The organism is Nocardiopsis protaetiae, from assembly GCF_045446735.1.
GTDB classification, from domain to species: domain Bacteria; phylum Actinomycetota; class Actinomycetes; order Streptosporangiales; family Streptosporangiaceae; genus Nocardiopsis; species Nocardiopsis protaetiae.
In genome coordinates, this window is sequence record NZ_JBJJBV010000012.1 from 1 (window position 1) to 48,897 (window position 48,897).

Genomic DNA, 48,897 nt, shown 5'->3' on the forward strand with positions numbered 1-48,897 from the left:
ACCTCGGAGTGCCGCGCACCGCCCAGCTCCACATCCTCGGCAACGGCGTGGTGCCGCAACAGGCCGGCGTTGCCGTGCGGCATTTGATCGCTGAGATGGCCACTGCCGCTCTGGGAGGTACGTCATGGGACTGACCCTGGTTCCGGTGCCGTTCGCAGAAGCACGCGCCTTCATCGAGGTCTGGCACCGCCACCTGAAGCCGCCGCCCGGCCACAAGTTCAGTCTCGGCACTGTCGGTAGCGATGGCGCCTTGGTGGCGGTTGCCGTGGTCGGCCGGCCGGTCGCGCGCGGGCTCGACGACGGCCTCACCCTCGAAGTGACCCGCATGGCCAGCGACGGCACCCGTAACACCTGCTCCATGCTCTATGCCGCCTCATGGCGCGCAGCGAAAGCGCTCGGATACCGGCGGCTGGTCACCTACACCCGCGCTGACGAGACCGGAGCCTCCCTGCGTGCGGCGGGATGGCGGCCGGTGGCGGCACTACCGCCCCGAGAGGATTGGCACCCGCCACGGCGCCTGCGCACTGAGGGCATCGCGCGAACCCGGTGGGAGGCGCGGTGAATTCCCGCGTGACCTTAGATCCCCGTTCAACCGTTGCGTGCCGCGACATTGCCGAAAGCGATGCCGCGCGGCAATGCCGCAGGCCCCTTCCGCTCACCCTTACCCGAAGGTGACACCCCTATGGCCAAGAAGGAAGATCATGGCTCTGACCAGCTAAAACGTGGTGCTCAAGACGGCGAAGACGCCTACTCTGAAAGTCCCGCGAATGCTCCCAAATCGGTGCATTCGCGCGGCAAGGGTGCCCGCACCGACGGCTTCGAAGTCGACCCCGCACTGTTCGTGGCGCTGACCCCGCAGCAGCGTGCCGCTGCCGTCCAAGCGCTGACCGAGCTGCTGACCCACCAGCTCAGTCACACGAGCGAACAGTGAGCCGCACATCGCCGATGCCCGTCCGCGCCCCCACCCGATGAGGCGCCCCAGGATCGAGGAAGGTGAGCACATTCATGCGGGTCGCGATCTACATCCGCATCTCTACGGACGAGGAACGCCAGCCCTTCTCGCTGGAGGCCCAGGAAACCAAACTCCGCGCCTACATCGACAGCCAAGAGAACTGGCACCTGGTCACCGTCATCCCCGAGCAGGCCTCCGGAGCCACCACCGACCGGCCCAAACTGGCCAAGCTCCTGGCAGCCGCCCGCGCCGGACGCTTCGACCTGGTGCTGGTCTACCGCGTTGACAGGTTCTCCCGCTCGGTGCGCGGTCTGGCCCACCTGCTCGACGAGCTGGACTCCGCAGGAGTGGCCTTCCGCTCGGCCACCGAACCCTTCGACACGACCACCCCGGCCGGGCGCATGATGGTGCAGATGCTCGCCGTGTTCGCCGAGTTCGAACGTGCCACCATCATCGACCGCGTCATCAACGGGATGGAACGCAAGGCCGCGCGTGGTGAGTGGTGCGGCGGGTCCCGCCCCTACGGTTACCTTGTGGACCCCGACACCGGGAAACTCATCGTCAAGGAAGACGAAGCACCCCTACCGCCCCGGATCTTCGACACCTACGTGCACCAGCGCGTAGGGGCCCAGGAGATCGCGACCCGGCTCAACGAACACGGATACAGCACCAAGAACGGCAAACCCTGGAGCCGGGGCGCGATACTGACAGTCCTGCGCAACCGCGCCTACCTGGGCGAGGTGTTCTTCCGCGACACCTACTACCCCGACTCCCACCCCGCACTGGTCGACGCCGACGTCTTCGAGGCTGCACAGGAGATCCTGCGCGCCCGAGGTGAGGACCACACCAAAAGGGCGGGCAACTCCTCCGACTACCTCATGTCCGGACTCATCACCTGCCCGCACTGCGACCGGCACTACCTGGGCAACGCCGCCACAGGCAACAAGTACCGCTACCGGTACTACACCTGCTACTCCCGCTTGCGCTACGGCAAGAAGACGTGCTCGGCAGACCGCCTGCCCGCCGACCAGCTGGAGGAAGCCGTCATGCGCGCGCTGCTGGACGTGTACGAGCGCAGCGACCTGGTGGAGGAGGCAATCCGGGCGGTGGCCCAGCGCCACAGCCAGATGCGCGATCAGCACGTCGCTGAGCGCACGGCGGTGCGTGGTGAGTTGGCGGCCGCCGAAAGCGCCATCGAGCGGTACCTGCGAGCCTTCGAAGCCGGGACGATGCCCGAATCCGTGTGCGGCCCCCGGCTCAGTGAACTCGCTTCCACCGTGACGCGATTGCGCCACCGAGAGAGCGAACTGTCCGAACTATGCGAATCCCCTCAGCAGGGGCCGGCCGAAGAGGAGATCAACGCGATGCGTACGCAGATACGTCAAGCATTTGCCAACGGCAACCCGGCGACGAAGAAGAACCTGGTGCAGAGCCTCGTGGCCGAGGTGCGCATCACCGGCCCCCGGCGAGTGCAGCCTGTGTTCAGGGTCCCTACCAGCGTGAACGCGGATCCTCCCGCTTCTACGGAGAAGGTTCGCGCAATGTCCGGCTTGGCGCACCCGGCAGGATTCGAACCTGCGGCCATCGGATTAGAAGTCCGGTGACTCGTTGTGGCTGGTCCATCGGGCGGGGCTCTGGAGCCGACTCGCGTGGAGGAGGTTGCCTACCCATTCCCGGCTGGGATCGGCTTGCCGGTGGGTCTTCATTGCGGTCGGCGCGGGGCAGGGAGCGGGCTTCGGGGTTGACCGTGTTCTGGGGACATGGTTTTCACTGGCGGCATGCAAACGAACTCTGATGTGGCCGCGTTGCGTGTTCGGCCGCGGGTCTGGGTGGGTCTCGTCGCGTTCGTCGCCTACCTGGCGGTCTTCTACACGATCTGGGTCGTTAACGGGATCGACTACGCCCGGGTCGGGGAGAGTGAGACGACGCTGCTGAAGTGGTACGTGGCGCCCCTCTCCGGGGGACTTGTCGTCATTTTGGTGGTGGTCTCGGCCTTCGGGTGGTGGCGGTCGGCCCTGAGGACGGGGAGGCTCCCGAAGGCCGCCGCCGTGCTGCCGGTGCTCATGGCCGCGGTCGCGATCCTCAACCTGGTCTTCGGTGAGTTCTCCAGGGTGACGGCGACGATGTGGGTCCTGCTGGTCGTCGGGAGCGTCCTGGTCGGATTCAACGAGGAGGTCATCGCGCGCGGTCAGCTTTTTGTGGCGCTGCGCAGCCGGTTCGGTGAGATGGGGATCTGGTTCCTCTCCACGCTCCTGTTCTCGCTGCTGCACCTGCCCAACGCCTTTTTCGGGATCGGCTCGCTGGCGATCCTCCAGGTCGTCATCCAGTTCGGGCTGGGGTCCGTTTATTATCTGGCGTTCCGCTCGACGGGGTCGCTGGTCCCGGCGATGCTGCTCCACGGCCTGTGGGACTTCTCGACCTTCTCGTCGAGCCTTCCGTACGCCGGGCTCGCCGCCCCGCTGCTTGCGATCGCGGGCGTGGTCCTTCTCGTCTCGGAGCGGAGGCGGGACGCGAATGAGTCCCGGGTCAGTGGGTCTCGGTGCTGAGCAGGCGGACGCGGCAGGCGAGTTCCACGGCGAAGCGGGTGTCGGGGTCGTCCAGGTCCAGTTGAAGGGCCTTCTCGATCTTGCGCATCCGGTAGGTGACCGCGTTGGGGTGCAGCATCAGCTCGCGGGCGGCCTTGGCGGGGGAGTTGCGGTTGCTCAGGTAGGCCAGCAGTGTTTTGACCGCCGTCGCGGTCTTCTGGGGGTCGTCGGAGTCCAGCGGTCGCAGCAGGTCCTCCAGCAGTTTGCGGCTGGTGGGGGAGGCGTAGAAGTCCAGCAGGACCCGGCGCAGGCCGGTGACGTCGGTGGCGACGATGTGGCCGACCCGGCCGGAGGCGACGGCCGTCTCGGCGGCGATCCTCGCCTCGGCCGCGGACTGGCGCAGGCCGGTGGCGCCCACCTGCGGGGTGCCCATCCCGACGGTGGACTCCCAGCGGCCGCCGGCCAGGGTCTGGGCGTGGTCGGCGATGCCGGCGGCCACCTCGCGGAGTCTGCGCTGGTGGTCGCCCTTGCCGGGGCTCTCGGAGGAGACGATGAGGGCGTTGTCGCGGATGAACGCGATGTGCCAGAGCTCGTCGCGGTTCTCGAACAGCTCGAAGGCGTACAGCTCCAGCGCCGACTGGAGAGCCCGGGGCGGGTGGTGGTCGGCGTCGCCGGGGTCGGTGAACTCCAGCCAGGCCGCCACGTGCGAGAGCTGGAGCGGGAAGCCGAGCCGGTAGGCCTGCTCGGCGAGGGAGTCCACCCGGGAGGACTCGGCCACTACCAGCTGGGCCAGCAGTTCCGCGGAGGTCTGCCGGGGCGCGAAGCGGTGCTGCACCTCCCGGAGCAGCACCTTGGAGACCACGGAGGCGATGCCGGGCAGGGCGAGTCCGGCGGCGTCGTCCCCCGCGTAGCCCTCGTATTCCGCGGGCTCGAAGACCAGTCTGCCGCGCGGTACCTCGCCGATGAACACGGCGGCCTCCTCGGTCCAGCCGACCTGCGGGTCCGTCTCCAGGACGACCGTCCCGCCGAGCGCCGCGCCGGCCGCGGCGAGCACCGCGCCCACCGTGTCCCGCGCCGTGCGCACGGTGCCTTGCGCCGCACCCGTCGTGTCCTGCGACGTGTCCCGCCCGGTGCCCTCGGCGGCCTCGCGCACCTTCTCCAGCGCGAAGTGCGCCCGCGTCAGCACGTCGGAGGCCCGGCTGTTGACCATGCGGTCCACGGCCACGGCCAGGTCGGAGGCCTTGCGGCCGGGCGCCTGGAGCACCGGGACGCCGCCGCGTTCGGCCAGGTCCCGGGAGGTCAGGGCCAGGGGCGCGGCCACGGGCAGGACCAGCCCGCCCAGGCGCCGGGCGCTGGCCTGCCGGATCGCGATGTCGACGCGGTAGGCCGACGGCGGCTCGGACAGGTCGGCGATCACCAGGGTCCCGGCGGTGAGGGTGTCCAGGGAGCCGATGTCGGCGATCTCCACGCGGGAGATCGTGCACCCCCGGTCCGGCCCCGCCACGAGCTGTACACCCAGCCGTTCCGACTGCTGGAGGACGTGCTCGATGCCGATGTGTGCCATGGGACCAAATTAGATGAGTTCCCTGTGCTCGCACAACATTGTGTTTGGGTTCACACTGCCTAGGCTCGTTGCATGACGAGAGAGATAACCTCCGACGATGTCGCGGCCCTGGCAGCGGGCGCCGCCATCTTCGGAACCGGAGGCGGTGGCGCCGTCACCACCTCGCAGATCGGCGTCGCGGCCGCGCTGGACCTGCACGGTCCCGTGCGGCTCCGCCCGGTCGAGGACCTGACCGACGACGACATGGTCATCGTGATGGCCGGTATCGGGGCCCCCACCGTGGGCGTCGAGATGCTCCCCTCCGCGGAGCAGCCCGAGACCCTGCTCCGCGAGGCGGAGCGGGCCGCGGGCCGTCCGATCACCGCGGTGATGGCCACCGAGATCGGCGGCAGCAACGGCGTGGGACCGGTCGGCTGGGCCGCCCAGCTGGGGCTGGACGTGCTCGACGCCGACGGCATGGGCCGGGCGTTCCCCGAGGCCACGATGGTCGCCATGAACGTGGCGGGGGTGCCGCGCAACCTCACGGTCCTCTCGGACGTGGTCGGCAACGTCACCGTGATGCGGACCGTCGACGCGACCTGGCTGGAGCGCCACGTCCGGGCCTTCTCCGTCGCCGGCGGCTCGCTGTGCCTGGGCGCCTCTCTGCTCGACGCCGGGGACGTGCCCGGCGCCGTCATCGAGGGCACGGTCAGCCGGGCCATCGAGGTCGGCCACGCGATGCTCGGTGCGGAGGACCCGGTGTCCGCGCTCGCCGCGACCCTGGGTGCCGCGGTGCTGATCAGCGGCAAGATCGTGGACGTCGCCCGCCGTACCGAAGGCGGCTTCGTCCGCGGCTCGGTCACCGTCGCCGGGACCGGGACCGAGCGGGACCGGCTGCTCCGCGTGGAGTTGCAGAACGAGAACCTGATCGTGCTGGAGGACGGCGAGGTCCTGGTCAGCGTGCCCGACCTGGTCACCCTGGTCGACAGCGAGACCGGCCACGCCATCTCCACCGAACTCCTGCGCTTCGGCCAGCGGGTCTCGGTCCTGGCCTGGGCCTGCGACCCGCTCTGGCGCACCGAGCGCGGCATCGAGATCGCCGGTCCGCGGGCCTTCGGCTACGACATCCCCTACGTGCCCTTCGACGCCGAACGCTTCTCCCCGGCCTCCCCGGCAACGGCAACGGCCCCGACCCCGGCATCGGCCGCGCAGGACGGCGCACCTACCACCTCGGGAGCCACCGCGTGAGCACCGCACCCACGCCCTCGGGCGACCTCTCCCTCGGCGTCGATGTCGGCGGCACCAACACCGACGCCGTCGTCCTGGACTCCTCCGACACCGTCATCGCCCGCACCAAGCAGCCGACCACCGACGACGTCACCGGCGGCATCCGCGCCGCCATCGCCGCCGTACTGGCGGACCTGGGTGGGCGCCGCACCGACGTCCGCCGCGTCATGATGGGCACCACCCACGCCACCAACGCCATCGTGGGCCGCCGCGGGCTGGGCCGGGTGGCCGTCCTGCGCCTGGGCGCCCCGGCCGCCACCGGCTTCCCACCCCTCACCGGCTGGCCGCAGGACCTCCGGGACAGCGTCCTGGCGGGCGCGGCCGTGCTCCCCGGCGGGCACATGGTCGACGGCATGCCCATCTCCCGGCTCGACCCGCGCGCCGTCGAGGACTTCCTGGACGGCCTCGACGGGCCGGTCGACGCCGTCGCGGTCTGCGGGATCTTCAGCCCCTCCTTCCCCGAGCAGGAGGCGCAGGTCGAGGAGATCGTCCGCGCCCGCCTGGGCCGGGACATCCCCGTCTCGCTCAGCCAGGACATCGGCGCTATCGGCCTGCTCGAACGCGAGAACGCGACCGTCCTCAACGCCTCCCTGCACGGCATCGCCCGGACGGTGACGGACGCGCTGCGCACCGTGGTCCGGGAGGAAGGGCTCACCGACGCCGCCGTGTACTTCGCGCAGAACGACGGCACGCTCATGGCCCTGGACTTCGCGGCCCGCCATCCGGTGCTGACCATCGGCTCGGGCCCGGCCAACTCCATCCGCGGGGCCGCCTTCCTGTCCGGGGCCCAGAACGCCATCGTCGTCGACGTCGGCGGCACCACCAGCGACCTGGGCGTGGTCGTCGGCGGGTTCCCGCGCGAGTCGACCCTGCCGCGCGAGATCGGCGGCGTGCGCACCAACTTCCGCATGCCCGACATCCTCAGCATCGGCGTCGGCGGCGGCACCCGCGTGGACCCCGCCACCGGGCGCCTGGGCCCCGACTCCGTCGGGCACCGGCTGCACACCCTCGCGCTGGCCTTCGGCGGGGACACCGCCACCCTCACCGACGCCGCTGTCCACACCGGTGCCGCCCTCCACACCGGGCGCACCGCCCACACCGAGCACACCGCCCACACCGGCCGCGCCGCGGGCACCGCCCCCGACTGGAGCGTCCGCGTCGACCAGGACACGGGTGCCGCCCTGGAGAAGGCCCTGGACCGGGCGCACGAATGGCTCCAGGAGTCCGTGGAGCGCCTCTCGCACGGCAAGGCCGACCAGCCGCTCGTCGTCGTGGGCGGCGGCGGGTTCCTGGTCCCCGACGACCTCCCCGGCGCCGCGGGCATCCTGCGGCCCGAACACGGGGACGTGGCCAACGCCGTCGGCGCCGCCATGTCCCTGGCGGGCGGCCGGGCCCAGGAGATCGGCACCTACGAAGAACGCGACGAGGCCATCGCCAAGGCCTCGCAGGTCGCCATGGAACGCGCCATCGACGCCGGCGCGGACCCGCTGAGAGTGGAGGTCGTCGACATCCTCGAAACCCCCGTCTCCTACAGCACCCAGCAGACCATCCGGGTCTCGGTCAAAGCCGCAGGACCCCTGGCCAGGTTCGGTTCCCGGGACTCACCGACCACCACATCCCCCTGAGAATCCGCTGACCCGCACCTTCTGCACCGTCGGAACCACACCTTGGAACTCTTGAAGAGAAAGCACAGGCCATGCGTACCAGCGACATCACCCGATCCACCGCCCTGCTGGGCGTGGGGGTCCTCTGTCTCACCGCCTGCGGGGGAACCGCCGGCGGCCAGGACGCGGACCTCGTCTCCGGCGGGATCTTCACCGCCGCGGTGAACGGGGAGGTCAACGACACCGTCCCCATGACCGGCGCCCAGCCCCAGGAGCGCCAGATCATGGTCTACGCCTACGAATCCCTCATCTACACGGGCGAGGACGGCGAACCCCGGCCCTGGCTGGCCGAGTCCTGGGAGGCGAGCGACGACGGGCTCTCGGCCTCCTTCACCCTGAAGCCGGGCGTGACCTGCCACGACGGCACCGAATTCGACGCGGGGGTCGCCGCCGCGAACCTCGCCTACCACGCCGACCCGGAGAACACCTCGGTCCATACGGGCTCGCTGGTCGCCGAAGGGCTCCAGGCCGAGGGCGACGGGCTCACCCTGGAGGTCACCTCCCCCGAGCCCGACCCCTTCCTGCTCAGCAAGGTCGGCACCGTGGAGATGGTCTGCGCCGCGGGGCTGGAGGACCCCGACAGCCTCCAGGGCGTCTCCAACGGCACCGGCCTCTACGAGCTCACCGAGTCCCGCCCCGACGCCTTCATCTACACCACCCGGGACGACTACGACTGGGGGCCCGACGGGCTGACCTCGCAGACCGAGGGCGTCCCCGCGGGGCTGGAGGTCCGGGTCGTCACCGACGAGTCCACCCGCACCAACCTGCTGCTGTCCGGCGACCTCAACGCCGCACGGATCGTCGGCTCCGACCGGGCCCGCGTGGAGACCGCCGGGTACGACTACACCGGCATCGTCAACCCCATCGGCCAGATGCTCTTCAACGAACGCGACGACCGCCCCACCCATGACCCGCTGGTGCGCGAGGCGCTGGTCCTGGGCTTCGACCACGAGGAGGCCGCGGAGGTCGTCACCGGCGGACACCCGGTCGCCCTCGACTCCCTCATCACCGAGTCGCCCTACCTGTGCGTCCCCGAGAACGGCCCGGTCTGGGAGACCCCCGGCTTCGACCCGGCCCGCGCCGGGGAGCTGCTCGACGAGGCGGGCTGGGAACTCGGCCCCGACGGCGTGCGCCAGCGTGACGGCGAGCCGCTGACCATCTCCTTCATCTACGACGCGGGCAGCGAGACGCACGCCCCCGCCGCGGAGCTGGTGCGCGAGTACTGGCTGGAGATCGGCGTGGAGACCGAGTTGCAGGCCATGGACGGGGCGGCGTGGTCGGAGTACCTCTACGAGACCTTCGACTGGGACACCGGGTGGATCCAGATCTCCTCGGGCGGCCCCACCATCCAGCACGCCTTCTACGGCGGCGCCACCCCCGACGAGGGCGGCCTGAACTTCATGGCCACCGACAGCGCCGAGTACGACGAGGCCGCGGCACTGGCGTTCACCGCCGCACCCGATGAGGCCTGCGGGTACTGGGAGGACGCCGAGCGCATCCTGGTGGAGAACTTCCACACCTTCCCCCTGACCGGTACCGTCCTGCCCACCTTCATGAACGGCGCGGTGTTCGAGGAGACCTCCTACATCCAGGCGCCCTCGATCCGGATGACCGAGTAGGTCCCATGACGACCCTTCCCAGATCGCCCCGGCCGACCGGCCCCGCGTCCGCTCCCGCCCCCGCACGGCGGACCGGACGGCTCTCGCCCCGCGCGTCCTTCGCGCTGCGCAGGACCGGCCGCCTGGTCACGTCCCTGCTGATCGTCGTGCTGGCGAGCTTCTTCGTGGTCCACCTGGTGCCCGGGGACCCGGTGCGCGCGGCCCTGGGCCCCACCGCCCCGGTGACGCTCGTCGAGAACACCAGGGCCGACCTCGGACTGGACCGGCCCGTCCGGGAGCAGTTCACCGGCTACGTCTCGGGCCTGGTCCGGGGCGATCTGGGAACCTCCATCCAGACCCGGCAGGACGTCGCGGAAGTGATCGCCTCCCGGTTCCCCACCACCCTCACCCTGGCGGCGCTCGGCTTCGCGGTCGCGCTCGCCGGGGCCCTGCCCCTGGGCATGGCGGCCGCGCTGGTCGCCCGCTCGCCCCGGGGCAGGGCCGCCAACACGGTCGTGTCCGGCGGCCTCGGGGTGCTCATCGCCGTCCCCGACTTCCTGATCTCGGTCGGCCTCATCGCGGTCCTCAGCGTCTGGCTGGGGCTCCTCCCGCCCGCGGGCTGGGGCGACCCGGGCGCGGCCGTGCTGCCGGTGCTCGGCCTGGCCCTGGGGCCGATGGCGTACCTGGCCCGCATCGTCCAGGTGGAGATGATCAAGGTCCTGGACTCCACCTACATGGCCACCGCGCGGGCCAAGCGGCTGCCCCGGCGGATCGTCCTGCTGCGGCACGCGCTCCCCAACATCGTCACCGCGACGCTGACCGTCGGCGGGCTGCTGCTCTCCGGGCTCACCGCCGGAACCGTGGTGATCGAGACGGTGTTCGCGATCCCCGGCATGGGCAACACGCTGATCTCGGCCGTGCAGACCAAGGACTACCCGATGATCCAGGGCGTGGTCCTCGTCTTCGCGCTGATGGTGCTGGCCGTGAACCTCGTCGTGGACCTCATCCTCATCACCGTCGACCCCCGCACGTCGATCTCGGAAGGGTGACCCGGTGAAGAGACTCCTCAGCCCCGCGGGCATCGCCGCCTCACTCGGTATGGCCCTGCTGCTGTTCATCGCCCTCGCCGGCCCGGCGATCTGGGGGGAGGCCGCCGCGGAGCGCTCCGTCGCCGACCGGTGGGCCGCCGCGAGCGGCGAGTACCTCTTCGGCACCGACGACCTCGGGCGCGACATCTTCGCCCGGGTCATGGCCGCCGCCCGGCTGTCGCTGCTGCTCACCGCGGGGGCCACCGCCATCGGGATGGTCGGCGGCGTGCTCGTCGGCCTGACCGCCGCCGTCCTGCCCCGGTACCCGCGCCGGTTCCTCGTGTGGATCATGGACATGCTGCTGGCCTTCCCCTGGCTGCTGCTGGTGCTGTTCTTCACCGTCATCTGGGGGGCCACCGCCACCGGGGCCATGCTCGCCATCGGCTTGGCCGGGATCCCCAACCTGACCCGGCTCGTCTACAACCTGGCCTCCTCGGTCTCGGACCAGGACTACGTGCGGGCGGCGCGGGTGGCCGGGGCCGGACCCCTGGTGATCCTGTTCCGCCACATCCTGCCCAACATCGCCAACCCGCTGCTGGTGCAGGCGGCCGCGGCCGCGAGCGTCACGCTCCTGGCCTTCGCGGGGCTGTCCTTCCTCGGCCTGGGCGTCCAGGCGCCCGCCTACGACTGGGGGCGCCTGCTCAACGAGGGCATCAAGCACCTCTACACCAACCCCATGGCCGCGGTCGGCCCGGGTCTGGTCATCGTCTTCGCCGGGCTGGTCTTCACCCTGGTCGCCGAGGCGCTCACCCCCGGCCAGGGGCTGCGCGGCGTGGCGGCGGCGGGCCGCGCGGCCGTGCTCCCGCGGGCCGTCGGGGGACCGGGCCCGGGACCGGGGCCGACCGCGGCGGAGGGCGGCGACCGCGCAGCGCTGGCGGAGGTCGCCGACCTGACGGTCGCCTTCCCCGACGGCGCGGGCGGGCTCGTGGAACGCGTCCGCGGGGTGGACCTGTCCGTGCGGCCCGGCGAGGTCGTCGGCATCGTGGGGGAGTCCGGCTCCGGCAAGTCGCTGACCGCCATGGCGCTGGCCGGGCTGCTGGAGCCCCCGGCGGTCGTGAGCGCGCGCATCCGCCGCTTCGACGACATCGACCTGGACACCCCGTTGACCCGCGCGGAGAAGAAACGCCTGGGCACCGAACTGGGCTTCGTCTTCCAGGACCCGCTCACCTCGCTCAACCCCGCGCTGACCATCGGGCGCCAGCTGACCGAGGTGTCGCGCACGCATCTGGGCATGGGCCGGGCCGAGGCCCGGGCGCGGGCGGTGGCCGGGCTGGACGCGGTCGGGATCGCCGAGCCGCGGCGGCGCCTGGGCGACTACCCGCACCAGTTCTCCGGGGGCATGCGCCAGCGCGCCATGATCGGCATGGCGCTCACCGGCCGCCCCCGGCTGATCATCGCCGACGAGCCCACGACCGCCCTGGACGTCACCGTGCAGAAGCAGGTGCTCGCCGTGCTGCACCGGGCCCAGCGGGCCACCGACGCCGCCATCGTCCTCATCTCCCACGACATCGCCCTGGTCTCGGGGTTCTGTGACCGGGTGGTGGTGATGAAGGACGGCGAGGTCGTCGAGGAGCTCGACGCCCGGCGCATTCGCGAGGACGCCGAGCACCCCTACACACGGGGGCTCATCGCCTGCCTGCCGGACATGCACTCGGACCGCACCCGGCCGCTGCCGGTGATCGACGACCTGCTGTCCGGCGGGGGAGACCCGGCGGCGGGCGGCCTGTTCGCACCGGACACCGACCCGGACCCGACCGCGGACCCGGACACGGGGACCCGCGCCCCGGCACCACGAGAGGAGAGCCCGCTGTGACGGCCCTGGAGATCGAGAACCTGAGTGTCCGCTACGGCGCGCGCCTCGCGGTCTCGGACGTGTCGCTGCGCGTCGGCCACGGGCGCACCGTCGGGCTGGTGGGCGAATCCGGCTCCGGCAAGTCCTCGGTCGCGGCCGCCGCCGTGGGCCTGGCCCCGGTCTCCGCGGGCGACATCCGGGTCAACGGGGTCGGCACGGTGGGGCGGGGCAGACGGGCCCGCGAGGCCCGCCGCCGCATCCAGCTGATCTTCCAGGACCCCTACTCCGCCCTGGACCCCCGGATGCCCGTCGGCGCGTCGGTCGCCGAGGGCACCCTGGCCACCGGCCGCCGGTGGACCCGCGCCGAGCGGCACCGCCGCGTCCGCGAACTGCTCGAACAGGTGCACGTGGACCCCGACCGCGCCGGGGCCCTGCCCGCCGCGTTCTCCGGCGGCCAGCGCCAGCGCATCACCATCGCGCGCGCCCTGGCCGGCGAGCCCGAGGTGCTGATCGCCGACGAGGTGACCTCCGCGCTCGACGTCTCCGTGCAGAGCACGGTGCTCAACCTGCTGCGCGAGCTCCAGCGGACCCTGGGCCTCTCCATCCTCTTCATCTCGCACGACCTGGCCGTCGTCCGCTACATCAGCGACGAGATCTCCGTGATGCGCCACGGCGGCATCGTCGAGTCGGGCCCCACGGAATCCCTGCTGGGCGCCCCGTCCGACCCCTACACCGAAGAGCTGCTCGGCGCCGTCCCGGTGCTGGGGCGGCGCATGACCTTCGAGGAGACCGCGACGCCATGACCCTCCAACCCGTGTTCGACGGCCACCGCCCCGCAGCCGCGGCGGCGGAGGACCCCGTGCCCCCCGTGACTCCTGTGCCCCCCGTGAACCCCTTCGCCGCCGCGGCCGAGGCGATCCTCCCCGACCTGCGGGCGCTGCGGCGGCGCCTGCACGCGCAGCCGGAGGTCGGCCTGGAGCTGTTCCGGACGCAGGACGCCGTGCTGGAGTCCCTGGCCGGGCTGGACCTGGAGATCACCACGGGCATGTCCCTGAGCTCGGTCACCGCGGTCCTGCGCGGCGGCGCACCGGGGCCGGTGGTGCTGCTGCGCGGCGACATGGACGCGCTCCCCATCACGGAGGCGACCGGCCTGGACTACGCCTCCGCCAACGGGGCGATGCACGCCTGCGGGCACGACCTGCACGTGGCCGGGCTGGTCGGCGCGGCCCGGCTGCTCCACGAGCGGCGGGACGAGCTGCCCGGCACGGTGGTCCTCATGTTCCAGCCGGGGGAGGAGGGCCACGGCGGCGGCCGGATCATGATCGAGGAGGGCGTCCTGGAGGCCGCGGGGGAGCGGCCGGCCGCCGCCTACGCGATCCATGTGGACGCCACGACCCCCTACGGGACCTTCGTGAGCAGGCCCGGGCCGATCATGGCCGGGGTCAGCGCCCTGCGCATCCTCGTCGAGGGCACCGGCGGCCACGCCGCCGCCCCGCACCTGGCCGTGGACCCGGTGCCGGTGGCCGCCGAGCTGATCCTGGCGATCCAGGGCTTCGTCGCGCGCCGCATCCCGGCCAACGACCCCGCGGTGGTCTCCATCGGCAGGCTCGCGAGCGACTCGCAGGCGGGCAACGTGCTGGCCCGCGAGGTGGTCATGGAGGCCAACCTGCGGCACTTCTCCGAGCAGACGCTCGCGCTGCTCCGCGACGACCTGCCCGAACTCCTGCGCGGCCTGGCCCGGGCGCACGGCTGCACGGCCGAGGTCGTGTTCGTCCCGTCCTACCCGGCCACGGTGAACGACGCCGCCGAGGCCTCGGCGGTGCTGGCCCGCCTGGAGGAGCTCCACGGCGGGCACCACGTGGTGAGGATGCCGGAACCGGCGATGACCTCGGAGGACTTCTCCTACGTCCTCCAGCGGGTGCCGGGGGCGCTGGTCTTCCTCGGGGCGATGCCCGGGGACACCGGCCCGGCGCCCGCGCCCATGCACTCGGAGGGCGTGCGGTTCGACGACCGGATCCTCGGGGTGCAGGCCGCCGCCCTCGCCGACCTGGCATGGCAGCGGCTCCGGCGGGGCCCGGCGGCGGGGGACGGGGTCGCGGAGGAGGGGGCGGTCCGATGAGGGAGAACCCCGACTACGCGCTCGACGACACCGAGGCGGTCAAGGACCTGATCCGCGAGAACCCCTGGTGCACCTTCGTCACCGCCGTACCGGGCACCGGGCCGGTGGCCTCGCACTACCCGGTGCTGCTGGACGAGGACGCCGAGGGCATCGTCCTGCTCAGCCACATGGGCCGCCCCGACGAGGTCGGGCACCGGCTCGGCGGGCATCCGATGCTCGCGATCGTGCAGGGCCCGCACGGGTACATCTCGCCGTCCTGGTACGGCTACCGGCCCAACGTCCCCACCTGGAACTTCGCCGTCGCCCACCTGCACGGGGTGCCCGAGGTCCTGGACGACGGGGAGAACCTGCGGGTGCTGGACCGGCTGGTCGCCCGCTTCGAGCGGGTGCTGCCGGACCCGCACCTGCTGCACGCCACCGCCGAGAACAGCGCGTTCGCCCACCGGATCGTCACCGGGACGGTGGGGTTCCGCCTGCCGGTGGAGCGTGTCGAGACCAAGGAGAAGATGAGCCAGGACAAGTCCGCGGAGACCGTCGCCCGGATCATCGACCGCCTCGTCGAGCCGGGCCCCTACCGCAACCCGGAGCTGGCCGCGCGGATGGCGCGGGTCAACGGCCTGGCGGAGCCCCGCCCCTGGGAGAGGACACACGCATGAGCGGACACCTGACCCTGGCCAATGCCTCCCTCCCCGGCCGTGAGGGGATCCACGACATCCTGCTGGACGGCGGAGCCATCAAGGCGGTCGTCCCGGCGGGCTCCGGCGCCCGCCGCGGCGAGGCCGTCGATGTGGACGGCCGCTTCGTGCTGCCCGGGATGTGGGACCACCACGTGCACTTCGCCCAGTGGACCGTCCAGCGGCGGCGCCTGGACCTGTCCGGCACGGCCAGCGCGGCCCGATGTCTGGATCGCGTCCGCGGCGCGGTCGCCGGGCTCCGCGCGTCGAACGCGGCGGCGCCCCCGGCGGTCGTCGGCTACGGGTTCCAGGACGGGGTGTGGCCGGACGCCCCCTCGCTGGCGGCGCTGGACGCGGTGGCGCCCGAGATCCCGGTGGTGCTGGTCAGCAAGGACCTGCACTGCGGGTGGATGAACACCGCCGCCGCGCGGCTGCTCTCCCTGGCCCCCGACCCCTCGACCGGCCTGGTCCGGGAGGGCGAGTGGTTCGGGGCGCTGGACCGGCTCCAGTCCCCGGCCGACCTCTCCGCCGAGGACTACCGGGAGGCCGCCCTGGCCGCCGCGCGGCGCGGCGTGGTCGGGATCGTCGAGTTCGAGAACACCGACAACCTCAGGCTGTGGCCGCAGCGGGTCGAGCGGGGCGTCGACGCCCTGCGGGTGGAGGTGTCCGTGTGGCCCGAACGCCTGGAGGGCGCGATCGCCGCGGGCGTGCGGACCGGGGACGCCCTGGACTCCCGAGGGCTGGTCACCATGGGACCCCTCAAGGTCGTCGTGGACGGCTCCCTCAACACCCGGACCGCGTGGTGCTGGGACCCCTACCCCGGCATGGACCGCACCCACCCGCACGCCTGCGGGATGGAGACCGTGCCGCTGGACACCCTGCGCGAACTCATGGCCCGGGCCAAGGGGGCGGGGATCGCCGCCGCTGTCCACGCCATCGGCGACCGCGCGAACACCGGGGTGCTGGACGCCTTGGAGGAACTCGGGATGACCGGGGCCGTCGAGCACGCCCAACTGGTCCGGGAGGAGGACTTCGCCCGCTTCGGCGCGCTGGGGCTGATCGCCAGTGTGCAGCCCGAGCACGCCATGGACGACCGGGACGTGGCCGACCGGCACTGGCCGGGCCGCACCGAGCGCGCCTTCGCCATCGCGTCCCTGCAACGCGCGGGGGCGGAGCTGCGCCTGGGCTCCGACGCCCCGGTCTCCCCGCTGGACCCCTGGATCGGGATCTCCGCCGCCGTCGCGCGCAGCCGCGACGGGCGCGCGCCCTGGCATCCCGAGCAGCGGATCGGCGTGGACACGGCGCTGGCCGCGAGCACCCGCGGACGGGTCGGCGTCGTGCCGGGCGACCCCGCGGACCTCGTGGTGGTGGAGCGCGACCCCCTGGCCTCCTCCGCGGAGGAGCTGCGGACCATGCCGGTGGCCGCGACCCTGCTGGCGGGGAGGTTCACCTGGTCGGCGCTGTCCCGCTGACGGCCGCCGCCCGGGGCCGTCGCGGACGGGTGTCCGGGAACGCTCCCGGGTGCGGTACCGTCGATGCGCCAAAGCGTTCCGAACCCCCTCAGAAAGGGCTGGCACACCGTGGAACACCTGCTCACCGCACGGGCCGAGAAGGCCGGGGCGGAGCCCCGCACCGGCGCCCAGGACACCACCCCCGTCGTCCTGCTCGTGCAGGCCTCCGGCGACACCGGGCAGCTCCGGACCCTCACCTACGACCTGACCGGCGAGGAGGTCCGCGAGTGGGGCCTGGACGTCGTCCGCATCCTGCGGGAGGCGACGCAGAGCGGCGCCGACTGGGTGTGGGTGGTCGACGGCGATGGGGACCCGGTCGGCATGCGCGCCTCGGACATCGTGTTCTGGGCGATCACCGAGCTGAACGACGAGGGCGACGCCTCCGGGGAGTCCGAGGAGGAGTAGGGGCGGTTCCCCGGTGAGGCCCCCGCGGGCCTCACCCCTCCAGGAGGTACCGGACGGCGTCGGCGGCCGAGTAGTCGGTGCCCGCGCGGCGTACCAGCTCCGGGAGGAAGCCCAGGTCCTGGCCCAGGGTCACCAGCGGCGGCTCGACGTAGCCGTCGGGGCGGTGCTGGGCCAGGCCCACGTTGGCGGTGAGGGCGTTGCACAGGCAGCGGCGGTCGGCCGCGTCCCCGGCGTCGCCGCCCTTGCCGACGTAGGTGTCGACCGGCTCGGCGGGGCAGCGGTAGCCCACCGCGCCGTTCCCCTTGCGGAAGGGGGTGCGCAGGTACCCCAGGTCGCACAGCCGGGGCCGCCGCGTGTAGTCCTCCTGCTCGGACAGGGTTCCGGGCAGCCGCGCGACCTTGAACGGGAACCCGGTGGGCGAGGCCGCGGGGTCGTTGCGCACCGCGAGCCCGCCGGTGGCCCCCGCGTCCAGGAGCCGGTCCCGCAGCCCTGGGGCCAGCCCCGACTCCCGGGCGAGTGCGAAGACCGTCCCGACCTGCACACCCGCGGCCCCCTCGGCCCGGGCGGCGGCCAGGCCCCGCGGCGTGGCCCGGCCGCCCGCGAGCCAGAACGGGAGCCCGAGGGCGGCGACCTGCGCCGTGTCGATCCGGTCGCGCGTCCCGTACACCGGTTCGCCGTCCTCGCCGAGGGTCATCCTGCCCCGGGGCGGGGCGCTGTGGCCGCCGGCGGTGTGCGCCTCCAGCACGAACCCGTCGGGCCGGGTGGCCGGGGAGCGGTGCAGGTACCGGGCGAGCACCGCCGAGGAGATGATCGCCAGCAGGCGCGGCCGGCGCAGCGGGGCGCCGTCGGCGCCGGCGAACCCGGCCGGGTCGAAGGCCACGGTGTGCCGTTCTTCCGAGCCCTCCACGGCGACCGTCAGCCGGGTCGCCGCGTGTGCGCTCAGGGCGTCGAGCACCCCCGGTATCTCGCCGGGGATGCCCGCCCCCACCAGGACGTGGTCGACCCCGGCGAGCATCGCCCCGTAGGCGGCGGGCTGGGTGGCGAGCTGGATCTTCTCCATGTAGTTGATGCCGACGGGTCCGCCGTGCCCCTCCTTGGCGAGCCACACCTCGGCGAAGTTGCCCGCGACCGTGAGTTCGTCGCGCATCCGGTGGGGGCGCAGGCCGAGCCGGGGCACCGGCCGGAAGGGCCGCCCGGCCGGGATCCCGCCGGGGACGAGGTAGCGCGCGAGGATCCGGGCGACCACCTCCTGGTCGGGGAAGTGGGCGAGCGCCCGGCGCATGTGGCCGCCCGGGTCGCCGCGCTGGAGGCGGCGGGCGAGCTGGGCGTCGAGGGCGACCCCGGACACCACGCCGAGCTGCCCCGTCCGGGCGACGGCCCGAGCCAGCCGCCACCCGGACACCCCGACCCCCATCCCGCCCTGGATGACGGAGGGAAGAGCGGAGTCGGACATGGTGCTCCCGTTCGGCGGCGGTCCCGGCCCTCGGGCCGGGGCCGGTCGTGCGCGTGACCGGCGTGATCAGCATGGGCCCGGACCGCCGGGGAGACGAGGGGGCGAACGCCTCCGGCGCCGGTGCGGAAGGTCCCCTCCGATCGGGGCGGCGCGGATCCCGACGGCCGATGGAGCCGCGCCGGGGCCCGGACCGCACGTTCGGCCTGCGCGGTCACCCGGCGTTTCCCTCACGGTCACGGGGATCGCGCCGCACGTTGCCCTGCCTGAGGTCACATGGACTCGGACCGAAGGACCGAGGAAAGGACGACAGTGACCGACGTCGATATCCCGAGAAGGCGGCGCGGGAGGGTGGTGCTGGCGGTGGCTCCCGTACCGACGGTGTCCCTGGTCATCCCGGCGTACAACGAAGAGACGACCATCGAGCGGTGCCTGCTCGCCGTCCTGGCGCAGACGCGGGCCCCCTGGGAGACCATCGTGGTCGACAACCGCTCGACCGACGCCACGGCGGAGATCGTCCGGCGCGTGGCCGACGCCCACCCCGGCGCGGGCATCAGGCTGCTGCGCCAGTTCGACGTCCAGGGGCTGGTCCCCACCCGCAACGCCGGGTTCGCCGCGGCGACCGGCGACGTCCTCGGGCGCATCGACGCCGACTCCGTCCTGGCCCCGGACTGGGTGGAGAACGTGTCCCGGGCCATGGCCGACCCGACCGTCGGGGCCGTCACCGGCCCGGTCACCTACTACGACGTGCCCCGGTTCGGCTCCTGCCCGGTGTCCGACAACGCCGTGCGGCGCACGCTCTGGCACCTGGGCAGGCGGCGCTGCCCGTTCCTCTACGGCAGCAACATGGCGATCCGCGCCACGGCGTGGAAGTCGATCGAGCACGCGGCCTGCCCCGACCACGAGGACGTGCTGCACGAGGACATCGACCTGGCCGTGCACCTCAAGCAGACCGGCATCCGGGTCGCCTACGCCTCCCGGATGCGGGCGGGGGTGTCCGCCCGCCGCCTGGTGGACTCCTCCCCGGCGTCCTTCCGCGCGTACACCCACCGCTTCGACGCCACCTACGAGAGCCACGGCATCGACCACTGGACCCTCCGGGCGCCCCGCCACCTCCTCCAGGGGCTCTTCTGGGCTACCCGGCGAGGGCGGCGGTGATCTGCCGGGCGGTCTGCGCGGCGACGCGCGCGTCGACCGCGGCGTAGGAGGTGTAGGCGTTCAGGCCGGTCGCCAGGGTCCAGCCGCGGCCGCGCAGCCAGGTGGCGTCGTCCGCGCCCAGTGCCGCGCGGAAGACGGCCCGGCCGCCGGCCGACATCAGGGTGAAGGCGATCATCAGGTCGCGCGACGGATCGCCCACGCCGAGCCCGCCGAAGTCGATGACCGCGCTGAGGCGGCCGTCGACGGTCAGCAGGTTGCCGGTGTGGAAGTCGCCGTGGAACCACACCGGGGGCCGCCCCCAGGCGGGGGCGGCCAGCGCCGCGTCCCACAGCCCGGTCATGGCCACCGCGTCGAACACGTCCGCTGTTGCGGCGATGGCGGCGCGGGTCGCGCGGTCCCGGTCGGACAGCGGGTCGCCGGTGAGGTCGCCGCGGGTGCCCGCGGCCGGGACCGCCTCGGGCGCGAAGCGCTGGAGGGCGGTGAGGAACCCCGCGAGCCGGACGGCGGCGTCGGGGGAGTCGGCCAGTGCCTCCGCGGTCGCCGCCTCGCCCGCCAGCCACCGGGTCACCGCCCACGGCCACGGGTAGCCGAGGCCGGGCTCGCCCACCGCCACCGGTTCGGGCACGGCCAGCGGCAGGTGCGGGGCGAGCCGGGGCAGCCACTCGGCCTCCTTGTGCGCCTGCCCGACGGCCCCGGCGTGCCGGGGCAGTCGGACGGACAGCTCCGTGCCCAGCCGGTGGATCAGGTGGTCCGAGCCGCCGGGTTCCACCCGGGTCAGGGGCAGTCCGGCCCACCGGGGGAACTGCGCGTCGACCAGGCGCCGGACGAGGCCGCCGTCGACGGCGGGGCGGTCGGTTCCCACGGGCGCACTCCTGCGTTCGGCCCGCCCGGCGGTGGGCGGCGGTGGACACGGCGGACCGCCATCCCACCGCTTCGGAGCCCGTGTGTCGAAGGGTTTTCCCGCGGATGCCCGGGACGGTGTCAGTCCGGGGGGTCCAGGGGGGACAGGGCCGGGGCGTAGTTGAACAGGCGCAGCCGGGCCGCACCCGGTTCGGTGAGGGAGGCGGCCCCGGGGTCGACGTCGACGATGCTGAGGCTGGCGGGGTGGCTCGGCACCGTGCGCGCCGGATCGAGCCCGACCGCGGCCGTGAGCAGGGCCCGGGCCGGTCCGCCGTGGGTGACCGCCATGAGCAGGTCGTGGCCCCGGGCCGCGGCGTCGCGCACGGCGCCGTCGATCCCGGCGACCACCCGCTCGGTGAGCGTGCCGAAGCTCTCGGCCCCCGGCGGGTGGAAGCGCCCCGCGCGCCAGGCGGCGTACACGTCGCCGCCCTCCTCCCTGATCTCCGCCGAGTAGCGCCCCTCCCACCCGGCCAGGTACGCCTCGTTCAACCGGGGGTCGCACACGTCCGGGCGGACCCCCAGCACCTCGGCGGTCTCCCGTGTGCGGCGCAGACCCGAGGTGACGACGTACCCCGGCGCCAGGTACCCGACCGTCTCGGCCAGCGCGGCGACCTGCCGCCGCCCGGTGGCGGACAGCCCGATGTCCCGCTGCCCCTGGAGGCGCCGCTCCTCGTTCCACGCGGTCTCGCCGTGGCGGACCAGGACCAGCCGCATCACCGGGCCGCCCCGGCCGCCGGGCGCTCGTTGGTGGTGTCGAAGTACGCGTCCGCCCTCTCGGGCAGGCGCACCCCGAGACCGTCGCCGGGCCGCAGCTCCACCGGGGTGTCGCGGGACAGGTGCACCCGGGTTCCGTCGGCGAGGTCCGCGCCCACCACCCACCGGTCGGCCATCGGCACCTGGTCGGCGAACGTCGCCGGCAGGCACCCGGGGCCGCCCTCGGGGGCCGGTGCGAGCGAACCCGCCCGGTACATCGCCTGGACGGCCGTGCCCTCGGCGGCGGCGGGGGCGGCCCCGCAGTCGACGCCGTACGCCCGCAGCCGCCCGCCCTCGACCCGGCACCGGATGATGTTGGCCGGGGGAGTGCCGATGAACGTCGCGGCGAACGGCGTGCGCGGCTCCTCCAGCAGCTCCCGCGGCGTGCCGAACTGCTCGATCCGCCCGTCCTTCATGAGCGCGATGTGCGTGGCCATGGTCATCGCCTCCACCTGGTCGTGGGTCACGTAGACACTGGTCGCGCCGGTGGAGCGGTGGATGCGCATCAGCTCACCGCGGGTCTCCACCCGCAGCCGCGCGTCCAGGTTGGACAGCGGCTCGTCGAAGAGCAGCACCCGCGGCTGCGGCGCGATCATCCGGGCGATCGCCACCCGCTGCTGCTGCTGGCCGCCGCTGATCTCCCCCGGGTAGCGGTCGGCGAGCTCGGAGATCACCAGCATCGACAGCACCCGCTCGACGCGGGACCGCCGCTCGGCCCGCGGCCACCTGGCCACGACCAGCGGCCATTCGATGTTCTGCCGCACCGTCTTGTGCGGCCACAGCGCGTACGACTGGAAGACCAGCCCGGCCTCGCGTTCGCTGGGGGCGACGACCGTGGTGCCGTCCCCCCGGGCGATGACGCGGTCCCCGAACCGGATCTCGCCCCCGGTCGGGTCCTCCAGCCCCGCGAGCATCCGCAGGGTCGTCGTCTTGCCGCACCCGGAGGGGCCGAGCAGGACGAGGAAGGAACCCGCGGGCACGTCGATCGAGATGCCGCCGACGGCCGTGGTGCGGCCGAAGTCCTTGCGCAGGTCGGTGATGGTCAGGGAGGCCGCGGGTGCTCCGGAGCGCATGCCGGTCCTTTCCGCCCCTCGGGGGCCCGTCGTGGAGGTCATGAGTTCGGGTTCCAGGGTTGGGAGGCGCCTTCGAGGCGCCGGGCGATGACGGTCGCCCCGACCGAGATCACCGCGATGACGACGGTGACCGCGTTGGCGAGCTGGGTGAAGTTCTCCGAGGAGTACTGGTAGGTGAGGACGGCCAGGACCGGCATCGCCGGGGTCGCCAGCAGCACGACCAGGGACAGGTCGCGCACCATCTGCACGAACACCAGCACCCCGCCGGTGAACAGGCCGCGGGCGGTCAGCGGCGCGATGACGGCGCCGATCCGGCGCAGCAGCCCGGCCCCGGCCATCACCGCCGACTCCTCCACGTCCCGCGACACCTGGCTCAGGGCCGCGGTGCCCGACCGGACGGAGAACGGGATGGTCGACGCGATCCCGGCCAGCACGAGGATCGCGAACGTCCCGTACAGGCTCGGGATCGGGCCGATGGGCGCCCCGAACTGCGCGATGAACGCGGCGCCCAGCGCGATGCCCGGGATCAGGTAGGGCACGAACGAGACCACGCCCAGGGTCCCCGGCAGCCACCGCGGACCGGTGGACCGGGTGATGACATAGGAGATCAGCAGGCCCAGCACGCCAGCGCCGACCGCCACGCACACCCCGAGCAGCACCGTGTTCCACGTGGCCTGGAGGATCATCGGGTTGTTCAGGATGCCCCGCTGCCCCTGGGCGAACGCGGGGTCGGAGCCGCCGACCCAGTAGTGCAGGGTCAGCCCGGACGCGAAGTCGTTGGTGCGGCGGGTCAGCGAGCTCAGCACGAGCACCAGCCCGGGGACGACCGTGGTGCAGGTGACCAGCAGCCACGCGGCCCCGGCCACCGGCCGCCCCCACCGGCCCAGGTCCACGGCCCGGCGGCGGCCGCCCTTGCCGGTGATCGTCGCGAAGCCGCGCCGCCCCCCGGTGAGCCGCGTCGAGGCGTACATGATCATCGCGGCCACCACGATGAGCACGATCGACAGCACGTAGCCGCGGGCGACGTCACCGGTGGAGATCGCCCCGTACAACCGGGTCGAGAGCGTGTGGAACCGGACCGGCAGGCCCAGCAGGGCGGGCGTGACGAAGTTGGACACCCCCGCGGCGAAGGCCAGCAGCGCGCCGGAGACGATCGCCGGCGCCACGACCGGCAGCGCGATGTCGCGGGCCACGCGCAGCGTGGAGGCGCCCGTCAGCTCGGCGGCCTCCATGAGGTCCCCGTTGACGCTCGCCAGGGCGGCGGCGACGATCATGAACGACAGGGAGAAGTAGTGGGCCGTCAGGGTCGCCGAGATCGGCACGGGACCCCAGGCCAGCCAGTCGGGGACGGCGAGCCCCAGGTTCACGAGGATCCCGGTGGAGCCGCCGATCAGGTCGTTGCGGAAGACCGAGTCCCAGGCCAGCGCCAGGGCGAAGCTCGGCAGCGCGAACGGGATCGTCGCCAGCAGCCCGAGGATCCCCCGCCCGGGGACGCGGGTCATCACGACCACCCAGGCGAGGAACCCGCCGATCACCGTGGAGCCGACCGCGGTGGCCACCCCCACGATGATCGAGTTGCCCATCGGCCGCCACAAGAGGTTCTCCGACATCGGGCTGGCGAAGACGTCCGCCCACGCCCGGCTGTTGCCCTCCATCAGGGTCGTGTTGACCAGCCCGGCGAGCGGGGCGATCACGAGGGCGGCGAGGATGAGCAGGGTGCAGGCCCCCAGCGCCGTGGTCGGCCGCCGCAGGGCGGTCCGGGTGCGGGCCAGGGTGCCGCCGACCGTGGTGCGGCGGGGCGGGGGTGCCGTCGGCATGGCGTCCTTTCACCGGAGGGTGCGGGGATGTGGACCGGTGGGACTACAGGGTCAGCAGGAAGTCGGCCACGCCGTCGCGGATCCGTGCCGTCTCCTCCGGGACGATGTCCCAGGCCCCGAGCTCGTCGAGGGAGACCGCGTTGTCGGGCGCCAGCATGTCGATGCGCACCGGGTAGTCGCCCGGGACGTAGAAGGGCTCGTAGGCGGGACCGCCGGTCGTCGAGTCGTCGCCCATGAGGAAGTCCGCGGCCAGGCGGGCGGCGGCCGGGTTCTCCGAGCCGTTCACCAGGCCGATGTAGGCGGGGAAGGTGATGCCGGGCGAGGGGACGGTCCCCAGGGAGGCCTGGAGCGCCCAGCCCTCCTCGTCGTTGTCGCGGCGGTCGGAGTAGGAGGTGATGCCGACCGGCGGGTCGTCCTGGCCGATCGCGCCCACCGCCTGGTTGACGTTGTCGGTGTCGTCGACCAGGACCAGGCCGTTGGCGTAGAGGTCCTTGATGAACTGCTGCCCGGCGTTCTCGACGTCCTCGTCCAGGACGATCCCGGAGCCGAAGTTGTCCTCGTACGCCTGCGCCATCTCGTCGGAGCGCCGGACGATCTCCGCCATGAGGTCGAGGTAGTCGCCGCGCACGCCCGGGTCGACCATGACGACCCTGCCGTTCCACTCCTCCTCGGTGAGCTGCCACAGGTTCTCGATCGGGGTGCCGTTGGGGTGGGCCTCCTCGTTGTACATGAGGATCTTGGTGGAGAGCCGGTTGGCCAGCAGCGGCTCCCGGTACGCCTCGGGGACGCTGTCGGCGACGCGCGGCGGCACGTAGTTCTGGAGGATGCCGCCCGCGACGAGCTCGGTGATGACCACCGGGGCGTCGGAGATGTAGACGACGTCCGCCGACGGGGTCCCGGCCTGCGACTCCGAGCGCAGCCGGGTGATCTGCTCGGAGGAGGAGATGTCGTGGGCGACCATGTCGATCCCGGGGTAGCGGGCCTCGAACGCCTCCTCGACGGAGGCGATGCGGGAGGTGAAGGAGTAGACGGTGACCGTGCCCTCCTCCATGGCCAGTTCCATGAGCTCGTCGGGGGTGGCGGAGTCGAGTTCGTGGGCTCCGGCGGCCGTGCCCGCGGCGGGGGCCTGCGGTGTGCCGCCGCCGCAGGCGGCCAGGGCCGCGGCGAGGGGCAGGACGGCGGAGGCGGAGAGCATTCCTGACAAGCGCATGACGGTTCCTTGGATGTCGTTCTCGCGCTGGTGGGGGGATGGGGGGACGGGCCCGTCCGTCACGCGGGGCTTGCGGCCGATGCCGTCAGTCGAAGTCCGCGAGCAGGCCGTCCAGTCGATCGAGTGCGGGGAGCACGGCGTCCGGGTGCCGCCGGGCGATGGTGAGCACGATGGCGTTCGCGATCAGCATCGGCACGCTCAGGGAGGAGAAGCCCTCCTGGTGCCCGCGCGGGGCGGACAGCACGGTGGTCGGAGCCGGGTCGAGGGTGTGCAGGGTGTCCGTGATGAGGACGGAGCGGGCGCCCACGGAGGTCGCGTGGGCGTAGAGGTCCGTGAGGTTGCGCGGGGCGCGGCGGAAGGCGAAGGACACGACGGCGTCGGACGCCGACATCGCCAGGATGCGCTCGGCGACGTCGCGGCCGGGGCCGGTGAGGTTGACCGGGTGCATCCCGAACCGGCGCAGCCGGCCGTCGAGGAGCTCGGCCAGGATCCCCGAGTTGCCCCGCGCGAACAGGTAGACCGTCCGCGCGCCGGCGAGGAGGTCGGCGACCTCGTCGAGCTGCGACTGCTCCACGTGTCCGACGACCGCTGCCAGGGAGTCCATCTCGGTGGCCAGGAGCGTGTCCAGGACGCGGCCCTGGCCGCGGAGCTCTTCCCGGAAGCGGTCCCCGGCCCCGTTGAGGCGGTCCTCGCGGTCCTTGCGCAGATCGTCCCGGAGATCCGGGTAGCCCTGGTATCCCAGCCGCTGCGCCAGGCGGGTGGCGGCGGCCGCGTGGACTCCCGCGCGCTGGGCGACGTCGCCGCCCCGCCAGAACGGAGCCTGCGCCGGGTGGGCGAGGATCTCGTCGAGGAGTACGCGATCGGACCTGGTCAGTCGGTCGCGGTACTCGTTCACGCGCTCGGGGAAGGACATGGCGGTCACGCTACAGCAAGATTAATTGCAGCAATAGACCCATGTGCAATTTTGCTTGCACTTCATCGGCCCGTCACCTCCCGGACGGGCTCGTCCACCCCGGTCGCCGCTCGGCGGCGTACAGCGCCAGCAGGCCCTTCCAGGTGTTCTGCGAGCTCCTGCGCGCGGCGTGCGCCGTGGCCGCCCGCCCCGCGGCCAGGTCGACCAGGGTGGCCGTGAACAGGTAGCGGTCCGCCTCCGCCGGTACGCCCAGGCCGTGCAGCTCGCGGCGCCAGGTGTCCCAGGTCAGGGTGCCCAGCCACCCCCGCCCCAGGAAGGCCTCCCGGAAGGTGTCCGTCGGCCTGCGCAGCCGTGTGTCCGCGCCCGGGACGGCACGCGCGTAGTGGTTGAGGAACACCAGGGTCTCGGCCAGCGGCGGCCCCTGGGCGAGCGACCCCTCCCAGTCGACCACCCGTACCCGTCCCCGGTGGACGAAGCAGTTGCTCGGCCCCAGGTCCCCGTGCAGCGGCCGTACCGGGACCGGCACGGGTCCGAAGCGGGCGCCCTCCGCGGCCACCCACTCCGCCAGCTCCGCCGATCCGGGGGCGTCGGCGGGCAGGGCCCGCGCCAGCCGCTCGGCCACCGTCCCCGGTTCGACGGTCACCGTGTCCCCGGAGCCGGAGCCGGGGCCGGGACCGGAGCCCCGGAAGGCCGCGAGCCAGGACAGCAGCCCGGCATGGTCGCGGGCGCTGCGGCGCCCGCCGTGCCGGAGCCTGCGGCGCAGGAGCACGTTGAGCGGCACGCCCGGAACGGCCGTCTGGGCCAGGGCCACCGAGCCGCCGCACGCGTACACCCCCAGCGGGGCGGGCGCGAGCCCCGCCATGGCCGGGGTCGCCGCGACCCGGCGCAGCGCCTCGTGCTCCCGGTACAGGCGCGGTTTGTAGTCGTCGTTGGTGTCGACCTTGACCACCAGCGCGGGGACGCGCTCGCGCGGGGCGAACAGCGCGTAGACCGTGCGGCCCTCCCAGTAGCTGCCCAGCACCACGGCCCGGGGGCGGCCGAGTGCGGCGCCCACCCGCGGCGGTGCGGTGGCGGGAAGGCCGGTGCGCACGGACTCCAGGACGCGGTCTAGCACTGCGGCCCCCGCTCGCGCCGGGCGGTGAACAGCAGGTTCGGGAAGTACGCCCGGTCCAGGCCGGTGCGCGGCAGCAGGGAGAGCAGCCCGGCCAGGCGGGCCTGGTAGGGCCGGTGCGGCATGGAGGCCGAGGTGAGGAACCAGGTGCGCGCCCCGGTGTGGTCCAGCGGCACGAGGAAGCGCGGGTCGTGGAAACCGTGCCGGACCCCGTAGGCGCGGACGCCGCCGAAACCGGCCGCGCCCAGCAGGCGGCGGCCGCTCGCGGGGGTCTGCGCCCCGGTGCGCAGGGGGAAGCGGAACCGGGAGGCCGCGCCGACCAACAGGGTGGCCCCGGGGGCCGCCACCCGGGCGGCCTCGGCCGACAGGGGCGGCGCCCACCAGGCGGCGTCCGCGGTGGCAACGACCACGTGGTGCACGGAGCCGTCCTCCAGCGGCAGGTGTCCGGTGCGGGGGTCGGGGAGGGCGTTCACCGGCAGGGCCCCGCGCCGCCGCGCGCTGCGGACCAGGGAGTCATCATGGCCCGCGAACAGGATCCGCTGGTCGGCCTCCAGGTCCAGCAGGGTGACCAGGCAGCGGGGGCCGAACACCTTCGCGGGTCGGGCGGGCGTGTTCTGCGCCGGGTGCGGGGGAGCGGCCGGTGCAGCCGTGTCCGTGCTTTCCATCCTGGTCTCGCTTCGGTGAGGAGAAGGGTTCGGGCATGCGGAATGCATCCGGATTTCCCGGACCGGGATCCCGCCTTAAAGATCGCATAAAGATACACCTCTGCCCCCCATATAAAAAGCCCGTCGAGGCCGTGGCCTCGACGGGATTCCGGAGGGATGATGTGGTCGTACGTGCTGTTCAGGGTGCTTTCGGGGTGCCCGGGTGGGTTTGCCCCCCTCGTTTCCATGAAGATGTTCCCATGGAGATATCCGCGGGAAAAGGCCGCCGTTCGGTTTCCTGGGGGCCTGTTCGCCTCGCCGGTGGCGGGTTGTCCCGGTTCCGCCCGCGGGGAGAGCGGAAATGAGAAGATGAATTCTTTTTCATCTCGGTACCGGCCGGGATTCCCTTACCCGTCGGGCTTTCCAGGGCGCAGGGCCGGCGGGACCAGCGCCGCGGTGACGATCGCGCCCGCGAGCGGGCCCAGGGTGCCGACCGGGTCGCGGCGGGCCGCGTCGCAGGGGACGTCCAGCCCGAAGCCCGCGAGCAGCGCCGCGAGCACCGCGTCCGACATGGTCTTGGCCGCGGACCGGGCGGTCTCGTGCGTGTACGCCCCGAGCTGGAGGTACCAGGTGACACCGCCCGAGGTCTCGGTCAGCGCCGCCGGGGCGTGCGGATTGGGCAGGTAGTCGACCACTTCGAGGGTCAGCGGCACCGCGGGGACGGCTGGGGTTCCGGACGGGACGTACACGGGATCACCCGCCCCTCCCCAGGACCGCGACGGCCCGAACGCGTTCCACCATCTCCTCCACGGGGACGCCGGGCTCGGCGGTCATCCGGACGGTGATCGGCCGCGCGTCCACCCGGGCGCGGTAGCGCCAGTGCCATTCGCCGTCCGGGTGCCGCCACCCCTCCAGCACCTCGTGCGGGAAGAGCGGTTCGCGGCGGTGCACGCGGCTGTCCGGTTCCCGCCTCTCCGCCGGCGGGCCGCCGTAGGGGCCGTGGGCCGGGGCATTCGGTGCGGTCTGCTGTTCTTCACCCGTGGACATGGGGTGCTCCCCGTGGGAGTGGGGCCGGGCCGGCCCCGGTGAGGAATCGTCCCTGGATTCTAGGACCCGGTCCACCAAGGGGAGCTCAAGACCGGGGCGGCCGGCCCCCGCGCTCCGGTCAGGCGTGCGCGTGCAGGCCGTGGACGTCCCACTCCGGGAACGGGTCGGCCAGCGCGTCCCACGGGGAGGCCAGTTCGCCGTCGGTGAGCAGGCAGGCGCGCAGGGCCTCCTCCAGTTCCCGGCGGCGCAGCGCGGTGCCGATGAACACCAGTTCCTGGCGGGGCTCCACCGGCTCGGTGCCGGCCAGGTCCTCGGGGGCGTACCCCAGGGCGGCGCCGTCGGCGGGGTCCCACACCCCGGCCGGCTCGAAGCGGGCCACCGGCCCCGCCTGGGACCACAGGCCCGTGGTGCGGGCGCGGGTCGCCAGCCAGAAGAAGCCCTTGGTGCGCAGCACGGTGCCGTACCGCCCGTCCTCGAACCCGGAGGAGACCAGTTTCCACAGCCGGCCCGGGTGGAAGGGCCGGTCGGCGCGGAACACCAGGCTGGAGATCCCGTACTCCTCGGTCTCGGGGACGTGGTCGCCGTTGAGCTCGGCCACCCAGCCCGGGGCGCGGGAGGCGCGTTCGAGGTCGAACAGGTCCGCGCCGATCAGCTCGGCCGGGTCGACGCGCCCGTGGGCGATGCGCAGCACCCGGGCGAGCGGGTTGAGGCGCCGCACGGCGGCCTCCACCCGGTCGGCCTCCTCGGCGGTGACCAGGTCGGTCTTGGTGATGAGCAGGACGTCGGCGAACTCCACCTGGTCGACGAGCAGGTCGCTGACGGTGCGCTCGTCGTCCTCGTAGGCGTCCAGCCCGCGGTCGGTGAGGTCGTCGCCTCGGTGGAGTTCGGCGAGGAAGTTCGCGGCGTCGACCACCGACACCATGGTGTCCAGGCGGGCGCCCTCCAGCAGGGGGCGGCCGTCGGGTCCGGGGACGGCGAAGGTCGCGGCCACGGGCATGGGCTCGGAGATCCCGCTGGACTCGATGAGCAGGTGGTCGAACCGGCCCTGCGCGGCCAGCCGGGAGACCTCTTCGAGCAGGTCGTCGCGCAGGGTGCAGCAGATGCAGCCGTTGGTCATCTCCACCAGCCGCTCGTCGGTCCGCGACAGGTGCCCCTCGCCCCGGACCAGGTCGGCGTCGATGTTGATCTCGCTCATGTCGTTGACGATCACCGCCACGCGCCGGCCGTCCAGGTTGCGCAGCAGGTGGTTGAGCAGGGTGGTCTTGCCCGCGCCGAGGAAACCGGACAGTACGGTCACGGGCAGGTCGGTGGGTGCGCTCATGGGGTCAGTTCTCCCGGAGGATCTTGTACAGGCCCGCCTCGGCGGGGCCGTGGGGGACGACGCGCAGGCCGTGGGGCGCGGTCTCGGCGCGCAGCCCGGCCTCGGAGACGGTCCACCAGTCGTAGTGGACGTCGTCGGAGGAGACGACCCGGTCGCCCTCGCGGGTCTCGTAGGTCATGTGCCAGGTGAGGCGTTCGGGTCCGGCGGGCTCGGCGGCGGCCCATCCGACGTAGGTGCGTTCCCCCAGGGCGATCTCGGTCATCCGGGCCCGCACCACGGGTTCGGGTTCGGTGGGTGCGGGCAGGTTGGCCAGGACGAACGCGCCCAGGGCCAGGCGCGGGGCCAGGTCCTCCCAGAGGCGGTCGCGCTCGTGCGGGCCGAAGTGGCCGATGAGGTTGGCCATGAGCATGCCGCCGATGCGGTCGGGCAGGCGGGCGGACAGGAGGTCGTCGGTGTCCACGGTGACCCGGTTGCACAGGTCGGGGTCGTCGGCGACTCGGGAGAGCAGGACCGCGGCCAGGATGGGGGAGGGCTCCACGGCCAGGACCGGGGCGCCGGGCAGGGTGCGGGCGATCAGGCGGGTGCCGTGCCCGCCGCCCGCCCCCGCGTCCACGACGGGTCCGGAGTCCGGGGGCAGCGCGCGCAGCGCCTCGGCGACGGCGGCGCCGTGGTGGTCCCACCAGCCGGTGATCATGATGTCCAGGTAGCGGCCGGAGAGCCGATAGGGGTCGTCGTAGGTCACGGATGCCTTCCGGTCGGGATGCGCGAGAGCTGAATGAAAACGAAAATCGTTTTCGACTTTAGCGCCGCTCGTCGCCGCCGCCCTCCAGGAGGGGGCCGAAGGGGTCGTCGCACAGCGGGCCGTCCTTCTCCCAGGCGAGGACCTCCTCCTCGGTGAGCAGGCAGGAGTCCAGGAGCGCCAGCAGGTGCGCGGAGTCCGCCCCCAGGCCGGTGAAGGCGATGTGCTGGCAGCGGTCGCCGGTGCGCGGGTGCCAGTCGAAGGTCCCGGAGGGGCCGCGCAGGCTCGCCGCCAGGGGGCGGACCGACGCGGGCAGGGCGGCCAGCCAGGGGCCGCTGCGCTCGAAGGACACCGACGGCCCGACGGCCTCCCAGGCCAGCATCGTGTCGGGCATGCTCGCCAGCCACAGGCGGCCCCGGCTGCGCACCCCGGCCTCGGTCATCTCGTCCAGGGCCTCGTAGAACCTCTCCGGGTGCAGGGGGCGGAAGCGGCGCCACACCACGGTCACCGCGGGCTCCCCGGTGTGCGGCGGGACGGGAGGGAAGGCGGGGGTCAGGCGCAAGGCCGCCCCGACCCCGTCGAAGCGGCCGGAGAGGAGGGGCGCCAGATCGGCCGGGGCGGGGTCGGTGAGGATGCGTGCGGCGGGGTTGAGGTGGTTCAGCAGGGGGCCGCAGAGGCGGTCCCGGTGTCCGCTCCGGCCCGTCTCCACCAGGGCGAGGTGGTCGGCGTAGTCGATCTGGCGCAGGAGGACCTCCGCCACCGTGCGCGGATCGTCCGCCTCGCCGCGCAGGCCGCGCGCACGGGCCGTCTCGTCGCTCAGCAGGTCGCCCACGCACCGGCGGCCGTCCACCGCGGCGACCACCGCGGTGACGGCCGTGTGCGGGGAGGCGGCGGGGGCCGTGATCGTCTCGACGGCGACCGCCGGGTCGATCCCTCCCGGGACTTCCACGATCCGGGGCCTCCCGCTTCCGGTGGGGAGGGGGCGGGCGGGGTCGAAGCGAAGGACCGGGATCCCGGGCACGGCCTCCCGTAGCGCGCGGACCACGCTCCGGCGGGCGTTCTCGTGGATGCCGGACACGACCAGTGTGCGGGTGGGTCGACCGGTGGTCACGGATGTTCTCTCCTCGGCTGGTGGCGGGAGTCCCGTACGGACGGGAACGAGGGCGAAGGTGTTCGAGATCTCCCGGTCCGATGGGGTTCGTGCTTGCGAAAATGAAAACGGTTATCAATAATCTCCCACGTGGCCCCTTGTGTCCACCCCGTGCCCCCCGGCCCCGATCGAGGCCGTTTTCCCCCGAACCCGTGCGGCCCTCCCGCCGATCCCGCCCCCATGCGTCTTCTACGGACGGGCCGCCGCACCCCAAGGAGCAACGCCTTGAAAACCCGCCCCAGACCCTGGCTCGCCCCCGGGGCGGTCGCCGCGGCCCTCGTCCTCGGCGGCCTGGGAGCGATCCCGGCCCTCGCCGACGACGGCGCGGAGCGGACCGTCCTGGACCTGGGCCACGTCGACGTGGCCGCGGTCGTCACCGACGGCGCCTTCTCCATGCCGCCACGACGGCCCGCGCGTGCACCACGACCCTGACGACGTGATCGCCCACGACCGCGCCGCCCGACGCTCCACCGTCAGCCGGTACAACCAGGACTGGATCGACGAACCCGGCACGCCCTACTACACCGACCGGCAGTACAACGACGTCACCCGGGACCGCCCGTCCGTGGGCTGGGACGCCACCGGCCTGGGCGCGGATGAGGTGGCGGGCGATCCGACGTGGACGCTCACCGGTGTTCGCGGCCCGGGGCCGTTCGCGGTGTACGACAACGCCCAGGACCGCACCGTGCTGGGCGACTGGACCCGGGAGCCCGCCGACGGACACGTGCTGTGGACGGGCACCGCCTCGCAGTCGCCCACCTGGATGTTCACCGAGCCGGGGGTCTACTGCCTGGGATTCCGCTGGGACGCGGTGCTGGCGGACGGCACCCCGGTGGCGGCGGAGACCGAGCTGACCTACGTGCTCGACCACGGTGAGGCGGTCACCGACGTCGACGCCGTCGAACCCTGCGGCGCCGGAGGGGATCCCGATCCGAGCCCCGACCCGTCGCCCGACCCGTCCGGGCCCCCTTCCGACCTCGGCGACCTCGGCGACCCCGGCGACACGGGTGACCCGGGCACCGGCGGTGGCCCGGGCGGGGACGGCGCCGCCGGGGGCGACGCCGCCGACCGCGGGACGGGCGGCGGTGCGGACCGCTCGGGCACCGCCTCCGGCGGCGGCAAGCCCCTGCCCTTCACCGGACCCGCCCTGTTGTGGCTGGTGGCCGCCGGGATCCTCACCGCGGCGGTGGGCGCGGGCCTCGGCTTCGCGGCCGGTCGCCGCCTGGATACGGAGACGGAAGGGCCCTGACACATGGGTGGAGAGTCCAAGTACGACCACGAGGTGCTGGACACGCTGGCGAACGGGGAGCGGTTCCGCAGCTGCCAGGAGGTCCACGCACAGCTCGTGGAGTCGCGCAGCGGAGCGGAGCGCCCGCCGAGCCTGTCCACCGTCTACCGAACCCTGCACCGCCTGGCCCGCCAGGGGCGGATCGACACCATCCGGTCGGAGGAGGGCGAGCGGCTCTACCGGCGCTGCGCGACCGCGTCCCACCACCACCTGCTCTGCCGCGGCTGCGGCCGGGTGGAGGAGGTGCCGTACGTCTGGGAGCTGGGCCCGGTGCTCGACCGGGTCGGACACCTGACCGGGTTCGGGGCCCTGGCCCACTCCCTGGAGTTCTCGGGGGTCTGCGCCGACTGCGGCTGACAGCCGGGCCCCGGCCTCACCCGGCGGCGCGGGCCTCCCGGGAAGGCCCCGTGAGCCGGTCCGCCAGCCAGTCGGCCACCTGCGCCGGCACGTCGGCGTCGACCGGTCGGCGCAGCAGCCGCCGGTAGGAGCGGATCGAGGCGGGGCCGGGGTCGCGGCGGAGCAGGTGGGTCAGGTCGGGCGTCCGGTGGACCTCGACGTCGCCGCGGACCAGCGCGCGGACCACGTCCAGGTCCGCCGGGTCGACCTGGACGTCCTTGTCGCCGGTGATCGCCAGGACGGGGACGCGGATGCCGGCCAGGTCCGCCCTCGGGTCGTGGGCGAGCATCTCCCGCATCCACCGGGCGTTCACCGGCGCGCCGGCGACGCGCACGACGTCCCGTTCGGACGCCCTGATCCGGGCCAGCGCCCGGTTCGCCAGGGTGCGCAGCACGGGCCGCAGCGGGCCCAGCGGCAGGGTGCGGGAGGTCATGGCGGCCTGCCGGCGCAGGGCCTCCTCGCCCGGGCGCGCGAATCCGGCGAGCAGCACCACGGCCGCGGCCTTCTCCCGCGCCCCCAGGGACATGGCGTGGACGGCCCCCTCGCTGTGCCCGATCACGCCGACGGCGTCGGAGGCGATCCCGGGCCGCTCCGCCAGGGCGCGCAGGGCCGCGGCGGCGTCGTCCCTGTTGTCGGTGAACCCGGTCCTGAGCCAGTCGCCGGGAGTTTCCCCGACGCCGCGCCGGTCGTAGCGCAGCGTGGCGATGCCCCGCTCGGCGAGCGCGGCGGCCAGGGGCGGCCCGAGCTCCATGCGCACGCGCCCGGCGTTGGCGTCGCGGTCCAGCCTCCCGGAGCCGTGCAGCAGGAGGACGGCCGGATGGGGGCCGTCGCCCGTCGGAAGTGTCAGGGTCCCCGCCAGGGGGAGTCCGTTGCCCGCGGTGACCGTCATGTCGACGTCCGGCATGTTCCATCTCCCATTGTTCTCATGAATGAGAATGTTATTGAACATGATAACGTTGAGTCATGGCAACCACAGACGTCCTCCTGCACCCGGTGCGGATGCGGATCGTGCAGGCGCTGTTCGACTCCGACCCGCTGACCACCGCGCAGCTGCGCGACCGCCTCTCCGACATCCCGCCCGCGACCATGTACCGGCACATCGCCGTCCTGGTCGAGGCGGAGGTGCTGGAGGTGGTGCGGGAGAGGCGCGTACGCGGCGCCGTCGAGCGCTCCTACCGGGTACGCGCAGGCCGTCTGGAGATCGACGACGACGTCAGGGCGGCGATGACCGAGGACGACCACCGGCAGGCGTTCACCGCGTTCGCCGCCTCGCTGATGTCCGACTTCGACCGCTACCTCGCCCAGGAGGGCGCCGACCCCGTCCGGGACGGTGTCGTCTACCGGCAGGCGGCGACCTGGCTGACCGACGAGGAGTTCGCCGAGCTGACTCGGGAGGTCGAGGCGGCGGTCCTGTCGCGGGCCGGCCGCGGCCGGGGCGACGGTCGCAGGCGTCGGCTCATCAGCTTCGTGGTCGTACCCGACGCGTGAACGGTCCGCGGTGGCCGCGGCCCTGCCCGGGCGTCAGGGGTCGGTCGCGGTGGCTGGCCAGGTCCGCCCGGTGAGGCGGACGCCCCCGTCGACCATCCGGGAGCGGAGCTCCTCTCAGGAGAGCGACGAGAAGGTGGTCCGCACCTCGTCGAGGGCCTCCTGGAGTGTGTCCGAGAAGCTCGCGTCGGCCCCGGGGGCAGCCCAGCGCTCGTAGGCGATCTTGGAGGCGAGTGCCGCCACGTCCGCGGTGACGGCCGCGGCCAGCTCGGGAACACCGCGCCGCCGCAGTGCCGTGACCATGGCGGCGACGAGGCCGAGCTGCTTCAACGCCTCCCGCTCCTGGAGCTCGGGCGCGGCGGCGATGACCGCGGCCCGGCGGATGTTGAGCTCCCGGCGGTCGGCGGTGAACACCTCCCCGCCGATCCTCTCGAACGCGTACAGGACGGCGCTCAGCGCCCCGGCCTCCGCAGGCGCCTCCTCGATGCTCCGCACGAGCAGGTCCGAAAGCGTGTCGCCGCCGAAGAGCACCGCCCGCTTGTCCGGGAAGTGCCGGAAGAACGTGCTCTTGGTCAGTCCCGCACGTTCCGCGATGTCGACGACGGTCGTCCCGTCGTAGCCGCGTTCTTCGAAAAGTTCCAGCGCGGCCGCGACAAGGCGTTCCGCGCCACGGGGTTCCCAACGAGCCATGCGCCCATCCTACGGCACTTTGTCCCATCACCTCGTGTACAGTGACGGGACAAAGTCTCGTCACTGTGGACGGAGATCGACCGATGGGCAGAGCAGTGATCCACGACCGCTTCGGCGGTCCCGAAGTCCTCGAACTACGTGATGTGCACGAACCCCACGCGGGCCCGGGCCGGGTGCGGGTCCGCGTGTCCGCCGTCGGCCTGAACGCCATGGACCCACTGATCACGTCCGACGCGGCGGTGGCGGCCGGTTTCGGCGTCAGGGCGCCCGCCGGCTTCGGCACCGACTTCAGCGGGGTCGTCGACGAGGTCGGTGCCGGCGTGTCCGGCTACGCGGTCGGCGACCGCGTGTTCGGCGCGGCCCCGGGCCGGGCGGCCGCGGACCACCTCGTCCTCGACCCGGACCACGACGCCCTCTTCCGCACACCGGACGGAATCGGCGACGAGGTCGCCTGCACCCTCCCCGTCGCCGGACTCACCGCCACCGCCGCGCTCGCGGCGATCAAGCCCCGGCCCGGGGACACCGTGCTGATCGGCGGGGCCGCCGGAGGCGTCGGCGTCTTCGCCGTGCAGCTGGTCCGGCGCGCCGGCGCGGCGGTCATCGGCACGGCCTCCCCGGGCACCTTCGACTTCCTGCGCGGCCTGGGCGCCGAGCCCGTGGCCCACGGTCCCGGGCTCGCGGACCGGGTCCGGGAACTCGGCCCGCCCGCGGTGACCGCGGCCGCGGACCTCTTCGGGGTCGAAGCCGCGGAGGCCGCCCTCTCCCTCGGCGTGCCCCCCGAACGCATCTCCACGATCGCGGCGGGGCCCGACCCGGCCGGGGGCGTGCACGCCACGGGCGCCGGTGACGCGCACCCTTCGGACCTGCGGACCATCACCGACGCCATTCTCGAAGGAGAACTCACCGTGCCGGTCACCACCTATCCGATCGACCGGATCCGGGAGGCCGCGGCCCGGCAGGCCGAACGCCGGGTCCACGGCAAGATCGCGGTCGTCCTGTGAACGCGCGCATCCCGGACCAGAGGGGCCGGACGGCGATCATCACCGGCGGGGGCAGCGGCATCGGAGCCGCCGCGGCCGCCGCCCTGTCCGCGGCGGGCGCACGGGTCATCATCGCGGTCCGCGACCAGGACAGGGGCGCCGCTGCGGCGAAGTCCATGGACGGGCGGGTCGAGGTCCGGCACCTGGACCTCGCGTCCCTCACCTCGGTCCGGCGGTTCGCCGACGGCGTCGGCGAACCCGTCGACTACCTGGTCAACAACGCCGGGACCATGACCGGCTCCCTCCGGCACACCGCCGACGGGTTCGAGCTCCAGTTCGGGGTGAACCACCTCGGCCACTTCGCGCTGACGAACCTCCTGCTCCCCCGGATCGGCCGCCGTGTCGTCACCGTCTCCTCCAGCGGCCATGCGTCGGCGCACATCGACTTCGACGACCCGCAGTGGGAACACCGCCCCTACAGCCCGTTCGGCGCGTACGGTCAGTCCAAGCTCGCCAACCTGCTGTTCACCGCCGAGTTGCAGCGCCGCCTGCACGCCGCGGGGTCCACCGTGGCCGCCACCGCCGCCCACCCGGGCTGGGCCGCCACGGGCTTCACGATCACCACCGGGAACAGGGTGCTCGACCGGCTCACCGGGATCGGGACGCGCCTGTTCGCCCAGGGCCCGGAGGGCGGCGCCCGCCCGACCCTGATGGCGACCGTCGGAGACGTCCCCGGCGGCGGTTTCGCCGGGCCGAGCCGCTTCGGGGTCCGCGGCCCGGCCGCCCTGGTCGAGCCCTCACCGAACGCCACCGACCCCGAAGCCGCCCGCAGGCTCTGGAAGGTCTCCGAGACCCTCACCGGCACACGTTTCCCGTGGGACGGCGAGCGGGCCGAACCCTAGACGGCCGCCCCCTACGACCTTCCGCGGCGGGTCATGGTCCGGTCGGCCCTGGCCGCGGTCTCCGAAGGTCTGCTACTGGTGGGATGTGACGCGAACCGGGCGGTGGCCGCCCGTCCCGGGGGCGGCACGATCCGGGTCACGCCGCCGTGACGGTGCACGGTTCCCGTGCATTCCGGACACCCGGGGCCACCGGCGCACCACGGCCGGTGACCCCTCCATGGACCCCCGTCCTCTGCTCCGAAAGGAGGGAGGACGGGCCCGGCGCACACTCGTGGGGACGGGATGGCGCCGGGAAGGGGCCGCCGGCGTCTCTCTGTGGCCCGGCGGCCCCCTTGCGCTGTGTACGGCGGGACCGGGGGCGCCGGGAGTACGCCGATGGGCCGTCAGTCGGCGCGGGCGATGGCGATGGTCGCCCCCAGGCGGTGCCCCGCCTCGTAGAACATGTACTGCACGCCGCCGTCGGACCCGTAGGACGGCGCGGCCGAGCGCCCCGAGTCCGGGGGACCGGCCATCGGCGTGTGGACCACCCCCAGGTGGTCGCGCCGGGAGAAGTCCGCGCCCACCTCCGTCGCCCGGATGTCCCCGGCACCGGTGTGGTAGACGACCAGGGTGCGCCCGTTCCGGACCACCAGGTGCGGCCCGGACAGGTCGGACACGCCCACGTCGGAGTGCCGGACCAGCGGGTCGCGGGCGAAGTCGAAGGTGATGCCGTCCGCCGACCACCCCCATCCGATGTCGCGGTGGTTGTTCGTCCCGTTGCGCATGAACACCATGACGTAGCGCGTCCCGCGGTTCGGCAGCGGGTGGTCGAAGACCCGGGCGTAGGAGGCCTCGGTGGTGCCCGGGACCATCGCGGTGTTCAGCACCACGCCCTGGTAGGTGAAGTCGACCCCGTTGCGGGAGCGGGCCAGGCGGGTGGTGGTGTTCTCGCCGTGGAAGTACAGCCACATCTCGCGGTGCTCGGCGTTCCACAGCACGTGCGGCGAGGACACGTGGCTCACCGAGTAGTGCGGCGACCAGTTCCGGGACACGATCGGGTTGCCCGGGTGCTCGGTGAACGGCCCCTCCGGGCTGTTCGCGTAGGCCAGGCAGATCCCGCCCGGGGCGTCGTGGGGGGCGTAGTAGAGCAGGAAGCGGCCGGGGGCGTTGGACAGGCGGCCCACCGTCCCGCGCAGGCAGGGGAAGATCAGCTCCCCGGTGGGGTTGTAGGCCAGGTTCGCGGTGTCGAGCGCCCGGCGCACGAACCGGTACGTCGGCAGCACGTTCGCCGCCGCCGCCGCGGCGGGTGCGGGTGCGGGTGCGGGGGCAGGGACGGCGGAGGCGAGGGCCGCCGCCGGGGCGGCCCCGGCGAGCAGGGCCCCGGCGGCCAGCGTGCCGGTGCCCAGCAGGGCGGTCCGGCGGTCGATTCCGGGTGTCGGGGGGTGCGGGTCTCGGGGGTTCGGGTCGGACATCTCGGTTCCCTTCGAGCGGGGGGCGGGGGTGCACCGATGGCCACCGAGTCTCGACCGGCACCGATGCGCTGGTCAAGGTTCTAATACGTATTAACGAAACTCGACGGTCATCGGACGGAAATCCCCCCGCACCCCTTGACGAACCTCTGAGACGCGGCTCACAGTCATGGACTAATGCGCATTAGGGTGCCGTCTCAGAGGAGTGACCGGTGGAGAACACACGCCAGCCGTCGAGTGGCAGAGGGCGGCGCCGACCGCGCCAGTCCGACATCGCGCGGATGGCCGGCGTCTCCCAGACCACGGTCTCCCTCGTCCTGCGCGGCACCACCGTGGGCATGTCCCTGGCCCGGGAGACGCGGCAGCGGGTCCTGGACGCCGCCGAGCGGCTCGGGTACGTGCCCGACCCCGTCGCCACCCGCCTGGCCTCGGCCGCCAACGCCATGCTCGGCCTCTACACGTTCAGCACGACCTTCCCCACCGACGTGGCGCACTCCTACTACCCGATCCTGGTCGGGGTCGAGGAGGAGGCCGCCGCCCAGGGGCAGGACCTCATCCTGTTCACCGGCTCCTCCCGGGCCGGTGCCGGGGCGGACGACCCCGCCGCGGTGCGGCGGGTGCGGGTCGCCGACGGCTGCCTGTTCTTCGGCCGCCACGTGCCGGACGAACCGATCCGGCGGCTGGTGGAGGACGGCTTCCCGTTCGTCTACATCGGCCGCCGCAACGAACCGGACGTCCCCTACGTGGGCGCCGACTACGTCTCGGCCTCGGCCGAGGTCATGGCCCGGCTCGCCGCCGCCGGCCACCGCCACATCCGCTACCTGCGCGAACACGACCAGGCCCCGGCCTCGGCGGACCGGGAGGAGGGCGTGCTGCGCGGCGCCCGCGCCGCCGGTACCGGCACCGCCGACCTGGTGGTGCGCACCGACGGCGCCGACCCCGACGCCCTGCTGGCGGCCTGGCTGGCCGAGGGCGTCACGGCGGTCGTCGTCGAGCAGACCGACACCGGCGCCGCCCTGTCCGGGTTGGGCGCCGCCATCGAACGCGCCGGGCTGCGCTGCCCGCGGGACCTCTCCCTGGCCGTGCTCGGGGCGCCGGTCGGCGCCCGCGGCCGCGCGCCCGGGGGAGGGGCGGTGTTCAGCGGGTTCGACGTGCCGATGCGCGAGATGGGCCGCGACGCGGTCCGCCTGCTGCTGCGCCTGATCGCGGGCGAGGAGGGCGTGGAGACCCGGCGGCTGCTGCCCTGCGAACCGGTCGGGGGCGGCACCGTCGCCGCCCCGCGCCCGGAGTGATCCCCGTTCCCGCCGCACGAAAGGAGAAGGGCGCCGCCCCGCGACCCGGGGCACCGCGCCCGAGTACCCGTATGACCGAGAGCAGAACCGAGATCCTCGTCGTCGGCGCCGGACTGGGCGGTGTCGCCGCCGCCCTGGCCGCCGCCGACTCCGGCCGCCGGGTCGTCCTGACCGAGCCGACCGACTGGATCGGCGGGCAGCTCACCTCCCAGGCCGTCCCCCCGGACGAGAACCCCTGGATCGAGAAGTTCGGCGCCACCGCCTCCTACCGCCGCCTGCGCGAGGGCATCCGCGACCACTACCGCCGCGTCTACCCGCTGCGCGCCGAGGCCGCCGCCGCGCGCACCCTCAACCCGGGGGCGGGCCGGGTGAGCAAGCTCTGCCACGAGCCGCGCGTCGCCCTGGCGGTGCTGGAGGAGATGATCGCCCCGCACCGCTCGGCCGGGCGGATCACCGTCCTGGAACGCCACCGGCCGGTCGCGGCGCTCACCGACGGCGGCCGGGTCCTGGCCGTGACCCTGCGCGACGCCGAGGGCGGCGAACACACCGTGCACGCCGACTACGTCCTGGACGCCACCGAGGACGGCGACCTGCTCCCGCTGGCCGGGATCGACCACGTCACCGGCGCCGAGGCCCGCTCCGAGCACGGAGAGCCGCACGCCCCGGAGACCGCCGACCCCGCCAACCTCCAGGGCATCACGTACTGCTTCGCGGTCTCGCACCACGAGGGCGAGGACCACACCATCGACCGGCCGCGGATGTACGACTTCTGGCGGTCCTACCGGCCGGACTTCTGGCCCGGCCCGCTGCTGGGGTTCCAGGCCCCGGACCCGCGCACCCTGGAACCCGTCTCCCGCGGCTTCGTGCCCAACCCGGCCGCCGACCCCCTGGCGATCGACGCCGACCAGAGCGCCGACGCCGGGGACAAGGAGCTGTGGGGGTTCCGCCGCATCCTCGCCCGCGGGCTGCACCGGCCCGGCGCCTTCGACTCCGACATCACCCTCGCCAACTGGCCGCTCAACGACTACTGGCTCACCCCGGCCCTGGAGATCGAGGGGCTGGTGGACGCCGCCACCGTCCGCCGGGCCCACGAGGAGGCCCGCCAGCTGTCCCTGTCGGTCCTGTACTGGCTCCAGACCGAGGCCCCGCGCGCCGACGGCGGCACCGGCTTTCCCGGACTGCGGCCCCGCCCCGACGTCACCGGCGCCGAACTCGGCCTGGCCAAGGCCGCCTACGTGCGCGAGTCCCGGCGGATCAAGGCGGTCACCACGGTCACCGAGCACGACGTGTCCCTGGACGTCCGCGGCCCGCACGGCATCCTGCGCCGCCACGACTCGGTGGGCATCGGCAGCTACCGGATCGACCTGCACCCCTCCACCGGCGGCGACAACTACATCGACATCGCCAGCGTGCCCTTCGAGATCCCGCTGGGGGCGCTGCTGCCCCGGCAGGAGACCAACCTGCTGCCCGCCGCCAAGAACATCGGCACCACGCACATCACCAACGGCTGCTTCCGCCTGCACCCCGTCGAGTGGAACATCGGCGAGGCCGCCGGGCGGCTGGCCGCCTTCGCCCTGGACCACGGCACCACCCCGCACGCGGTGCACGCCAAGGACGAACTCCTGGAGCGCTTCACCGCCCTGCTGGACCGCACCGGCGTGGAACGCGGTTGGCCCGACGTCCGCGGCTACTGACCCTCCCCTCCATCCCCCCGCCCCAACCACGAAAGGGGACCACCATGAGCGACCCGGCCACGAGGTCGGCACGCGACCCCGTCCGCGTCGGCATCGACGTCGGCGGCACCTTCACCGACGCGGTGGCGGTCAGCGCCACGACCTTCGAACTCCTGGGCCAGGTCAAGGTGCCCACCAGCCACGACCACGAGGACGGGGTCGCCCACGGCATCATGACCGCCCTGGAGCGCCTGCTGGCGGAGGTCGGCGTGGACGCCGACGACGTCGGCTTCCTCGCCCACGGCACCACCCAGGCCACCAACGCCCTGCTGGAGGGCGACGTCGCCACCATCGGCATCGTCGGCGTCGGCAGCGGCTACGACGCCTTCGCCGTCGGGCGGCTGCGCTCGCTGGGCCGGCTGCGCCTGGACTCCGGGCACCGGCTGCCCGTCCGCTACGCGGCCCTGCGCCGCCCCGACGACCCGGGGTCCGCCCTGGCCGCCGTCGACTCCGTGGTGTCCGCGGGAGCCGACGTCATCGTCGCCGCCGAACCCTTCAGCGTCGACGACGCCGAGGGCGAGCGGGCGGTCCTGGAGGCGGCGGCCGCCCGCGGGGTGCCCGCCACCGCCACCCACGAGATCACCCGCCTCTACGGCCTCACCAAGCGCGCCCGCACCGCCGCGCTCAACGCCGGGGTCATGCCGCGCATGCTCCAGACCGCCGACCTGGTCGAGAGCAGCATCCTCAAGGCCGGGATCACCGCCCCGCTCATGGTGATGCGCTGCGACGGCGGCGTGATGTCCCTGGGGGAGATGCGCAACCGGCCCCTGCTCACCGTGTTGTCCGGGCCCGCCGCCGGGGTCGCGGGCGCCCTGATGGGGGAGAAGGTCAGCGAGGGCGTCTTCCTGGAGACCGGCGGCACCTCCACCGACATCAGCGTCATCCGCCGCGGCCGCGTCCAGATCAAACACGCCGAGCTGGGCGGCAGGGAGACCTACCTGTCGGCCCTGGACGTGCGCACCGTCGGCATCGGCGGCGGCTCGATCGTCCGCCTGGGCGGCGGTGGGGGCGACGGCGCGGCGGCCCTGTCCGACGTGGGCCCGCGCAGCGCGCACATCGCCGGGCTGCCCTACGCCTGCTTCGCCGACCCCGCCGAACTCGACGGCGCCCGGCTGGTCCGGGTCGCCCCGCTGGGGTCCGACGCCGCCGACCACGCCGTCCTGGACAACGGCACCCGCCGCTTCGCCCTCACCGTCACCTGCGCGGCCAACGCCCTGGGCCGGGTGCCCGAGGGCGACTACGCCCGGTCCGACCCCCGGGCCGCCCGCGCCGCCCTGGAACCGCTGGCCCGCGCCCTGGGCACCGACGTGGACGGGGCCGCCCGGGCGGTGCTGGACAGGGCGGTCGAGAAGGTCGAGGCCGTGGTGGAGGCGCTGATCGGCGACTACGGCCTGGACCGGGCGGTGGCCGCCCTGGTCGGCGGCGGGGGAGGCGCCGCCACCGTCACCCCGCACCTGGGCGAGCGCATGGGGCTCGGCGCCCGCATCGCCGCCCACAGCGAGGTGATCAGCCCGCTGGGCGTCGCCCTGGCCCTGGTCCGCGAGTCCGTGGAGCGCATCATCCCCGGGGCCACCCACGCCGACGTCCTGGCGGTGCGCGCCCAGGCCGAGGAGGCCGTGGTCGCCCAGGGCGCCGACCCCGACGGGGTGGAGGTCGACGTCACCGTCGACCCGCGGCGCAACCTGGTCACCGCCGTGGCCACCGGCGCCACCGAGCTGCGCACCAGGGACCGCACCGCCGCCGTCGCCGAGACACAGGCCCGCGCCGCCGCGGCCGACAGCCTCGGGGCCGGCGCCGCCGACCTCACCGAGTACGCCGCCACCGGGCGCTACCGGGTGCTCGGCCTGGTCCGCAGGCCCCCGGGGCCGTTCGGCCGGCTGTCCCGCGAACGCCGCCACATCCGCGTCGTCGACAACGAGGGCGTGGTGCGCCTGCACAACGGCGACGCCGAGGTCGACACCCTGGTCGCCGGGCAGGCCGAGGGTCGTCTCAAGGACCTGGTGGAGGAGCGCACCTCCTACGGCGACGGCGGCGCCGTCCCGCCCGCCGTCTGGCTGCTGCTCGGCCCCAAGATCGCCGACTTGTCGGGGGTCATGGACGCCGGACACCTGCTGGCCCTGGCCGGGACCGAGATCGCCCGCCGGGCCCCCGACGAGCAGGTCGTCGCGATCATGGAGCGGCGGCGGTGAACGGCCCGCCGACCCCCGGCGGTTCCGGCGGCCTCGGTGGCCCCGGCGCGCCGCACGGGGAGTACGCCCGCATCGGCGCCGCCGACGAGGTCGACCTCGCCGTCGGCCTGCTGTCCCTGATCCCGCTGCACGAGGACCGCGATCCCGGACGGCTGCGCGAGTGGGCCGCCCGCGCCCTCGCCTTCGGCCGCGAACTCGCGCGGGAGGCCCCGGCCGCGGACACCGCCCGGACGGAGGTCGTGGAGGAGCCCACCGGCGGGCTGGCCCCCGGAGAGGTGCTGCTCGCCGAGTACCTGCACCGCCCCTCGGGCGACCGCATCGTCGTCTACGCCGACGCCCTCGCCCACGCCCACCGGGTGGCCCGCGCCGCGGGCTGGGGGAGCGACTTCACCCCCGCGGCCGTCCGCCGGGCCGCGCTGGCCCACGAGGAGGCCCACCGGATGCTGCACGGCGGCCGCGCCCGCGCCCTGCGCGACCGGCTCGGCCACGACCTCCTGCGCCTGGGACCCCTGCGCCTGCGCGGCCACGTGGCCGGGGCCGACGAGATCGCCGCCCACGCCTACGCCCACGCCCGCTGCGGCCTGCGCCGCAGCCCGCTCGCCCTCACCGCGGCCCTGGCCGCGACCCTCGAACACCAGGGGGCCGGTCCCGGCGGACCGGACCCCGGCACACCCCTCGGAGACCGCCCGTGACCGCCCTGGGAATCCTTCTCGCCATGGCGGTGGGCGTCGGCCTGATGCTGACGCGCCGCCTGCCCACCGCCTTCGCCCTCGTCCTGCTCGCCGTCGCCATCGCCCTCATCGCCGGTACGCCGCTCACCGGGGAGGAGGAGAGCGTGGTCGGCACCGTCGTCCAGGAGGGCGCGCCGCGCCTGGCCGCGACCATGGTGGCCATCCTGCTGGGCAGCTGGCTGGGCACGCTCATGTCCGAGACCGGCATCGCGTCCACCCTGGTCCGCAAGATCGTCGAGTTCGGCGGGGAGCGCCCCTCCCTGGTGGCGGTCGGCATCTTCCTGGTGGCGATCCTGTGCGGCAGCATCACCGGCTCGGCCCCGGCGGCGATGCTCGCCGGGGTCGTGGGCATCCCGGCGATGATCGCCGTGGGTGTGACGCCCACGGTCGCGGCGGGCACGGTGCTGGTCGGCATCGCCGCCGGACTGCCCCTGGAACTCATCAACTGGCAGTTCCTGTCCGACGCCATCGGGGTGCCGGTGTCCACCGTCCAGCACTTCCAGCTGCGCATGTTCCCGATCGCGCTGCTCGGCGGGCTGGCCTACATCCTCGTCGAGATGCGCCGCAAGGGCGTGAGGCACACCTGGGCGGTGCGGGTCGGGACCGGCGGGGACGCCGGGACGGGCTCGCGCCGCGAGCGGGCCGCCCGGCGGCGGCTGCGCCGCGGGGACGCGCCCTGGTACGCCCTGGTCACCCCGCTGGTGCCGATCGTCCTGGCCCTGGGCCTGGAGATCCCCATCGTCCCGTCACTGCTGGCCGGTGTGGTGTTCGCGCTGGTCACCGCGGTGCCCTGGCGGGAGATGACGACCACGGCGCTGCGCACCCTCTACCGGGCGTTCGACGTGGCGGCGCCGCCCATCGTGCTGTTCATCGCCATCGGCATGCTGCTGGCCGCGGTGAACCTGCCCGGGGCGGTGCAGGCGCTGACGCCGATCGTGGTCGCCATCAGCCCGGGGCACGTCGCGCTGTTCGTGCTGGTGTTCGCGCTGCTGGTGCCGCTGGCGCTGTACCGGGGGCCGATGAACATCTTCGGGCTCGGCGCGGGCGTGGCCGGGGTGCTGGTGGCCGGGGGCATCTACCCCGCCCCGGCGGTGGTGGGGCTGATGGCCTCCTACGGCCAGGTCCTGGGCGTCTCCGACCCGACCAGCACGCAGACCGTGTGGAGCGCCCAGTACGCGGGGGTGCGCCCGGAGCGCTCGATGCTGTCCACCCTGCCCTACACCTGGGTGATCGCCATCGCGGGCCTGTGCCTGACCGCCTACCTCTACCTCCTCTGACCGCGGGGGAACGGCACAGGGGGCCCGGCCCTCCCGCGGGGCCGGGCGAGGGCGCGCGGGAGGGCCGGGCGGTCCGGTCAGCGGCGGGGGTCGATCTGGAGCTTGCGGCCCCGCCCGGCGCGGAACGCGGCGATGGCCTCGCCGTAGTCGCCCAGCGCGAACGTGTCGGTGACCATCGTGTCGGCGTCGATCACCCCCTTGCCCATCAGCTCGACCGCGCGCCCGTAGCTGTGCAGCACGGCCATGCTCCCCACGATGGTCACCTCGTCGTTGTAGACGCGGAACGGGGAGAAGGACGCGGCGGCCTCGGCCGGGGCCACACCGAACACCTGGAAGGTCCCGCCGCGGTCCACCCGGGTCAGCCCGTCCTCGACGGCCTTGACCACGCCGGTGCAGTCGATGACCACGTCCCAGGCCGTCCGGTCGAGCGTGTCCGCCACCGCCCCCACCGCGTCGGCGGCGATCGCGGCGGCGACCGCCAGCCGGTCGGTGTTGGGGTCCACCACGGACACGCTGCCCGCCCCCGCCGCCCTGGCCAGCTGCGCCATGAGCAGGCCCATGGTCCCGGCGCCGTAGACGAGGTAGTGCTCGCCCACCCGGCCGGGGAGCAGGTCGAACCCGTGCACGGCGCAGGAGAGGGGTTCGATGAGCGCCCCGTGGGAGAAGGGCAGGGTGTCGGGGACCCGGTAGCAGGACGCGGCGGGCACGGCGACGTACTCCGCGCAGGCCCCCGTCCGGGTGACCCCGACCGCGTTCCAGCGTTCGCACAGGTTGCCCCGGCCCACGACGCACTTGGCGCACTCACCGCAGAACAGGGAGGGGTCGACCGCCACGCGGTCGTCCGCGGCGAACCCGGTGACCTCCGAGCCGACCGCCACCACGGTCCCGGCGAACTCGTGCCCGGGGATGATCGGGTAGGGGGTGGGGGCGAACTCCCCGTCGAGGATGTGCAGGTCGGTCCCGCACACGCCCACGGCGGCGGGGGCGACCACGACCTGCCGGGGACCGGGGACCGGGTCGTCGACCTCTTCGACGGCGAAGCTCCCGGGCTCGCTGATGACCAGTGCGCGCATTACTTCACGGCTCCCAAGGACAGGCCGCGGACCAGCCACCTCTGGGCGGTCCATCCGGCGATGATCACGGGCAGGGCCGCCATGGTGGAGGCGGCCGACAGGCGGGCCCAGAACAGGCCTTCGCCACTGATGAACCCGACCAGGAACACGGGCACGGTGGAGGCCCGTGTCGCGGTCAGGTTCACCGCGAAGAAGAACTCGTTCCAGGCGAAGATGAAGCAGATCAGGGCGGTCGCCGCCAGGCCGGGCGCGATCATCGGGATGACGATGCGCCACATCTCGGTCCACCGCCCGGCCCCGTCCACCCGTGCCGCCTCCAGTACCTCGCGGGGCAGCTCGGCCAGGAAGGAGCGGATCATCCACACCGCGATGGGCATGTTCATGGCCGTGTAGACCAGGGTCAGGGCGCGCACGTCGTCGAGCACGCCGATGTCGCGGGCGATGACGTAGAGCGGGAGGATGACCGCCACGGGCGGCAGCAGCTTGGTGGACAGGAAGAAGAACAGCGCGTCGCGCCAGCCCGGGACCCGGGCCAGGGAGAGCGCGTAGGCGGCGGGGATCGCCAGGGCGATGGCCAGCACGGTGGAGAGCACCGAGGCCTGGAGCGAGTTGAGCAGGTAGGGGACGAAGCCGCGGCCGATCACCGCCGCGTACTGGTCCAGGGTCGGGACGAAGAAGAAGGTGGGCGGGGAGGTCGAGGCCTGGGACTCCTGCTTGAACCCGGTGAGGAACATCCACAGCACGGGCGAGAAGAACAGCAGCCCCACGGCCCAGGCGGCCAGTGCCACCCAGGGGCGGAAGGGACGCCGCCGCCGACCGGACCTTTGTACGCCGGGCGGGCGCGCCGGTCCGCGGGCCGCCGGCCTGGTGAGCACCCCGGTCACGATTCCTCCTCGAACAGGCTGGAGACGACCCGCAGGGCGAACATGGCCACGACCAGGGTCGCGACCACCACGATCACCCCGGCCG

At 73.6% G+C, this 48,897-nt stretch carries 46 protein-coding genes; 26 read left to right on the forward strand and 20 right to left on the reverse strand.

Annotation, left to right across the window (positions count from 1 at the left end):
- Nucleotides 1–124 precede the first annotated feature (124 nt).
- The 4 genes from ACJOT3_RS03170 to ACJOT3_RS03185 all read left to right on the forward strand — a co-directional run bounded on the left by ACJOT3_RS03170 (nt 125) and on the right by ACJOT3_RS03185 (nt 3,498).
- Complete coding sequence (locus tag ACJOT3_RS03170) at nt 125–562, forward strand: XF1762 family protein (protein WP_406968542.1); 438 nt, start codon at nt 125–127, stop codon at nt 560–562.
- A gap of 120 nt (nt 563–682) precedes the next feature.
- Nucleotides 683–931 (forward strand): hypothetical protein, encoded by a 249-nt coding sequence (locus tag ACJOT3_RS03175; RefSeq protein WP_406968544.1) that lies wholly within the window; start codon nt 683–685, stop codon nt 929–931.
- A 74-nt stretch (nt 932–1,005) separates the two neighbouring features.
- On the forward strand, nt 1,006–2,556 hold the full coding sequence (locus ACJOT3_RS03180; protein ID WP_406968546.1) for a recombinase family protein: 1,551 nt from the start codon (nt 1,006–1,008) through the stop codon (nt 2,554–2,556).
- A gap of 174 nt (nt 2,557–2,730) precedes the next feature.
- Entirely contained in the window at nt 2,731–3,498 is a 768-nt protein-coding gene (locus tag ACJOT3_RS03185; RefSeq protein ID WP_406968548.1) for a CPBP family glutamic-type intramembrane protease, read from the forward strand.
- Here the strand turns inward: ACJOT3_RS03185 and ACJOT3_RS03190 are convergent.
- Nucleotides 3,479–5,041 carry a PucR family transcriptional regulator gene (locus ACJOT3_RS03190; RefSeq protein WP_406968550.1) on the reverse strand — a complete coding sequence of 521 codons (1,563 nt, stop codon included), beginning with the start codon at nt 5,039–5,041 and terminating at the stop codon, nt 3,479–3,481. The two genes, ACJOT3_RS03185 and ACJOT3_RS03190, sit on opposite strands and share 20 nt — an antisense overlap.
- A 72-nt stretch (nt 5,042–5,113) precedes the next feature.
- On the opposite strand from ACJOT3_RS03190, the gene ACJOT3_RS03195 reads away from it, so the two are divergent.
- The 10 genes from ACJOT3_RS03195 (at nt 5,114) to ACJOT3_RS03240 (ending at nt 17,158) form a co-directional block, all read left to right on the forward strand.
- A complete protein-coding gene (locus ACJOT3_RS03195) occupies nt 5,114–6,268 on the forward strand; it encodes an S-methyl thiohydantoin desulfurase family protein (protein WP_406968552.1) in 1,155 nt (384 codons plus the stop codon).
- The gene (locus ACJOT3_RS03200) at nt 6,265–7,932 is read left to right on the forward strand and encodes a hydantoinase/oxoprolinase N-terminal domain-containing protein (RefSeq protein WP_406968554.1); all 1,668 of its coding nucleotides are present in this window, start codon (nt 6,265–6,267) and stop codon (nt 7,930–7,932) included. The genes ACJOT3_RS03195 and ACJOT3_RS03200 overlap by 4 nt, the downstream gene beginning before the upstream one ends.
- A gap of 71 nt (nt 7,933–8,003) precedes the next feature.
- Complete coding sequence (locus tag ACJOT3_RS03205; protein ID WP_406968556.1) at nt 8,004–9,590, forward strand: ABC transporter substrate-binding protein; 1,587 nt, start codon at nt 8,004–8,006, stop codon at nt 9,588–9,590.
- A 5-nt stretch (nt 9,591–9,595) separates the two neighbouring features.
- Nucleotides 9,596–10,618, forward strand: coding sequence for an ABC transporter permease (locus ACJOT3_RS03210; protein WP_406968558.1), 1,023 nt, complete (start codon nt 9,596–9,598; stop codon nt 10,616–10,618).
- A 4-nt stretch (nt 10,619–10,622) separates the two neighbouring features.
- A complete protein-coding gene (locus ACJOT3_RS03215) occupies nt 10,623–12,470 on the forward strand; it encodes a dipeptide/oligopeptide/nickel ABC transporter permease/ATP-binding protein (RefSeq protein WP_406968560.1) in 1,848 nt (615 codons plus the stop codon).
- A complete protein-coding gene (locus tag ACJOT3_RS03220) occupies nt 12,467–13,252 on the forward strand; it encodes an ABC transporter ATP-binding protein (RefSeq protein WP_406968562.1) in 786 nt (261 codons plus the stop codon). Before ACJOT3_RS03215 ends, ACJOT3_RS03220 begins: the two co-directional genes overlap by 4 nt.
- On the forward strand, nt 13,249–14,568 hold the full coding sequence (locus ACJOT3_RS03225) for a M20 metallopeptidase family protein (protein ID WP_406968564.1): 1,320 nt from the start codon (nt 13,249–13,251) through the stop codon (nt 14,566–14,568). The genes ACJOT3_RS03220 and ACJOT3_RS03225 overlap by 4 nt, the downstream gene beginning before the upstream one ends.
- Nucleotides 14,565–15,224, forward strand: coding sequence for an FMN-binding negative transcriptional regulator (locus tag ACJOT3_RS03230; RefSeq protein WP_406968566.1), 660 nt, complete (start codon nt 14,565–14,567; stop codon nt 15,222–15,224). Before ACJOT3_RS03225 ends, ACJOT3_RS03230 begins: the two co-directional genes overlap by 4 nt.
- Nucleotides 15,221–16,714, forward strand: a complete 1,494-nt coding sequence (locus tag ACJOT3_RS03235) for an amidohydrolase (RefSeq protein WP_406968568.1) — start codon at nt 15,221–15,223, stop codon at nt 16,712–16,714. The genes ACJOT3_RS03230 and ACJOT3_RS03235 overlap by 4 nt, the downstream gene beginning before the upstream one ends.
- A 108-nt stretch (nt 16,715–16,822) precedes the next feature.
- Nucleotides 16,823–17,158: a hypothetical protein gene (locus tag ACJOT3_RS03240; protein WP_406968570.1), complete on the forward strand. Its 336-nt coding sequence runs from the start codon at nt 16,823–16,825 to the stop codon at nt 17,156–17,158.
- 31 nt (nt 17,159–17,189) lie between these two features.
- Here the strand turns inward: ACJOT3_RS03240 and ACJOT3_RS03245 are convergent, their stop codons facing one another.
- Complete coding sequence (locus ACJOT3_RS03245) at nt 17,190–18,611, reverse strand: nitronate monooxygenase (protein ID WP_406968572.1); 1,422 nt, start codon at nt 18,609–18,611, stop codon at nt 17,190–17,192.
- A 309-nt stretch (nt 18,612–18,920) separates the two neighbouring features.
- Here ACJOT3_RS03245 and ACJOT3_RS03250 point away from each other — a divergent pair, with 309 nt between their 5' ends.
- Nucleotides 18,921–19,766 (forward strand): glycosyltransferase family 2 protein, encoded by an 846-nt coding sequence (locus tag ACJOT3_RS03250; RefSeq protein ID WP_406968574.1) that lies wholly within the window; start codon nt 18,921–18,923, stop codon nt 19,764–19,766.
- Here ACJOT3_RS03250 and ACJOT3_RS03255 read toward each other — a convergent pair.
- From ACJOT3_RS03255 to ACJOT3_RS03315, 13 genes are all read right to left on the reverse strand, one after another.
- Nucleotides 19,744–20,628, reverse strand: coding sequence for an aminoglycoside phosphotransferase family protein (locus ACJOT3_RS03255; RefSeq protein WP_406968576.1), 885 nt, complete (start codon nt 20,626–20,628; stop codon nt 19,744–19,746). The two genes, ACJOT3_RS03250 and ACJOT3_RS03255, sit on opposite strands and share 23 nt — an antisense overlap.
- 119 nt (nt 20,629–20,747) lie before the next feature.
- Nucleotides 20,748–21,380, reverse strand: coding sequence for a histidine phosphatase family protein (locus tag ACJOT3_RS03260; RefSeq protein ID WP_406968635.1), 633 nt, complete (start codon nt 21,378–21,380; stop codon nt 20,748–20,750).
- Nucleotides 21,380–22,492 (reverse strand): ABC transporter ATP-binding protein, encoded by a 1,113-nt coding sequence (locus tag ACJOT3_RS03265; RefSeq protein WP_406968578.1) that lies wholly within the window; start codon nt 22,490–22,492, stop codon nt 21,380–21,382. The genes ACJOT3_RS03260 and ACJOT3_RS03265 overlap by 1 nt, the downstream gene beginning before the upstream one ends.
- Before the next feature lie 38 nt (nt 22,493–22,530).
- Nucleotides 22,531–24,309, reverse strand: coding sequence for an ABC transporter permease (locus ACJOT3_RS03270; RefSeq protein WP_406968580.1), 1,779 nt, complete (start codon nt 24,307–24,309; stop codon nt 22,531–22,533).
- Between the two features lie 43 nt (nt 24,310–24,352).
- The gene (locus ACJOT3_RS03275) at nt 24,353–25,519 is read right to left on the reverse strand and encodes an ABC transporter substrate-binding protein (RefSeq protein ID WP_406968582.1); all 1,167 of its coding nucleotides are present in this window, start codon (nt 25,517–25,519) and stop codon (nt 24,353–24,355) included.
- 85 nt (nt 25,520–25,604) lie between these two features.
- Nucleotides 25,605–26,432: a MurR/RpiR family transcriptional regulator gene (locus ACJOT3_RS03280; protein ID WP_406968584.1), complete on the reverse strand. Its 828-nt coding sequence runs from the start codon at nt 26,430–26,432 to the stop codon at nt 25,605–25,607.
- A 73-nt stretch (nt 26,433–26,505) separates the two neighbouring features.
- Nucleotides 26,506–27,546, reverse strand: coding sequence for a phosphotransferase (locus tag ACJOT3_RS03285; protein ID WP_406968589.1), 1,041 nt, complete (start codon nt 27,544–27,546; stop codon nt 26,506–26,508).
- Entirely contained in the window at nt 27,540–28,208 is a 669-nt protein-coding gene (locus ACJOT3_RS03290) for a hypothetical protein (protein WP_406968591.1), read from the reverse strand. Before ACJOT3_RS03290 ends, ACJOT3_RS03285 begins: the two co-directional genes overlap by 7 nt.
- Nucleotides 28,209–28,594: 386 nt before the next feature.
- Entirely contained in the window at nt 28,595–28,936 is a 342-nt protein-coding gene (locus ACJOT3_RS03295; protein ID WP_406968593.1) for a hypothetical protein, read from the reverse strand.
- 4 nt (nt 28,937–28,940) lie between these two features.
- Nucleotides 28,941–29,234: a hypothetical protein gene (locus tag ACJOT3_RS03300; RefSeq protein WP_406968595.1), complete on the reverse strand. Its 294-nt coding sequence runs from the start codon at nt 29,232–29,234 to the stop codon at nt 28,941–28,943.
- A gap of 118 nt (nt 29,235–29,352) precedes the next feature.
- A complete protein-coding gene (locus ACJOT3_RS03305; protein ID WP_406968597.1) occupies nt 29,353–30,555 on the reverse strand; it encodes a GTP-binding protein in 1,203 nt (400 codons plus the stop codon).
- Between the two features lie 4 nt (nt 30,556–30,559).
- Nucleotides 30,560–31,297 carry a class I SAM-dependent methyltransferase gene (locus ACJOT3_RS03310; protein ID WP_406968599.1) on the reverse strand — a complete coding sequence of 246 codons (738 nt, stop codon included), beginning with the start codon at nt 31,295–31,297 and terminating at the stop codon, nt 30,560–30,562.
- A 58-nt stretch (nt 31,298–31,355) separates the two neighbouring features.
- Complete coding sequence (locus tag ACJOT3_RS03315) at nt 31,356–32,405, reverse strand: GTP-binding protein (RefSeq protein WP_406968601.1); 1,050 nt, start codon at nt 32,403–32,405, stop codon at nt 31,356–31,358.
- 264 nt (nt 32,406–32,669) lie between these two features.
- Between ACJOT3_RS03315 and ACJOT3_RS03320 the strand changes: the two genes are divergently transcribed.
- The 3 genes from ACJOT3_RS03320 to ACJOT3_RS03330 are packed head-to-tail and all read left to right on the forward strand — an operon-like array spanning nt 32,670 to nt 34,089.
- A complete protein-coding gene (locus ACJOT3_RS03320; protein ID WP_406968603.1) occupies nt 32,670–32,876 on the forward strand; it encodes a hypothetical protein in 207 nt (68 codons plus the stop codon).
- On the forward strand, nt 32,860–33,693 hold the full coding sequence (locus ACJOT3_RS03325; protein WP_406968605.1) for a TIGR03769 domain-containing protein: 834 nt from the start codon (nt 32,860–32,862) through the stop codon (nt 33,691–33,693). Before ACJOT3_RS03320 ends, ACJOT3_RS03325 begins: the two co-directional genes overlap by 17 nt.
- A gap of 3 nt (nt 33,694–33,696) precedes the next feature.
- Nucleotides 33,697–34,089, forward strand: coding sequence for a Fur family transcriptional regulator (locus ACJOT3_RS03330; protein ID WP_406968607.1), 393 nt, complete (start codon nt 33,697–33,699; stop codon nt 34,087–34,089).
- Between the two features lie 16 nt (nt 34,090–34,105).
- Here the strand turns inward: ACJOT3_RS03330 and ACJOT3_RS03335 are convergent, their stop codons facing one another.
- On the reverse strand, nt 34,106–35,032 hold the full coding sequence (locus ACJOT3_RS03335; protein ID WP_406968609.1) for an alpha/beta hydrolase: 927 nt from the start codon (nt 35,030–35,032) through the stop codon (nt 34,106–34,108).
- A 59-nt stretch (nt 35,033–35,091) separates the two neighbouring features.
- On the opposite strand from ACJOT3_RS03335, the gene ACJOT3_RS03340 reads away from it, so the two are divergent.
- Nucleotides 35,092–35,616 (forward strand): helix-turn-helix domain-containing protein, encoded by a 525-nt coding sequence (locus ACJOT3_RS03340; RefSeq protein ID WP_406968611.1) that lies wholly within the window; start codon nt 35,092–35,094, stop codon nt 35,614–35,616.
- A 114-nt stretch (nt 35,617–35,730) separates the two neighbouring features.
- On the opposite strand, the gene ACJOT3_RS03345 is transcribed toward ACJOT3_RS03340, so the two are convergent.
- A complete protein-coding gene (locus tag ACJOT3_RS03345; RefSeq protein ID WP_406968613.1) occupies nt 35,731–36,303 on the reverse strand; it encodes a TetR/AcrR family transcriptional regulator in 573 nt (190 codons plus the stop codon).
- 83 nt (nt 36,304–36,386) lie between these two features.
- Between ACJOT3_RS03345 and ACJOT3_RS03350 the strand changes: the two genes are divergently transcribed.
- Both ACJOT3_RS03350 and ACJOT3_RS03355 read left to right on the forward strand, forming a co-directional pair.
- Nucleotides 36,387–37,304 carry an NADP-dependent oxidoreductase gene (locus ACJOT3_RS03350; RefSeq protein ID WP_406968615.1) on the forward strand — a complete coding sequence of 306 codons (918 nt, stop codon included), beginning with the start codon at nt 36,387–36,389 and terminating at the stop codon, nt 37,302–37,304.
- Nucleotides 37,301–38,185: an oxidoreductase gene (locus tag ACJOT3_RS03355; protein ID WP_406968617.1), complete on the forward strand. Its 885-nt coding sequence runs from the start codon at nt 37,301–37,303 to the stop codon at nt 38,183–38,185. The genes ACJOT3_RS03350 and ACJOT3_RS03355 overlap by 4 nt, the downstream gene beginning before the upstream one ends.
- A 383-nt stretch (nt 38,186–38,568) precedes the next feature.
- Here ACJOT3_RS03355 and ACJOT3_RS03360 read toward each other — a convergent pair whose 3' ends face one another.
- Complete coding sequence (locus tag ACJOT3_RS03360) at nt 38,569–39,636, reverse strand: glycoside hydrolase family protein (RefSeq protein ID WP_406968619.1); 1,068 nt, start codon at nt 39,634–39,636, stop codon at nt 38,569–38,571.
- 209 nt (nt 39,637–39,845) lie between these two features.
- Between ACJOT3_RS03360 and ACJOT3_RS03365 the strand changes: the two genes are divergently transcribed.
- The 5 genes from ACJOT3_RS03365 (at nt 39,846) to ACJOT3_RS03385 (ending at nt 46,855) form a co-directional block, all read left to right on the forward strand.
- Nucleotides 39,846–40,925: a LacI family DNA-binding transcriptional regulator gene (locus tag ACJOT3_RS03365; protein ID WP_406968621.1), complete on the forward strand. Its 1,080-nt coding sequence runs from the start codon at nt 39,846–39,848 to the stop codon at nt 40,923–40,925.
- 71 nt (nt 40,926–40,996) lie between these two features.
- On the forward strand, nt 40,997–42,619 hold the full coding sequence (locus ACJOT3_RS03370) for an FAD-dependent oxidoreductase (protein WP_406968623.1): 1,623 nt from the start codon (nt 40,997–40,999) through the stop codon (nt 42,617–42,619).
- Between the two features lie 44 nt (nt 42,620–42,663).
- Nucleotides 42,664–44,847: a hydantoinase/oxoprolinase family protein gene (locus tag ACJOT3_RS03375; RefSeq protein ID WP_406968625.1), complete on the forward strand. Its 2,184-nt coding sequence runs from the start codon at nt 42,664–42,666 to the stop codon at nt 44,845–44,847.
- Entirely contained in the window at nt 44,844–45,539 is a 696-nt protein-coding gene (locus tag ACJOT3_RS03380; RefSeq protein ID WP_406968627.1) for a hypothetical protein, read from the forward strand. Before ACJOT3_RS03375 ends, ACJOT3_RS03380 begins: the two co-directional genes overlap by 4 nt.
- Nucleotides 45,536–46,855, forward strand: coding sequence for a transporter (locus ACJOT3_RS03385; protein ID WP_406968629.1), 1,320 nt, complete (start codon nt 45,536–45,538; stop codon nt 46,853–46,855). The genes ACJOT3_RS03380 and ACJOT3_RS03385 overlap by 4 nt, the downstream gene beginning before the upstream one ends.
- A 77-nt stretch (nt 46,856–46,932) precedes the next feature.
- Here ACJOT3_RS03385 and ACJOT3_RS03390 read toward each other — a convergent pair whose 3' ends face one another.
- Together ACJOT3_RS03390 and ACJOT3_RS03395 are read right to left on the reverse strand one after the other, a co-directional pair.
- On the reverse strand, nt 46,933–47,928 hold the full coding sequence (locus tag ACJOT3_RS03390) for a zinc-dependent alcohol dehydrogenase family protein (protein ID WP_406968631.1): 996 nt from the start codon (nt 47,926–47,928) through the stop codon (nt 46,933–46,935).
- Complete coding sequence (locus ACJOT3_RS03395; protein WP_406968633.1) at nt 47,928–48,716, reverse strand: carbohydrate ABC transporter permease; 789 nt, start codon at nt 48,714–48,716, stop codon at nt 47,928–47,930. Before ACJOT3_RS03395 ends, ACJOT3_RS03390 begins: the two co-directional genes overlap by 1 nt.
- Between the last annotated feature and the right edge of the window lie 181 nt (nt 48,717–48,897).

Bases quoted from the DNA above. Each gene is read 5' to 3' on its own strand.
- ACJOT3_RS03290 (WP_406968591.1), bottom strand. From the start codon at position 28,208: ATGGAAAGCACGGACACGGCTGCACCGGCCGCTCCCCCGCACCCGGCG.
- ACJOT3_RS03280 (WP_406968584.1), bottom strand. From the start codon at position 26,432: ATGTCCTTCCCCGAGCGCGTGAACGAGTACCGCGACCGACTGACCAGG.
- ACJOT3_RS03360 (WP_406968619.1), bottom strand. From the start codon at position 39,636: ATGTCCGACCCGAACCCCCGAGACCCGCACCCCCCGACACCCGGAATC.
- ACJOT3_RS03245 (WP_406968572.1), bottom strand. From the start codon at position 18,611: ATGTCCGACTCCGCTCTTCCCTCCGTCATCCAGGGCGGGATGGGGGTC.
- ACJOT3_RS03180 (WP_406968546.1), top strand. From the start codon at position 1,006: ATGCGGGTCGCGATCTACATCCGCATCTCTACGGACGAGGAACGCCAG.
- ACJOT3_RS03170 (WP_406968542.1), top strand. From the start codon at position 125: ATGGGACTGACCCTGGTTCCGGTGCCGTTCGCAGAAGCACGCGCCTTC.
- ACJOT3_RS03195 (WP_406968552.1), top strand. From the start codon at position 5,114: ATGACGAGAGAGATAACCTCCGACGATGTCGCGGCCCTGGCAGCGGGC.
- ACJOT3_RS03375 (WP_406968625.1), top strand. From the start codon at position 42,664: ATGAGCGACCCGGCCACGAGGTCGGCACGCGACCCCGTCCGCGTCGGC.
- ACJOT3_RS03275 (WP_406968582.1), bottom strand. From the start codon at position 25,519: ATGCGCTTGTCAGGAATGCTCTCCGCCTCCGCCGTCCTGCCCCTCGCC.
- ACJOT3_RS03185 (WP_406968548.1), top strand. From the start codon at position 2,731: ATGCAAACGAACTCTGATGTGGCCGCGTTGCGTGTTCGGCCGCGGGTC.
- ACJOT3_RS03390 (WP_406968631.1), bottom strand. From the start codon at position 47,928: ATGCGCGCACTGGTCATCAGCGAGCCCGGGAGCTTCGCCGTCGAAGAG.
- ACJOT3_RS03305 (WP_406968597.1), bottom strand. From the start codon at position 30,555: ATGAGCGCACCCACCGACCTGCCCGTGACCGTACTGTCCGGTTTCCTC.
- ACJOT3_RS03270 (WP_406968580.1), bottom strand. From the start codon at position 24,309: ATGCCGACGGCACCCCCGCCCCGCCGCACCACGGTCGGCGGCACCCTG.
- ACJOT3_RS03300 (WP_406968595.1), bottom strand. From the start codon at position 29,234: ATGTCCACGGGTGAAGAACAGCAGACCGCACCGAATGCCCCGGCCCAC.
- ACJOT3_RS03335 (WP_406968609.1), bottom strand. From the start codon at position 35,032: ATGCCGGACGTCGACATGACGGTCACCGCGGGCAACGGACTCCCCCTG.
- ACJOT3_RS03330 (WP_406968607.1), top strand. From the start codon at position 33,697: ATGGGTGGAGAGTCCAAGTACGACCACGAGGTGCTGGACACGCTGGCG.
- ACJOT3_RS03210 (WP_406968558.1), top strand. From the start codon at position 9,596: ATGACGACCCTTCCCAGATCGCCCCGGCCGACCGGCCCCGCGTCCGCT.
- ACJOT3_RS03175 (WP_406968544.1), top strand. From the start codon at position 683: ATGGCCAAGAAGGAAGATCATGGCTCTGACCAGCTAAAACGTGGTGCT.
- ACJOT3_RS03205 (WP_406968556.1), top strand. From the start codon at position 8,004: ATGCGTACCAGCGACATCACCCGATCCACCGCCCTGCTGGGCGTGGGG.
- ACJOT3_RS03370 (WP_406968623.1), top strand. From the start codon at position 40,997: ATGACCGAGAGCAGAACCGAGATCCTCGTCGTCGGCGCCGGACTGGGC.
- ACJOT3_RS03235 (WP_406968568.1), top strand. From the start codon at position 15,221: ATGAGCGGACACCTGACCCTGGCCAATGCCTCCCTCCCCGGCCGTGAG.
- ACJOT3_RS03265 (WP_406968578.1), bottom strand. From the start codon at position 22,492: ATGCGCTCCGGAGCACCCGCGGCCTCCCTGACCATCACCGACCTGCGC.
- ACJOT3_RS03350 (WP_406968615.1), top strand. From the start codon at position 36,387: ATGGGCAGAGCAGTGATCCACGACCGCTTCGGCGGTCCCGAAGTCCTC.
- ACJOT3_RS03260 (WP_406968635.1), bottom strand. From the start codon at position 21,380: ATGCGGCTGGTCCTGGTCCGCCACGGCGAGACCGCGTGGAACGAGGAG.
- ACJOT3_RS03230 (WP_406968566.1), top strand. From the start codon at position 14,565: ATGAGGGAGAACCCCGACTACGCGCTCGACGACACCGAGGCGGTCAAG.
- ACJOT3_RS03190 (WP_406968550.1), bottom strand. From the start codon at position 5,041: ATGGCACACATCGGCATCGAGCACGTCCTCCAGCAGTCGGAACGGCTG.
- ACJOT3_RS03340 (WP_406968611.1), top strand. From the start codon at position 35,092: ATGGCAACCACAGACGTCCTCCTGCACCCGGTGCGGATGCGGATCGTG.
- ACJOT3_RS03345 (WP_406968613.1), bottom strand. From the start codon at position 36,303: ATGGCTCGTTGGGAACCCCGTGGCGCGGAACGCCTTGTCGCGGCCGCG.
- ACJOT3_RS03225 (WP_406968564.1), top strand. From the start codon at position 13,249: ATGACCCTCCAACCCGTGTTCGACGGCCACCGCCCCGCAGCCGCGGCG.